The organism is Actinomadura sp. 9N407 (assembly GCF_044326315.1).
In the GTDB taxonomy this organism is placed as follows: domain Bacteria; phylum Actinomycetota; class Actinomycetes; order Streptosporangiales; family Streptosporangiaceae; genus Spirillospora.
Window position 1 is genome coordinate 111852 of the sequence record NZ_JBIRAW010000018.1, and the last position, 55229, is coordinate 167080.

Here is a 55229-nt window from a genome sequence, read left to right on the forward strand (position 1 = left end):
GTACCGCGATCGGGCCTGAGGTGCTGCCCGAGGGGCTCGGCCCCGGCGTGGTCCTGCTGATCGCCACGGGATGGTCGCGGTACTGGGGGAGCGACGACTACCTCGCGCATCCCTATCCGTCGGCCGAGACCGCCGCGGCGATCGTGGCCGCCGGCGTCCGTACGGTCGGGATCGACGCGCTGAGCGTGGACCGTACGCCGCCGCCCGGCGACGAGGACTTCTCGCTGGACGCGCACCGCGTGCTGTGCGGGGCGCACGCCGTGATCGCGGAGAACCTGACCGGGCTTGACCGGCTGCTGGAGGCCCAGCGAGCGGGGCAGGGCATCGAGGTGTCGCTGTTCCCGATCCGGCTGGACGGCGACGGTGCGCCGGTACGGGCCGTCGCCCGCCTCATTCTGGACGATCACTAGGGTGACGGCCATGAGGCTGGGCATCACGCTGTTCACGACCGACCGGACGATGGCCCCGCACGAGCTGGCCGTCGCGGCCGAGGAGCGCGGGTTCGTCTCGCTCTACATCCCCGAGCACACGCACATCCCGGTGTCCCGGCTGACGCCGCCGCCGACGGGCGTGGACTCGCTGCCGGACGAGTACGCCCGTACGCCGGACCCCCTGGTGGCCCTCGCGGCCGCGGCGGCCGTCACCGAACGGATCAGGCTCGGCACGGGCGTCGCGCTGCCCGCCCAGCGGGACCCGATCGTGACCGCCAAGGCGATCGCGACGCTGGACCGGATCGCGGACGGGCGGTTCGTGCTCGGCGCCGGGTACGGCTGGAACGCCGAGGAGGCCGCCGACCACGGCGTCCCCTGGAAGCGGCGCCGGGCGATGGTCCGCGAGCACGTGCTGGCGATGCGCGAGCTGTGGACCGAGGAGGAGGCGTCCTTCAAGGGGGAGTTCGTCTCGTTCGAGCCGAGCTGGTGCTGGCCCAAGCCCGCCGGGCGGATCCCCGTGCTGCTCGGCGGCGCGGCGGGCCCCACCCTGTTCGCGCACATCGCCGAGTACGGCGACGGCTGGCTGCCGATCGGCGGCGCCGGGATCCGCGACGCCCTGCCGGCGCTGCGCGAGGCGTGCGCGGCGGCCGGGCGGGAGATGGTGCCGGTGATCCCGTTCGGCACGCTGCCGACCCCCGAGAAGCTGGACCACTACGCCTCGCTGGGCGTCGAGGAGGTCGTCCTGCGCGTCCCGGCGGGCGGGCGCGACGCGGTGCTCCCGGTCCTGGACGGGTACGCCCGCTCCTACCTCGGGTGAGCCCGCGTCAGCGGATCATGCGGAAGCAGAAGAAGGTGGGGAAGCGGTAGTAGGCGCCCTTGCCCGACTTCACCGCGCCCAGGATGAGGAACACCCACTGCCCGATCCCGTCGATCAGGTAGAGCAGGAACAGCGGTATCAGCCAGCCCGGGTGCTCGAACACGATCGCCAGCGGCGCGAAGACCGCCACCAGCGCCAGCAGGTGGATCAGGAGGGTCAGCTGGTAGTTGAGCGCCTGTGCCGCGTGGAAGCGGGTGAACGCCGATTCCTTCTTCTTGACGAAGTAGATGATCAGTGGCGCCAGGAAGCCGAGGAGCAGCGTGCCGAGGTAGCTCATCATCGCCCAGGTGGTGTCATCCCCGGTGATCTGCTGTCCCGGCCCGTACGGGACGCCGGGCGGCCCGTACCCCCAGCGCGGGTCGTACGGCTGCCCGGGCGGCGGCGGCCCGCCACCAGGAGGCGGCCCGTAGCCGCCACCAGGGGGCTGCCCGTAACCGGGCGCCTGGCCGTAACCGGGAGCTTGCCCGTAACCGGGGGCCTGGCCGTAGCCGGGGGCCTGGCCGTAGCCGGCGGGCGGGGGCGCGCCGGGCGGCTGGCCGTAGGGGGAGTGGTACGGCGGCGGCTGGTCGGTGCCGTCCGGCGGGGGAGGCGGGGGCTGATCGTTCACTGGATTTCCTATCGGTCCTGCCGGGGATCGGGTTCGGGCAATCTATCCGAACCGGGCACACCGGATCGGCGTCCCACCTGAAAGGGAGGGATCATGCCAGCGTCCGCGGAACTCCGGGAGACCGATCCCGAGCGGGTCGGACCGTTCCAGCTGCTCGGCAGGCTGGGCGAGGGCGGCCAGGGCGTCGTCTACCTCGCCGTCCGGCCGGGCGGGGACGGCGAGCACGGCGGGGCCGGCGGCCCGGTCGCGGTCAAGCGGCTGCGCGCGGGGCTCGGCGACGATCCCGAGGCGCGGGCCCGTTTCATCCGCGAGCTCGACACGGCCAAGCGCGTCGCCCGGTTCTGTACGGCGGCGGTGCTGGACGCGGATGTGGACGGCGACCACCCGTACATCGTCAGCGAGTACGTGGACGGCCCGTCGCTGGCCGGGGTGGTCAAGGACCAGGGCCCGCGGGACGGCGGCGTCCTGGAGCGTCTCGCGGTCGGGACCGCGACCGCGCTGGTGGCGATCCACCAGGCGGGCGTGGTGCACCGCGACTTCAAGCCGCACAACGTGCTGCTCGGGCCGGACGGGCCGCGCGTCATCGACTTCGGGATCGCCCGCGCGCTGGACGCCGGGACGATCACCACCAGCGGCATGGGCATCGGCACGCCCGCGTACATGGCGCCCGAGCAGCTGCGCGGCGAGCGGGCGGGTCCGGCCGCCGACGTGTTCGCCTGGGCGTCCACGATGGTCTTCGCGTCCTGCGGCCGCCCGCCGTTCGGCCACGACGTCCTGGACGCGGTGGCGTACCGCATCCTGAACGAGCCGCCCGATCTCGGCGCGCTGGACGGGCCGCTGCGCGAGCTGGCCGCCCGCTGCCTGGACAAGGATCCCGCGCTCCGACCGGCCGCCCCCGAGGTCCTGCGTACCCTGCTCGGCGAGCCGGAGCCGCAGGTCAGCGGCCCGCTGCCCCCCGCCGTCCTGGAGGCCGCCGCGGCCGTCGGGCCGATGGCGCCGGACGGGCCCGCCACCACCCGCCCGCCTGTCCCGGCCCGGCCCGAACGGCGCGGCGTCTCCGGCGTGGTGGCCGTCTCGGGCGCCGTGATCGCGGTCGCGCTGGCCGTGATGGTCACGGTTCTGGTGCTGTCGGATCGCGGTACGTCCGGGGACGAGGACCCACCCAGAGCCGCCACGCCCACCAAGACCGAACGGGTCACGACATCCCCCGCCTCCGGCCGGGGACGGCCGCAGGGGAATCCGCAGAACCCGCCTGGCGACACCGACCCTGATCCCCAGGATCCGCCGGACGAGCCCGACCGTCCCGGCTTCCCGGAGGCCTTCGCCGGATCGTGGTCCGGCCAGGTGCGCCAGAACGACGGCAAGGAGTTCCTCGTCGAGCTCACCCTGCCCAAGGACGCCCGCCAAGGCACCGTCAGGTATCCCCAGCACGGCTGCTCGGGCGTACTGACCCTCATCGGCGACCCCGGCGGGAACGCCCTCACCCTGCGCGAGCGGATCACCTCCGGGGCGACGGCCTGCGTCGACACCGGCATCACCACCCTGACCCGCCGCCCGGACGGGACCCTGCACTTCAGCTACACCGGCACGTCCCAGGGCAACACCTGGACCGTGGTCGGCACGCTCTCCCGTACGTGACGCCGGACCGCGAAGGCCCTTCGCCCGTGCCGGATCCGGTCTCGTCCGGGATCGTGGAATTCTCTGGGAACCGTCGGTGGGCGGGCGCATACTGAAGGGCACAGTCGGCAGGAAGGGCGAACGAGGGTGGGCGGGCCCCTGAACGACGTTCCCCCGGAGACCACCGGGTTCGTGGGCCGGGAACGCGAGCTGCGCGCCGTTCGCGACGCGCTCGCGCGATCCCGGCTGGTCACGCTGACCGGGCCGGGCGGAGTGGGCAAGAGCCGGATCGCGCTGCGCGCCGCGCACGAGACCGCCGAGCGCTTCCCCGGCGGGATCTGCCTGGTGGAGCTGTCGGGCGTCCGCGACGACCTGCTGCTCGCCGACACCATCGCCGAGACGATGGGGCTGCGCGACAGCACGGCGAGCTCGCCCGTCGGCCTGATCATCCGGTCGCTGCGGGACCGGGGCTTCCTGCTGATCCTGGACACCTGCGAGCATCTGGTCCCCGCCTGCGGCGCGCTCGTCCGGACGCTGCTGGCCGGCTGCCCGGGGCTGCGCGTGCTGATCACCGGCCGGCAGCCGCTCGGGCTGGCCCGCGAGCTCGTCCTGGACGTACCGCCGCTGGGGGTGCCGCCGGTCTCGGGCGCGCCGGACACGCAGTACTCCGACGCCGTCGAGCTGTTCGCGCAGCGGGCGGCCGAGGCGGTGCCCGGGTTCGTGCTCAGCGACGCCGTGCTCCCCGAGGTGGTGCTGCTGTGCCGGCGGCTGGACGGCATCCCGCTGGCGATCGAGCTGGCGGCGGCGCAGCTGCGGTCGCTGCCGCTGGAACGGCTCGTCCGGCGGGTGGACGGCCTGTTCTGGACGCTGGAGAGCACCGCCACCGAGGACGTCAGGCACCAGACGCTGCGCACCACGGTCGGCTGGAGCCACGAGCTGTGCGCCCCGCTCGAACGCCTGCTGTGGGCCCGGTTGACGGTGTTCGTCGGCGGGTTCGACCTGGCGATGGCGGTCGAGGTGTGCGGCGACGGCCGGCTCGACCGGACGAGCGTGACCGCCTGCCTGGCCGCGCTGGTCGACAAGTCGATCGTGCACCGGGTCTCGGACACCCGCTACGACATGCTCGACACGCTCCGCGAGTACGGCGCGGTCTGGCTGGAGGCGGTCGAGGACCTCGGCCCGCTGCTGGTCCGGCACCGTGACTGCATCGCGCGGCTGGCGGGCAGGGCGGCCGCGGCCTGGATGACCGACGACCAGCTGATCTGGGTCCGCCGGATGGACGCCGAGCGCGACAACCTCCGGGCCGCGCTGGAGTTCTGCTACGCCATGCCCGGCCAGGAGCGGGCCGGGCTCGCGCTGGCGTCGGTGCTGTGGAAGACCTGGCTGTGCCGGTCCCGGTTCACCGAGGGCCGCTACTGGCTCGACCGCGGCCTCGAACTGGTCACCGAGCCGGGTCCGGAGCGGTGCGAGGCGCTCTGGCAGAGCGCCTACCTGCAGACCAACCAGGGCGAGTCGCCCCAGTCGCTGGCGCTGATCGGCGAGGCACTGAAGATCGCCGAACGGGCCGGGGACACCGCCGCGTACGCGCGGGCGCAGCGCACCCTCGGGACCGCCGCCACGTTCATGGGCGACGTCGACCGCGCCGACCGCTGCCTCGACGAGGCCCTGGAGATCATGGCCGGCCGCGACATGCGCTCCGACCTGGTCATGCTGCGGGTGCTGCGCGGCTTCCACAAGGCCCGTTCCGGTGGCCCCGCCCAGGCGCTGGCCGAGTGCGACGAGGCGCTGCTGCTGCTCAAGGACGCCCCCACCGAGGGCTGGATCCGTTCCTGGGCCGGCTACGTCAAGGCGCTGGCCTACTGGTTCATGGACGACGGCGAGCACTGCGCCGCCGAGCTGCGCGCCTGCCTGGCGATGTTCCGGCGCCTGGAGGACCCGGCCGGCCTCGCCAACTGCTTCGAGATGCTGGGCTGGCTCTTCGCGCGCCGGCGGCGGTACGCCGAGGGCGCGGTCCTGCTCGGCGCGGCCTCCCGCTACCCCGAGAAGGTCGGCGTCCCGAGGCTCGGCGCCCCCGAGCTGGAGAGCGTGCACCGCGAGCTGGAGGACCGTACCCGCCAGGCCCTCGGCCCGCGGCGGTTCGCCGAGCACCACATGCGCGGGATGGCCCTCACCCTGGACGAGACCGTCCGGCTGGCCCACGGCGAGCCACCGGCACCCTGAACGGCCCGTGCCCGGTCGGCCGCCTGGTAGCCGCGTGCCCGGTCGACCGTCCTTGATCAAACGCGTGCCGGTGACGGTGCCGGTTGCCATACTGCGGGCATGGTGGACGGATCGCTGCACAGCCTGCTCAGGGAACGCGTCCGGGTCGCGCTGGCCCGGGGCGAGGACGACTTCGAGACCATCGTGGCCGACGCGTTCGAGAGCCTGGACGGCAAGGCCGATCAGGAGACGGTCGCCGAGCTGGCCCGGGCGGAGTTCGCCGCGTACCGCCGCGAGCAGCGCGGCTGGAACGGGGAGCTGCTCGACGCCGAGCGGCTGCTGGCCGCGTTCCGCGATCTCGATCTGGCCGGGATCGTCGCGCGCGCCGACTTCACCTGCTGCCAGAGCTGCGGGACGAGCGGGATCGCCGGCGAGGTGCCCGGCGACGCCTCGATCCGCGGCTACGTCTTCTGCCACCGCCAGGACGTCGACGCCGCCGCGCGCGGCGAGGGCCTGTTCCTGTCGTACGGGACGTTCACCGAGGAGGCCGATCCCGCCGAGATCGGCGAGCGCGCCGTACGGGCCCTGCGGGAGCGCGGCCTGGCCGTCGAGTGGGACGGCGAGGTGACCACCCGCATCCATCTCCCGCTCACCTGGCGCCGCCGCCGCTACGCCCACCTCGGACGGTCCCCGGACGCCGCCACGGCGGCCGCGGAGCCGCCCCTGTCGGTGACCTACTGCGACTACACCCGCGACCGGCGCGAGGACGACCCCGTCCCGATGTCGTTCGAGGAGTGCCGCGGCCTGCTGTACGAGCTGGTGCCCGCGGGCGACAACTTCATCACCTGCCAGGGCCGTTCCGGCGGGGTGGTGCAGGGCATGTGGGACGAGGGCCCGCGGTTCTGGCTGGAGACGCCCGACCTCGACGCGGAGTGCTCGTACGGGCGGCACGTCACGCTGGACGAGGCCGCGGAGGTGATCAGGGCCCTCGCCGACGACGACCGGGTCGTGCTGACCGGCCTCGGCGACCTGGAGACCGTTCCCTGGACGTGAGCCTGGGCAGAGACGCCATGAGCAGGGACGTGACAATGAGCACAGGCCCGTCGACCGTTCCATCGCACCCACCGATCTAGAATTCCGTTCGGTGGTGGAGGCTAAGGAGCGAGTATGAGCGGCGCCGCAGCGGCGATTGCGCGTGTCCATCTGGAACGCGAGAAGCAGATGCCGGGGGCGACGCAGGTCGCGGCGCTGGCCGGACTGGCCGACCGGGTACGCGAGCTGACCGAGGCCGTCGTGCACACCGACGTCGACGACGGCGAGCTCGCCGCCGTGTCCGCCGAGATCGCGGCCCTCACCGCGCGGCTGTCCGCCGCGCGCCGCCCGTTCCCGCCGTTCGGCGAGGCCGGCACCAACGGCATGGACCGCCAGCTGGCCAACCCGGTCAGCGGCCGGCTCAACCCGATCGCACCGCCGATCGACGTCGAGGTCCTGCCGGACGGCACCGTCCGTACCGTGTTCACGCTCAGCGCGGTCTACGAGGGCCCGCCGACGTTCGTGCACGGCGGCGTCTCCGCGCTCGTCCTCGACCAGCTGCTCGGCATGGCCGCCTCGGCCAACGGCACGCCCGGCATGACCGCGACCCTCGACCTGCGCTACCGGCGCCCCACCCCGTACGGCGTCCCGCTCACCGCCGAGGCGAAGGCGACCCGCGCCGACGGCCGCAAGTCCTGGGCCGACGGCCGGATCCTCGACCCCGAGGGCCGCCCCACCGTCGAGGCCACCGCGATGTTCGTACTGCCGCGCTTCTGAGCGCCGGTCACGACCTGTTGCCGTACTCGTAGATCTCGACGGTCGGCGCGTGCTGGTAGAAGCTGGCGATCACCGATGAGGTCCGGTGGTCGTCGATGAAGTCGACCCGCAGCCAGCCCTCGGCCTTCGTCACGCGCGTCTCGTACCCCGCGTTGGGCGTCGCCGACACCAGCTGGACCCGCCGGTCGGAGATCGCCAGCGCCGCCCGCCCGCCGCGCGTCGAGTAGCTGCGCACGTTGCCGGGCCGCTCCCGGTCCGCGCCACGGTCGCCGTCCCGCTCCGGCCGCTTGGAGGGACGCGGAGACGGCGCGGCGGTACCGGACGCCGTCTCCTGCTCCCGCGGGCTCGGCCGGGCCGCCGCCGTACCGACGCTAGCCGGCGGCGTGGGGCTGGCATGGATGACCGGTCCCGAGACGGGCGGAGGCGACGAGCGGTCGGAGATCGCGCCCCGCACGACATCGCGTACGCCCAGCCACGACAGCGCCACGGCCAGCGCCGTGACCATCGCCCAGGGCGCAACGTACGACATTGCGCGACGCATGGGCACATGGTGGCATACGGTTCGGGCATGGCGAGTGTGCTCGTGGTGGAGGACGACGCGAACGTCCGGACGGCCCTCATCCGGGAGCTGAGCGCGCGGTCGCATGTGGTCCGCAGCGTCGGTACGGCGATGGACGCGTTACGTGAAGTGACCCAGGCACCCCCCGACGTGGTCATTCTCGACCTCGGGCTGCCCGATCTCGACGGTGCCGAGGTGCTGAAGATGCTGCGCGGCATCTCCGACGTCCCGGTCATCATCGCGACCGCGCGGGAGGACGAACCCGAGATCGTGCGGCTGCTGAACGCGGGCGCCGACGACTACCTCATCAAACCGTTCTCGGCCGAGCATCTGAACGCGCGGCTGGCCGCCGTGCTCCGCCGGGCGTCCCGTTCCGGTCCCGCCGCCGAGCTGCGCGTCGGCGGCCTGCACATCGACCTGGACCGGCGCGAGGCGGCGCTGGACGGCGCGTCGCTGGAGCTCACCCGGCGCGAGTTCGACCTGCTAGCCTACCTCGCCGCCCGGCCCGGCCGCGTGGTGGCCCGGCGCGAACTGCTCGCCGAGGTCTGGCGGCAGGCGTACGGCGACGACCAGACGATCGACGTGCATCTGTCCTGGCTGCGCCGCAAGCTCGGCGAGACGGCGGCCGACCCGCGCTACCTGCACACCGTGCGCGGTGTCGGAGTACGGCTGGCCGACCCCCGCAAGCCATGAGGCGCACGCTCGTCCTGGTGTCGCTGGCCGTCACGTCGATGGTCGCGCTGGCGTTCCTCATCCCGCTCGCGCTGACCGTACGGGAGATCGCCCGCGACCGCGCGCTCACCACCGCCGAGCGCCAGGCCAGCGCGCTCGGCCCCGTGCTGGTCGTCACCGAGGACCCCGCCGCGCTGGAACGGGCCGTGGCCAGCTCCCAGGCCGGCGCCGCCCACCGGATGGCCGTGCACATGCCCGACAACACCGTCGTCCCGCAGGCGACCGGCGACGGCAACCGGGCCCGGCTCGACCAGATCACCGAGGCCGCCCGGCGCGGCCGCTCGTACACGGCCCGGGTCAGTGGCGGGCACGCCCTGCTGCAGCCCGTCTCGCTCGACGCGGGACGTACCGCCGTCGTCGAGGTCTACATTCCCGACGCCGACCTGTCCCGCGGCGTCTGGAACGCCTGGCTCGTGATGACCGCCGTCGCCGCCGCCCTGGTCGCCGGCTCCGTCGCGGTCGCCGACCGGCTCGGCGCCCGCATGATCCGTTCCACCCGCCGGCTGGCCGAGGCCGCCGGCTCGTTCGGCGACGGCGACCTCGGCGTCCGGATCGAACCCGACGGACCGCCCGAGCTCATCGAGGCCGGCCTGGCGTTCAACGCGATGGCCGACCACGTCGTCCAGCTGCTGGCCGCCGAACGCGAGATGGCCGCCGACCTCTCGCACCGCCTCCGCACGCCGCTGGCCGCGCTCCGGCTCAACGCCGAGGCGCTCGGCGGCGGCCCGGTCGCCGACCAGACCCGCGACGCCGTCGACCGGCTGGAGCACGAGATCGACCAGATCATCCGTACCGTCCGCAAGCCCACCGCCCGCGGCAACTGCGACGCCGCCAAGGTCCTGCGCGAACGCATCGCGTTCTGGTCGGTCCTGGCCGAGGACGAGGGCCGCTCCTGCGAGCTGATCGGCGCCGACGGCGCGGCCTCCCTCCCCGTCCCCGCCACCGAACTCGCCGCCGCCGTGGACGCCCTGCTCGGCAACGTCTTCCGGCACACCACCGAGGGCACCGACTTCGCCGTCACCCTGCACGTCGGCAAGGGCCTGACGGGCATCCTGGTCGCCGACGCGGGCCCCGGCATCGCCGACCCCAACACCGCTCTCCAGCGCGGCCGCAGCAGCGGCGGCTCCACCGGCCTCGGCCTGGACATCGCCCGCCGCGCCGCCGAGGCCACCGGCGGCCACCTGCGCATCCACCGTTCCGTCCTGGGCGGCGCGCAGATCCAGATGTGGTTCCGCACCAAGTGGCTCCCCCCGGCCCGCCGCTCCCGCCGCCTCGTCCGCCGCCGCCATTCGCGTCTCTAAAGCCGTGTTTTCAAAGACCCGGCTCCCGCCGGCTCGCCTCCGGCATCCCCCACGCGGCCAGCCAACGCGCTCGCGCGTTGGCTGAGGCTGCTCCCAGGGACAGATCCGGAGTCGTTCACTCAGTGGCAGAGGTTGACCTGTGCCCTGTGGTGGTCGCCCTTCTCGATCACGTCGATGAACCCGAGGGCGTAGTCCGGGGCGGAGATCGCGCCGCCGTCCTCGGGCTGGACCGCGATGCCGTCGCCGAGCCGGTAACGGCCGAGCCGTTCGCCGGGCATATGTGCTCCGAACCTGAGCGCCGGGCTCACGAAGACCCAGTCGAGTGTCGCGGGCGTGGCCGGGAGGTCCTCGATGATGAGCGCCGCCCCGGCCCGGATCTCGTCGTGGAGCTCCGCGGGGATGTGGCTGAGGTCGGTGACGAAGCGATCCGCCCCGGGCGCGGGACGCAGCGACGAGTAGCCGCCGACGACGAACAGGGGTACGCCCGCGGCATCGGCCAGACGCGCGATGGCGCTGTAGACGTCGCGGAAGGTGCCGGCCAGCGGGCCGCGTGGGGCGAGTGCGCCCACGACGACGTCCGCGTCCTCAATGGGTCCCAAGAGCGTTGCTTCGTCGGAGGCGTCGCCTTGGACATAGGTCACGTCAGGGATCGGCACGTCGGGGAGCGAGCGGCTCAGCGCGGTGACCTGGTGACCGCGAGCAGCGGCCTCCGCGACGATGGCGGAACCTGCATAGCCGGTGCCGCCGATGACGGTAATGCGAGACACGGGGTGCCCTTCTCCGGGACGGATGGCGTCGGACGACGCGCAACGGTTACCGTATGAGAGCAGCTCTCTAATGGGAAGAAGGCACCTTGTGGTAACCACCCCGGCCGAGTCGGTGCTTCACGGCAGCCCCTACCGCGCGGACTGCCCGACCCGCCGCATCCTGGATCGCATCGGCGACCGTTGGACGGTGCTCATCGTGGGCGCCCTCTGGGACGGCAGCGTCCGCTTCTCAGAGTTGCGCCGACGCGTTGAAGGCGTCTCGCAGAAGATGCTCACCCAGACTCTCCGCGCGCTCGAACGGGACGGGCTCGTGAGCCGCACCGTCCACCCCGAGGTTCCGGTCCGGGTCGAGTACGCGCTCACCGAGGCGGGCCGCACCCTGCGCGAGCCACTGCGCGCGCTGGAGGAGTGGTCGATCGCGTACCTCAGCGACGTGTCAGCGTCGCAGGAAGCCTACGACCGCGCGAATCGACCTCCTCCTGATTCCACGGATAGCGACAAGTAACGCAGCGATACGGCCGCTGACAGTTACATCTCGGCACATGTCCACGCGAGCATCGCTGGCGCATTCTCGGCGCTGTTCATTCCGCCTGCTTGGCGTGCTCCGTCAGCTCCAGCTCGATGAAGGCGCCGATCATCGCGCGCCATACCGCTTCGGCGACCTCGGGGGAGAGCCCGGCCTCCGCCGCCCGATCGCGAGCCATCGCGACCACCCGTTCCACCCGGTCGGGCGCGCGGACCGCCTGCTCGTCCGCCTTGAACGCCGCCGCCGCCCGTACCAGCCGCTGCCGGTCGCTCAGCAGCCGGATCAGGTCGGCGTCGATGGCGTCGATACGAGCGCGCACCTCTGGAAGAGAACCCGGTTCGTTCATTCCATGATCATCTCACCCGCCCGGCCCTGACCTGGCTCCAGAGCAGCGACAGACGAGCCGCTGCCCCGCCCCTGCACACGAACCAGGGACTCGGCCCACGAGGGCGCCCCGGGCATCGGTCACACAGACGCCCTGTCGCGGCCCTCTGGTGCGGCCTCCGAGGTATCGACCCCGTGTATTTCCGGCGAAGGGGCGGACTCGTCCATCGAATCGTTGGGGATCGCCAGAATGGTGAACGGCATCATGAGCAAGGCCGGGGCAAGGACCAGTGCTCCATAGAGGTAGGTCATGAAGGGCGACGGGGTGGTCCACACTGTTTTGGCGGTAGAACCGACCAGATCAAGAATGGTAAAGGAAACCGCCATATAGCAGACGGCCACCTTGCAGCACCATGCGGTCCGTCGCTGCCAGTCTCGGCTGTTCGCTGGCGGACGCCGCCTGGTGGCCAGGAACAAGCTCGCAATTACGGCCAGTGCCGTGCAGGCCCACGTCGCGAGATGGAAACGGAACGTACTCACCCACAGGACATCGGCGACGTAACTGTTGGAGGAGACCAGCGCGCCGACCAGCCTGCCGAAGAGTATGAAATAGGCGCCGCCCGTCCAGAGGTGGATGGTCTGCGAGGAGTTCCAGCCGTAAGCGATCATCAGCCATGCCAGTGAGACACTGGACAGGGCCACTCCCATCCAGAGGAGGCCCGCCGACAGAACCCACTCGGTACGAGCCCGCAGGCAGACTTCTTCGCTCGCCTGACCCGTGACCCGTGACCCGTGACCCTTGATCCGGCGCTAAGGCGGCAGGACTCCTTCATGCTTCTGCAGCGGTCGGGCGTCGTTACGACCGCCCTACGCGGATACGTTGAAGGAGGGCGCGCCACTCCTGTGGATCCAGTTCCAGGAGGGGGCCGGAGTCCTTGGAGTCGCGGATCGCCACGGTGCCATCGGCAGCGCGGGCTACTTCAATGCATGCGCCGTTCGGCTCACTGTGACGTGACTTGCGCCAGCCCATGTCGTACGTCGTCATGCTCCTGATACTGCCTCCTCCGTGAGGTCGGCGGCTACCCGGTCGAGGAAGGCGAGGCTGTCTTCGGGGGAGAGCGCGGCATTACGGAGACGGTCGAACAGTTCGGTGTACTCCTCCACCTCGCGTCGCTCGGTCATGACGAGGTCGGTCGTGACCGTGTCGAGCACGGCCATCGGTGGGTCGGCTTGATCCGGGAAGGTGAAGAGGTAGAACGATGCTCGGGGCAGGAAGCCGCCGGGGATCTTCGAGTTGTGCCGGAGTAGCCGGACAACGATCCGGTCCTCGTTCGTGACGACCGAGACCAGGTGACGGAGCTGGGCGGCCATCGCTGCGGTGGGAACGGCCAGTCGGCCGATGATGCACTCGTCCAGTACGGTCTCGTACGAGGGGCCGTTCGGTCGAAGCAGGCACTTCTGTCGCCGTGCACGGGCATCGGCCATTCGGTCAGGGCGGTAGTCGAGTGCTCCCCGAGACCGATCGAGATCGACTAAGGCCTCGACAAATTCGGGGCTTTGCAGGACGGCGGGCATCGCGGTCTGGTCGAAGCTGCGAATGCTGTCGGCGCCCGACTCGATGTCGGCGTAGAGCTTCTGCCTTGGCCCTATTGCCATGCTGTAGCGATCCCACCAGCCCTTCTCTGCTGCATCCAGGGCAAGTTGGAACATTTTGTCGTATTGGCGGCCCTCGACTCCAAGGGTGTGAAGGATCTTGACGATCTCGGCCAGATCCGGGCGCACCTGGCCCAACTCCAGGCGAGTGATCTTGGTTCGCGACTGGAAGACGAGCTTGGCCAGCTCTTCGATGGTCAGGCCACGGTTCTCCCGGATCTTGCGAAGTTCGATGGCGAGCCGCCGGCGGCGGACGTAGGGACTCGGCATTCCCTCTCCTTCAGCTCCCGTAATGAGCCGATCACTCTATGTGTTTGAGCTAACCACGATATAGCCAACTCGAACAAGTGGGCGAGCAGGAAAATCGCTCATGATATCGCTGCCTCCGCAGGTTGTCAGGAGGATCCAAAGATCCGAACATTCGGAATTTGCACATGAGGACAGAGGACGTTCAAAGCGCGGCTGCCACGACCGTGCGATGTGCGGAGGTTCTGGTGTGCAGGGTGTCAAGATGCCAATCGCTTGGTCAGGGGGTTAAGTAGCGAGTTCTTCGTGATCAGGCGGCCACATTTTGTGACGATGTGCTGGTGAGGGAGTGCTTCCCCGAGTGCTCCGCAAGGTGATCATCGACGCGAGGTGTCCGATGTCCATGGCTCTACTTCCCGTGGCGGAGTCCGCGGTGCCGCTGTACTGGCGGCGGTCCTTTCCCGGCCGTACGGAGCAGGCGCGTGTGGCGCGCGGATTCGTGGCCTGCCTGCTGGCCGGCTGTCCCTTTCTCGATGATGTGCTGCTCGCGGTGGGCGAGCTGGTGGTGAACGCGCTGCGGCACACCAAGTCCGGCCAGGACGGCGGCTCGTTCACCGTCGAAGTTCTGCGCGGCTGCGGTGGCGTGGTCCTGGGAGTCGCCGATCAGGGCGGGCCGTGCGAGCCGGTCGTCGCCGATGCCGGTGAGCTGGACGAGTGCGGGCGCGGGCTGCTCACCGTGTCCCGTACCGCTGCCCGGTGGGGCTGGTACGGCGATGAGTCCGGTCGCAAGGTCACCGTCGCGTTCGCTGGGGAGTGGGTGGCGTGACGTACTCGGTCGGCGAAACCTACGCCCAGGTTCAGCGGTACCTGCACGCGATGATGACGGCGGCGATGCGCGCCGATCCCGCCGCGCTGGAGGCGGGCGCTGCGGTGCTGGACGTCGATCCCTACAGCCGGGAGTTCGTCCGGAACGCGCGGCGGCTGGCGCTGGCGGGCGGGACGGCGATCACGGCCGTGCTGGCCGTGCACCGGCCCGGGAACGACCCGTACGACCAGGAGGTCTGCCGCGCCTGCGGGACGCGGCAGTGCCGGACGCTGCGGCACCTGTCCGAGGCGTTCGCGGCGTACGCGATCCGACCGGTGGCCGTGGATCGGGCCGAGGCGTGGCGGCGGGCCGACATCGGCTTCGGACCGGGCGCGGGGGCACTCAGCATCGAGGAGTCGGAGGAGTGCTTCATCGCCCGGCCGTCCTCGTCCGTTCCCGGCGGGGAGCGCTACCTGCTGGTGGTCGACCGCCGTACCGGCGCGCTGACCCGCTGGCCCGACCTGCCCAGCGAGCAGCTGATCGACCACTACCGCTCCTACCTGCGCGGCGAGCTATAGCGGCGGTCACGCCGGGCGGCTCACAGGATGAAGTGGACGCACGCCAAAGCCCAGAGGTCGCCGCACCGGCGCACCTCCACCATGTATCGCGAAAGCTTTGAACGCGTCTGGGAAGGCGCCGAACCGCTCAAGACAGGGGGAGGCCAACAGCCGCGTCCCATCCGTCAAAGGCGTGGTCACCAACGACAAGGGCGAGATCTTTCTGATCCGCCGTACCGGAACGATTACTGGGCCGTCACGCGCTGGGTGTCCCAATGGGATTCGTCAAGGGGGGTTCGGGGTGTTGAGGCGTTCGGTGAGGTGGTCGAGGCAGGCGTAGAGGTCTTGCGGGCCGGCGAACTCGAAATGGGTGCTGGTGCTGGATCCGGTAATGAGGTCGGCGATGTCGAGTTCGGCTTCACCGCTGGTCCAGACCATGAGCTGGGCAGCGGTGTGGGTGTTTTCGCAGGTGACCCATGCGGCGGATTTGTCGCGTATGGGGCCGGTGGTGAGCTGCCATCGGGTGCCGTCGGGCTCCCAGTTCGAACCGCGGTCCTGGATGGCGGCTGTGAAGAGGGTCAGATCGAACTCGGTCATGCGGTGATCTTTCCAGGAGTTCGTCGGGCTGTCCCGGCTTCGAGGGGTGGCGCAGTCGGCAACCGAGTGGGTGATCTTGTCCGTGTGAGCAGGGCAAACTTTCCAGGTGATGCCGAGAATCCAATGATCTCTTTGACATCGTCGTGGTCGCCCTGCTGGACCGTCGGGACGGTTGGGCTGGTCAAAGCGCGAGATTAGTGAGTTCTGTCGCTGTTGACCCAGCGGACCGCTGTTCCGTAAGCGAAGACCTCGCCTTTCACTCCTTCCTGGGTAAACGCGTTGGCGGTCGAGGCCACGCCACAGAATCCGACGCCGAGTATGGCATCACCGCCCATCTCCAGGGCCGACACCTTCAGAGCACGCAGCGCCTCACGCTCGTCGTCACATCGTTCACCACGTACCAGACCCACTTCCTCGAAGGAGCGAGTGGCGATCGGCAGCGTTGATGCAGAAACCTGTTCGATCTTGGTATCGAGCCACGAACGGTGCTCGGCGTCTTCCCTCTCCCAGAAGCCCATGGCGTCATAGCTTGCAGGGAAAACCAAGTATGCGAAAGCCCCAGCCGTGACCCGAGAGGGCTCACGGCTGGGGCTTGGTGGCTCGGACTGGTGCAGGTTGGTGATGATCTGCTTGATTTTGCGCCGGCCGATGTTGTGCTTGTCAGCAAGGTGGCGTTGAGGCAGAGGACGGCCGCCGTGGTGCCGGATTCGCCGTGCGTGCCGTACCAACCCGTGGGCGTGGCGGTCCGAGTTGACGGAGGTGACGAGGGCTACGGCGAGCGCGGTCGTGATTCGGGTGAGGCGGTCAGTCATGGGCCAACTCTTCGCGCCATGAGACGGCGAACGGGTCGTTCAGGCCGTGGGTCGCCTCGCGTTCGGCGAGGGTCATGGCTGTGTTCGCCTGGTTGTAGGTGAGGGGCGCCGGTCATGTGGTTTTTCATGTTTTGTAGCGCTATGGGGTGCCTCCCTGCTGATGGGAGAGGGGAGTCAGGGAGCCGATCCGGGGAGCCGGCGCAGGTCGGTTTGGTTCGAGGTGAGTCGGCTGCCCCGTACGGCTCTTTTGGTCCTCTCCCTGTGTTTTTGCAGGTGAGCGGCTCCTTGGGTGGCTCTGGCCGAATGTCTCATGCGGAGGGCGAATAAGTCCTCCTCAGCGGTTCCCTAAGTGAGGCTTAAAGGCGTTCCGGTGGGGGGTGGGGCGCCCTAGCGTCTGGGGTGTCACATCCAAGACACGGCGGAGGTGCACAGGGCGAGAGCAGAGCGAACGTCGGCTGAGGTTCCGACTGAGGTTCCTGATTGAGACAGGTTTTTGGCTCGTACGGCCTTGTAACCCCGCTCTGGGGCCGTGCGGGCCAAAAACTTTTCCGGGGGTCAGTCGCGGGGGAGGGCGCCGTGCAGGAGGAGGCGGATGGCCTCGGCGGTGCCGGTGGCGGAGGTGTCGCCGGTGGCGAGGCGGCGGAGGGCCAGGCCGTAGAGCATCGCGACGATGGCGGGGGCGTGGCGTTCGGCGTCGGGGATGCCGAGGGCGGCGAGGATCGTCGCGGCGAGGCGGTCGTAGGCCTCGACGGACTGGACGGACGTCGCGCGGACGGCGGGGTCGCGGGCGGCGTGCAGGTGGAGTTCGAGGTTGGCGATCTGCTCGGGGCCGTAGGCGAAGGCGATGATGGCCTTCTCGGCCTCGTCGGCGGCCTCGTCGGGGGCGGGGACGGTGTCGCGCAGGCCGGCGACGTGCTCGGTGACGCGGGCGATCTCGGTGTCGACGAAGGTCTGCAGGCTCTCGCGGAGCAGGTCGGACTGGCTGGGGAAGTGGTAGGTCAGCGAGCCGAGTGAGACGCCGGCGGCCTTGGCCACGGCGCGGTTGGTCACGGCGCCGATGCCCTGCTCGCCGATGAGGCGGAGGGTGGCCTGCAGGATCCGGTCACGAGTCACGGCTTCAGTCTTTCGTAGATGGCCCGTCCAGCGTATCGTTCGTTCGAACGAACGAGAGGGTGCGGCATGCTGGGGTTGCGGGAGCAGGCGGATCTGCTGGGGGCGCGGGAGGTCTCCTCGGAGGAACTGGTGGGGGGTGCTCTCGAGCGGATCGAGGAGGGGCGCTCGCTCGGGGTCTTCCGGGTGGTGCTGGGGGATGCGCTGCGGGAGGCGCGGGAGGCCGACAAGCGGTTGAAGGAGGGGGAACGGCTGCCGCTGCTCGGGGTGCCTGTGGCGATCAAGGACGACACCGATCTGGCGGGGGAGACGACGCCGTTCGCGGTACGGGGGCGGCATCCCGTCGCTGTTCGGGACGCCGAGGTCGTGCGCCGGTTGCGGGCGGCGGGGGCTGTGGTGGTGGGGAAGACCACCACGTGTGAGATCGGGCTATGGCCGTTCAGTGAGTCCGCCATTGGGTGCGCGCGGAATCCGTGGAATCCGGAGTACACGCCTGGAGGCTCCTCTGGGGGGAGTGCCGCAGCGGTGGCGGCGGGGATGGTCGCCGGGGCCGTGGGGTCGGACGGGGCCGGTTCGATCCGGATTCCTGCCGCGTGGACGGGGTTGGTGGGCATCAAGCCTCAGCGGGGGAGGGTGTCGGGGTTTCCGCACACGGACCCGTTCCATGGGCTGACCGTGTGGGGTCCGCTGGCGCGGAGTGTGGGGGACGCGGCGCTGATGCTGGACGTGCTCAGCGGGAGCCATCCCGAGGATGTCTATCGGCTTGACGCTCCTGTTTCGTCGTTCGCCGAGGCCGCGAAGGTCGAGCCGGGACGGTTGAGGGTCGCGGTGTCGTTCCGTATGGCGCTGGGTGCCGGAGGGCGGCTGGACCCACAGATTCGGGCCGCGGTGGAACGGATCGCGCGGAGGCTCACGGAACTGGGGCACAAGGTGTTCCCCGCTGACCCGGACTATGGGCTCGTTGGGCTGGGGCTTGTGCCGCGAGGCACGGCCGGGGTGGCGGACTGGGTCGAGTCGATGCGGGACGCCGAGCCGGAGCCGAGGACGTTGGCCGAGGCGAGACTGGGCCGCATCGTGGGGCGCCGGCTGCTGCCGTTGGCGAAGAAGCTGGACCCTGGGCTGAGGCAACGCGCCGGACGGATTTTCCGGTACGCGGACGTGGTCCTTACGCCGACGACGGCCCAGCTGCCGTTGAAGGTGGGGGCGTACCAGGGGGTGGGGTGGCGCAAGACGCAGTCGGGCGTCGCCGCTGCCTGTCCCTATGCCTGGCCGTGGAACGTCCTGGGGTGGCCCGGGGTGAACGTTCCGGCGGGGCTGAGTAAGGAGGGTCTGCCCATTGGGGCGCAGCTCCTGGGGCATGACTCCGACGAGGCCACGCTGATCTCGCTGGCCGCACAGCTTGAGGCCGTCGAGGGGTGGACGGAGCGGCGGCCTTCCTGACTTGCGGCGGGCCGTTGGTGCGGGGGTCCACTCGTCCAACGGCCCGTCGCAGGGCTGTCAGAAGCCGGAGACCAGGCCGCCGTCCACCAGGACCTCGCTGGCGGTGCAGTACGAGGAGTCGTCGGAGGCCAGGTAGACGACCAGGCCGGAGACCTCGCGGGTGCTGGCGAGGCGGCGCAGGGGCAGGTTGGCCATGAGGGAGTCGGCGCGGTCGGCGGTGGCGTTCACGATGTCGTCCTGCATCGACATGGAGGTGATGATGCCGCCGGGGTGGATCGAGTTGACCCGGATGTTGTCCTTGCCGAGTTCGCGCGCGGCGGACTTGGTGAGGCCGCGGACGCCGAACTTGCTGGCGCTGTACGCGGACATGCCCTCGGCGCCGATGAAGCCCTCGGTGGACGAGACGTTCACGATCGAGCCGCCGCCCGCGGCGCGCAGCGCGGGGGTGACCGACTTGATGCCCTGCCACTGGCCGATCAGGTTGACCTCGATGATCTGGCGGCACTCCTCCAGGGTCATCTCCTCGATCGTCTTGTGGCGCATGATCCCGGCGTTGTTGACCAGGATGTTCAGGGCGCCGTAGGCGTCGAGGGCGGTCTGGACGGCGGCCGCCCAGTCGTCGGGCTGGGTGACGTCCAGATGGACGAACGTCGCGTTCTCCAGATCGGCGGCGAGCTTGGCCCCCTCCTCGTCCAGTACGTCGCCGAAGACGACCTTGGCGCCCTCGTCGAGGAAACGCCGGACATGGGCCTTGCCCATGCCGCGCGCACCTCCGGTGATCAGAGCGACCTTGCCGTCAAGCTGTCCCATGTTCTCTCCTCTTGCCCGCGGCCACGGTGGCCGCGGCGGTTCCGTGCTCGGCTCAATCCCGGGTCGCGTAGAGGACGAGGGGGTTGCCCTCGGGGTCGCGCAGTACGGCGCGTACCTCGTGGGGCCCTTCCTCGGGTCCGCGTACGAGCAGGGCCCCGGCGGCGGTGAGCTTCTCGGTCATCGCGATGACGTCGTCCACCTTGAAGGACACCGCGGGCTCGCCCCCGGTGAGGTCCTCCTCGGGGCCGGCGATGGCGAACGTGGTGCCGCCCCCGTCCAGCGTCGCGAACCGGCCGCCGTCCTGGAATTTGACGGTCAGCCCCAGGACGTCGCTGTAGAAGCGGACCGCCTCGCCCACGTCCTTGGCGCCGTAGAGGACATTGCCGATTCGGGTCATGGGGAGGGCCTCCAGAGGGGGAACGGGCCCGTCCCGATGTCCGCATGGGCGCGCTCTCGCGGGCGGTGCGGTACGGGGCGCGGCTGGTCCATCAGCGCCAACCTAGCGCACGCTTGGTTTGCGGGACAATGCCTGTTCAGGATGGACGGCGCTGCGGGACGGACAGGGCTTATAGACGGACAGGGCTTATAGGACGGACAGGGCTTCAGGAGGGAGCGGGCGCGGCGAGCGCGTCCCGGGAGAGCCGGTCCGCGCGGCGGGTGGTCTCCGGCAGCCGGAACTCGGGGCTCAGCGCGAGCGCGTGCCGGCAGGCGGTGTCCAGGTCGATCCGGTGCCCCACGGACACGAACACCGGCTTGACCCCCTCGCGCGTACGCAGGACCCGTCCGATGACCTCGTCGCCATCGTGAACGGGGCCGGTCGAGCCTCTCTCACCGGCCGGTTGCTCGTACGAGCCCACGAAGGGGGTCTTGGCGATGCCGAACGAGGGGATGCCGGTGAGGACTCCCAGGTGGCAGGCCAAGCCGAAACGCCGTGGATGCGCCACTCCGTAGCCGTCGCATACGAGCATGTCCGGTTGCGTCTTCAGTTGCCTCAGGGCCTCGACCAAGGCGGGCAGCTCACGGAACGCGAACAGGCCCGGAACGTAGGGGAAGGCGGCCGTACCCGTCACGACCGACTCCTCCACGACCTCCAGTGTGGGGAAGTCCAACACCACTACGGCGGCGGCCAGGCGTGCGGTCGTGCCGCCTCCGTCGCCCGCGTACGACACGTCCAGGCCCGCGACGGTACGGGGCTCCTGCGGGCCCGGGTCGTCCAGGACGAGCAGGGGCCGGAGCCTGTCCTGGATCGCCTCGGCCTCGGCCTCAGTGTCCGGCCACGGGTGCAGACGGCGTACCTCCATGGCCCGCAACCTACCGTTCCGGTCTCGCGAGCGATTTAGATTGGCCGAGGCCTTGGGGAGGGACACGATGGACGGAACGAGTCTCGCGGGACGCATCGCGGTGGTCACCGGCGGCGCCGGAGGCATCGGCGGCGCGATATGCGCGGACCTGGCCTCGCTGGGCGCGCGCGTCGTCGTCGCCGATCTCGATCCGGACGCGGCCCAGCGGACGGCCGAACGGTTGGGCGGCGGCGCAGGCGCGATCGCCGAACGGGTCGACCTTGGAGATCCCGGCGACATCGACCGTTTCGCGAGTGCGGTCGGTCCCGTCGACATCCTCGTTCACAACGCGGGGGTCAGCATCGTCGAGCCGTTCGTGGAGAGCGACCCGGCCCACTGGGACCTCATGTGGCGGATCAACCTGCGCGCGCCCATGCAGCTGACCCGTGCCCTTCTCCCCGGCATGACCGAACGGGGCTGGGGACGCCTGGTCTTCATCTCCTCGGACGGCGCGCGCGCCGGGGCGGGTGGTGAAGGGGCGTACGCCGCGACCAAGGCGGGGTTGTTCGGGCTCGCCAAGACGCTGGCCCGCGAGGCGGCACACGGCGGAGTCACGAGCAATGTCGTCTGCCCCGGGCCCACTGATACCGCGATGGTCCGGACGGTCTCAGACCAGCACCCCGGACTGCTCGACAAGCTCGCCAAGCAGATCCCGTTGCGCCGCATAGGCCGCCCGGACGACATCGCGGGACTCGTCGCGTTCCTCTGCACCGACCGCGCCGAGTACATCACCGGCCAGACGCTCTCGGTCAGCGGCGGAATCACGATGAACTGACGAGGCAGTGTTTCAAAGTCCTCGCGCGGTGGCTGAGGCCACGTTGAGACAAGCCCCTAGGAGACCGCAGGAACCGGCCGTGCGTCAGGAGAGGGACGCGTAGGCGGCCTTGACGACGCTGTAGGCGCGCAGGTCGCCGGACAGCTGGTCGCCCATCAGGTTCGGTAGGTAGGCGACGGCAAGGTCGGCGTCGGGGTCGCCCAGGCCGATCGAGCCGCCCGCACCCGTGTGGCCGAAGGCGGAGTCGCGACCGGTGGCAGGGGTGAAGAACGTCATGGACGGGCGCATGTAGCCGAGCCCGAAGGAGCTGTCGATCAGCATCGTCCGGTCCGGCCCGCTGACCCGCGGCTTGATGGCGTCGCGCAGGGTCTCGGGCTTGAGGATGCGTCCCGCGACCAGATCCCGGTAGAAGCCGGCGAGCCCGGTCGCGGTGGTGAGCATCCCGGCGGCCGGCCATCCGCCTCGCAGGACCACCGGGTTGTTGTAGCCGCCCTTGCCGGGGTGGGGGTTGTTGAGAGCCCGGTTGAAGCTGCTGTCGGGGTCGGTGTAGGCCGTCGCCAGGCGGCTCAGCATGTCGCCGTCGCGGGCCTGCGGCTTTTCGGTGGCGCCGGCCGCCTCGCTCTTGGGAGCGGACGACTGAGCGTCGGCCGCCGCGCTCTTGGGGCGGCGCGCGGTGAGCTTGGCGGCCCGTTCGATGACGTCGTCGGGAGCACCGATCCACAGGTCCAGGTCGCCGGTGAACTCCTCCTTGGCGAACGCGCCGACCGTACGGCCCGACAGGCGCCGCACGATCTCGCCGGCCAGCCACCCGTATGTCAGGGCGTGGTAGCCGTGGCCGTCGCCCGGCGTCCACTCCGGCTTCTGCGCCGCCAGTTCCGCCGCCATGGCCTGCGCGTCCGCGGCCTCCTCGGCGGAGACCGACCGGGCGAACGAGGGCAGGCCCACCTGGTGCGACAGCAGGTGCGCCGCGGTCGCGCCCTCCTTGCCGTGCGCGCCGAACTCGGGCCACCAGTCCGTCACGGGGCCGTCGATGTCGTACGCGCCCCGTTCGGCCAGCAGCAGCGCGGCCGTCGCCGTCACGGCCTTGGTGCACGAGAAGCCGAAGGCCGGGGTGCCGGCCTCCCATTCCCGTCCGGTGCGGTGATCGGCGATGCCGCCCCACAGGTCCACCACCCGGCGCCCGCCCGCGTACACCGCCACGGCCGCCCCGATCTCGCGCGCCTCGGCGAAGTTCCGCTCGAAGGCGTCGCGCACGCCGGAGAAGGCCGGATCGCAGTACCCCTGCACAGTGCTCATTGCCGCGCTCCCCACTGAAGGTCTCGACTCACTGGACGGTCTCGACGCTGGACGGTCTCCAACCGAATGATGCTCGATTTGTCCGGCCTTCGGGTACGGCGGGGTCCCTCGGGCCGCCGTTAGGCTCGAACCGATGAAGACGACGAAGAGGCTGCTGATCGTCCACCACACGCCGTCGCCCTCGTTGCAGGCCATGTTCGAGGCGGTCCGCGCGGGCGCCACCACCGACGAGATCGAGGGCGTCGAGGTGGTCACCCGCCCGGCGCTGACGGCCTCGCCCGTGGACGTCATGGAGGCCGACGGCTACCTGCTGGGCACGCCGGTGAACCTCGGCTACCTGTCCGGGGCGCTCAAGCACTTCTTCGACCAGATCTACTACCCGTGCCTGGAGGAGACCGTACGGCGGCCGTACGGGGCGTACCTGCACGGCAACAACGACGCCACCGGAGCGCTGCGGGCCCTGGAGTCGATCACGACCGGGCTGAAGTGGCGGGCCGTCCGGCCGCCCGTGGTGATCACCGGCGAGCCGGGACGGGACGGCCTGGAGGGCTGCTGGGAGCTGGGCGCGACCGTGGCCGCCGAGCTCGGCACGGTCTGAACGGGGTCCGCTACCGTGACCCCATGAGCGGATTCCGGCATGTGGTGATGTTCGGGTGGGCCGAGGGGACCACCATCTCGCAGCAGGAGGAGGTCGCGGCCAGGCTGAGCGCGCTGACCGGGGTGATCCCCGAGATCGGCTCGCTGAGCGTCGGCCTCGACGCCGGGGTCAACCCCGGCAACTTCGACTTCGTCGTGGTCGGCGACTTCGCCGACCGGGACGCCTACGTGGCCTACCGCGACCACCCCGCGCACCGGGCCGTCGTCGACGAGTACATCAAGCCGATCGTCGACCGCCGCGCCGCCGTCCAGTACGACCTGTAGCCCGCCCGAAGCCGTTGACTCGTGGCGTGTTCGCCTGATCGCGCGCCGGTGGAGGCGAACACGCCACGAGTCAACCGGGGGTTTCGCGGGCGCCGGCCGCCCGTAGGAGGACGGCGATCGAGTGCTGGCCCCGGTCGAGCGCGTGCCGGAGCGGGGAGACGCCGTCGCCGTCGGGGCGGTTCACGTCCGCGCCGGCCTCGATCAGCGCGCCGACGATCTCCCGGTACGGCCCGGAGCCGTCGCCCTCGATGATCGCTTCCAGCAGGCCGGTCAGGCCGAGCCGGTTGGCGTGGTCGACGTCGATCCCGGTGCCGAGCACGGCGCGGACGTAGCCGGCGTGGCCGCGCTCGCAGGCCGGGATGAGCGCCACGTCGCCGTGCTGGTTGGCGGCCGAAGGGTCGGGCCCGGCCGGCAGCAGCGCGCGGAGCATCGCCACGCCGCCCGTCATTCCGGTGACCAGGAACGCGCTGTCGCCCCGGTGGTCGCGGGCGGCGGGGTCGGCGCCCGCGACCCCCAGCCCCTCGGCGGTCTCCACATGGTCGGCCGCGGCGGCGAGCAGCAGCGCCGTACGGCCGAGCCCGTCGCGGGCCTCCAGCGCCGCCCCCGCCTGCAGGGCGTCGCGTACCCCGGCCGCGTCCCCCTTGGCCGCCGCCGTGAGCAGTTCTTCGTCGTTCACCGAGCCCCTTTCCCGCGCCGTGTTCTCTTGATCATCATCCCGGTCCCGGCCGGATGCCGTCTCCAGGTTCGATGATCTTTGTGGGCCGGATACCAAGCAATCGCTTGTCTGATTGGGTCCCGGCGCGTTAGGTTCTGCTGCGACGGCACCGCCGGTGGGCCGCCCCCCTTGGTCCGCCGGCCCTGCCCACGGGCGCCGCTCACCGGGGACGGATCGCGCCCCGTCTCCGGTGAGTGGCATCGGGCCGCGTGATCGCAGGCGCCGCCGTACGGCGGCCGATCTGCCAGTGGTCGATCTGTCAGCGGTTGGTCTGCCAGCGGCCGACCTGCACGTGACCGGCCTGTAAGCGGTCGGTCTGCCGGTGGCCGGCATGGCAATGCGTCATGGCAGTGCCGCGTGCCCGGTGGTCTCCCAGGGGCACGCGGCGTTCCTCGCCCGTCATCCCAGCGAACGTGCTCGCAGGATCAGATCGCGGATGTCCTGCGGTGTGGGGCCCTCCAGCAGTCGAGGGCCGCTCCGTAGCGGTACCAGTGCCCACCAGGACCCGGTCGCTTCTCCGAACCAGACGCGCACGCCGGGGAACTGGCCTTGAAGGCTGCGTGCGGTGGCCGCCCGCAGCTGCGCCGGCGTTGGTTCCTCATGCCCGGCGGTGCCCGGTCGCCCCGTCATGTCGCCTCCCTCCCCCATCTCACCGGTATCAGCGTCCACGTGACCCGATTCAGCACCCGGATTTGTCAAATTGTGACGAATGACACCGAGTGGGCTCATCATCCGTGGGCCGCCGCTCACCAGGACGTACGGGCCGCGCGGTGTTGCCGCTCAGAGCGGGGCCTCGGCGGGGCTGGTGGAGCAGGCGGCCGGTACGCCGGAAGCCGGTCCGGCGGGGCCGATGTCAGTGGGTGTTGATCCCGTCGAACATGACCTTGAGGTAGTGCTCGCCCAGGCCCTGCGCGTCCAGCCGGCCGCCCGGCCGGAACCAGCGCACCGCCACCCAGATGGTGTCGCGGATCATCCGGTACGTGAGCTTGGCGTCGATGTCGGCGCGGAAGATCCCGTCCTCCTGGCCCGCCCTGATGGCGTCCACCCACATCTTCTCGACCTCGTCCTCGGACTTGGTGAGGTAGGCGAAGCGGTCCATGCCCTTGAGGTAGTTCCAGTCGTTCTGCATCACCGTGATGGCGGCCCGGTGCGGTTCCAGGGTGCCGAAGGCGATGCGGACGAGCCCCGCGACGGTCGCGCGGGAGTCCCGGCCCTCGTCGATCACCGCACGGTACGCCGCCATGATGTCGCGGAAGAAGTCGGACAGGATCTCGTCCACGATCGACTCCTTGGAGTCGAAGTGGTGGTAGAGGCTGCCGGACAGGATCCCGGCCTCGTCGGCGATGTTCCGGACCGTGGTGGCCTGGAAACCCTTCTCCGCGAAGAGTTCGGCCGCGAGCCTGACCAGGTGCTCGCGCCGCTCCGAGGCCAGGGCGGGGGAGCCCTTGCCGCGGCGGCGGGAGCCGCCCTCGCCACCGGTGCGGGCCTTGGGGCGTCCGGAATCCGTGCTCGTGGTCGTCACCCCTCTCATTATGCCGTGCACGTTTCGCCGTACACGCCCAACCGCTTGTTCGCATCACCTGTCAGCACCAGGTTACGCCACGTAGCAAGCGCTTGGTAGAGCCAGCGGGCGGCGGCCGTCCCGCGTCACCGGCTGGGCGGCAGGGCACCGCCCGTACCGTCACCCGCCTCGGCGGCCTCCGCGGCCTCCGCGAGCCGGTCGCGCAGCGTACGGACGAGCGCGTCGCTCTGCTCGGTGAGCCGCTCGATCGCCGGCAGCGCCAGGTCGTCGCGGACGCTGTCGGCGAGCAGGTCGTCGTACTCGTGCGCGCGGGCGGCCAGGTCGTCCAGATGGCGCTGCGCGCGCAGCGCCTCGTCGGCGGCCCTCGTCCGTTCGGCGTAGTGCTCCAGTGCCTCCACCCGGCGGGTCACGGCCTGGACGGACAGGTCGAGCTTCTCCTGGAACGGGCGCAGCGCGGCACCGACCTCGGGTACCTCCGACGCCGCCCACACGCGGTGCTCGCTCCGCAGCTTCGACTGGCGGGCCAGTACCTGCGCGATCTCCCACTCCTGGCGGGGCAGCGTCACGGCGTTGTCCACGTCGTCGAGCAGGCCCTCCCGGTTGACCTCCGAGTCCCGTACGGCGTCGATCGCCTCCTGGGCCCGGCCGAGCAGCCCGCGGGCGTCGTCGTCGAGGTCCTCGGGCGTGAGGTAGCGGTCGCGGCGCCGGGCCAGCTCGCGGGCGCGCTGCAGGTCGAGCGAGACCGCGGGGGAGCCCAGCGCGACCAGGACGGCCATCATCGCCAGCCCGAGCAGCCACAGCGAGCCCAGCACCGGAGCGCCCAGCACGCCCATGCCGAGGACGGTCAGCGGGGCCAGCCAGACCAGCGGGCGCCGCCTGGCCACGATCGTGTCGAGCTCGGCCCGCAGCGACGGGTCGGCCACCGGGCGCAGCTCGTGGGGCGCGCCCTCGCCCTGGTACGGGGGCGCGATGCGCTCCCAGTAGGTCCCGACATGGGTCTCGAACGCGAAGTCGGTCGGCGAGAGCTCGATCTCGGTCGGCCCGGCGGGCAGCGGCCAGGACCCGACCGGTTCGCCGCCGCCGGGGCCGGCGAACCGGACCCACCAGCCGCCCTTGCCGTCCTCGCATCGGTAGCGCCCGGGCGCCACGTCGATCCCGACGAAGTACGTCCCGATCCCCGGGATGGAGTTGTTCCAGGTACCACTGGTCACCGGCGACCTCCGACCCGACCTCTCCGCCGTGCCCGTCCCCTCGGTTCCGCTGATCGTCGCGCACCACGTCGAACGATCGGGAAACGTCAGGAGTTGCCGTACCCATAAAGAGGCCCGGACCCACAAATAGGGCCGGAGTGCCCGGGATCGCTCGGCCGCGCCCGGATGGAATACTCCTGCCGTGAGCCCTACCGACGATCCCTTCGACGACCCTCCGTGGGCGATGCAGCTGGTGGCACGGGCCGAGAAGGCGGCGCCGCCTTCGCACAGCGCGGTCTGCGCGGCCACCGCGACGGCGGTCGTACGCCTGCTCACCGATCCGCGCGCGGCCGATCCGGACGGCGAATGGCATCCGTTCGTGCACCGCTGGGAATCGGGACGGATCCGCAAGGTGACGCGGCGGGCCCGGGGCGTCCGCTGGCCGGAGGTGCAGGCGCTGCCGGGCGTCACCGTCGAAGAGGACGGTGCCGAGGTACGGGCGTTCGTGCCCGGCCCGGTCACGGAGGTACCGCCCGAGATCGCCAAGCTCCAGGTGGCCGGACTCGAGCTGACCGACGACCCCGGCGACGGCGGTGACTCTGGCGGCGGCGGCGGTGACTCTGGAGATACGGCGCGCAAGCCGCTCGAGCCGCCGTACGCGGTGATCGCCCTCAACCCGGACGTGCCGATGACCACCGGCAAGGCCGCGGCCCAGTCGGGCCATGCCGCGCACCTGCTCCTGCGGCAGGCGGGCGCGGCGGCGGTACAGGCCTGGATCGAGGGCGGCCTGCGCGTGCGCATCGCCCGCGACATCCCGTGGCGCCGCTGCGTGAAGGAGGCCACGGTCGCGGTACGCGACGCCGGGTTCACCGAGGTCCCGCCCAGGACGATGACGGCCGTCGGCTGGATCGTCACCGACTGAGCCGCCATCCGAGCCGCCATCCGAGCCGGCGACCGGGCCGCTGAACGAATGACGGCGGGCCGGGCCCGTAGAGGCCCGGCCCGCCGCACCTGCCGTTCAGCAGATCAGGCCGTTCAGGAGATCAGGGCAGGGTCACCGCGATGGGGGTGACTCCGGACTTGCGGATCTGGGACGCCAGCCGTCCCGCGAACGGGTGATGGTCGACCGACAGCCCGCGCGGGTTGTCGATGACGTAGTGCACCGCGCCCCCGTTCCGGCGTTCGGCCCACTTGGCGCCGACCGACCGCAGCAGCGCGACCGTACGGGCGGCGTCGGCGGCCTTGACCGAGACCCGGATGGGCGACTCGGCCTGGGGCAGCGCCGCGGCCTGCTTCGCCGCCGTCCCGGAGGGCGAGGCCAGGATGGCCGCGCCCGGTGCCGGGTCCGGGCCCAGGATCGCGTTGACGAGCAGCTTGGCGGTGCCGTCGGTGAACGCCCGGAAGTTGGGCTCGCCGCCGAACAGCACCGTCCGTCCCTCGCCGACCGCCTCGTCGACGACCGCCGCCGTACCGCCGAGCTCGGACGCGCCGCGCTCGAAGCCGGAGACGAACCAGTCGGGCGAGGTGGTCGCCGGGTAGGCCACCGCGACCTTGGCCGGGTCGGCCTGCCGCATCACCACGTCGTAGGAGTAGAACTGCCACGCCGTGGCGCCCACGTTCCTCGCCAGCGGGCTCTTGCCATCGACGTCGACGCGCAGCAGCGTGCCCGGGATGTCGGACGTGGGCTCGCTGAGCTGCGTGGTGGTCAGCCCGAGCCGCGCGGCCAGTTCCGTGCCGCCCTGCCAGCCGACGTACCGGCCGCCGTCCTGCGTCCACTTCTGCAGCGCGGCACGGCCGCCGTCGCCCAGCCCGTTGTACGCGGTCGCGGCCGGGCCGTTCGGTACGAGCAGCACCTCGACGCCGCCCAGCTTGCCCGCGGCCACGTCGGCCGGTGAGAGCAGCGTGAACGGCAGCTTCCACTCACGGTCGAGCTTGTGCCGCAGCCAGCCGGCCGACTGCCGCGCGGACGACGACGTCTCCGACAGTTGCAGGACACCGATCTTCGGTGCCTTGCCATGGCGCGAGGCCGCCTTCTCCGCCCCCTCCTCCTTGAGTGCCGGTACGGAGGAGGCACGCGGGCGCAGTTCCGTTCCGGACGAGCCGCCCTGCACGTTCCCCAGCAGTGGCAGGCTCCACGCCGTCACGTCGTAGAAGTAGGGGAACGGCGTGTAGGAGTCCTCGTTCAGCATGGCCTGGACCCAGTGCTTCTGGCCCTGCGCCATGGGAACCCAGTACGTGCCCGCCGGAAGCGTCGTCTTCGCCTCGGGACGCCCGTACGCCTTGAAGTCCGGCACGGTCAGCGGCTTCGACAGCCGTTCGACGCGGACGCCCATCCGCTGCAGGCGCCGCACGATGGTCTGTACTTGCGCGCGCTTGGCCTTGTCGTCCGCCCGCAGGAAGTAGTGCCGGACCTTGCGGTCGGGTACGGGGCGGTCGATCTGGTTCGGCGGGTTGTAGATCTGGTTGGGCTCCAGCTGCCCCGCCTTGCCCTGCGCGTAGGCGTCGACCGCCATCTGGCGCCACTCGCTAAGGATCGTTCGCCGCTTGCCCGCCGCCGCCGACAGCGTCACCCACTGGGTCAGGTACTGCTCCCTGAACCTGTCCGGGTACGGGCTCTCCCCGCCCTTCTCGTACGTCATCCCGGCGGCGTGGAACGCGGTGGTCGGGACCGTGTCCCCGTACCCCTGGTAGAAGAGGTCGTAGACGTCGCGGTTGAAGAAGTCGATGCCCTGCCGCCTGAACTCGGCGGCCATCGCGGCGCCGTACAGGTCGTTGATCCACCCGATCGCCTGCTCGGGCGTCTCGTGGTAGATCGGGTCGGCGTTGGGCGGGAAGAAGTAGGAGTCGCCGCCCATCTCGTGCGCGTCGATGTAGAGCGCCGGCGGGTACTGGTCGAGCATCGCCAGCTTGCCGTCGGTCTCGGGCTGGGTGCGCGCGAACCAGTCGCGGTTCATGTCGAACCCGTACGCGTTCTGCCGGGTCTCGGCCTCGCGCCCGTCCGGGTTCTGCGTCGGCAGGATGATGACGAGCGCGTTGTCCAGCACGTTCGTCGCCGCGCAGTCGGTGCGGTCGCCGAGGTCGCGCAGGACCTGGAGCGCCGCGTCGGTACCGCTGGGCTCGTCACCGTGCACGTTGCCGCTGACCCAGAGGATGGGCACGCCGCGCTCGGTGATCCGCTTGGCGAGGGCCTCGGGTGTACGGGGATCGCGCAGCAGGGCCGCCTCGGCCCGTACCTTCGCCAGGCCGGCCCTGGACAGCAGGTTCGGCTTGCCGGCGATGGCGTACTTGAGGGGACGGCCCTGGGCGCTTTCGGCCAGGGTGCCGGAGATGACGCGCTCGCTCTTCGCGGCGACGGTCTCCAGATACCGGTCGGACTCGGCGGCGGTCACCTGGCGCTCGCCGAGTTCCATTCCGAGGACCTGCTGGGGGGAGGGGACCTTGCCGCGGTAGCGCGGCTCGGTCTGCGTCGGGTCACAGGCCGGGGCCTTGACCGGTGCGGCGGGCTGCGCCGCGGCCGTGGCCGCGAGCGCCGCCTGAGCCGCCAGCGACGTGGCCAGCACCACCGACCACGCGAGTTTTCGGGCTCTCATATGGCCCAAAGCTGGCAGCGGCCGAATCGTCCACCAACGGCAACTGTTGACGAGATCGTCCCGGCGGGTCGGGCGTCATCCCTCGTTGACGTACGGCGCGAACCGATCTCTAGGGCGCGCCCTGGCCGTCGCGGCGCTCGGGCGTCTCGGGTAGCGGCATCGGGCGGGTGGCGTCCGCGGGGGGCCGCGCCGGCGGCTTCGGAGGCTCGAACGCCTGCGTGGCCTGGGCATCCTGCGGTGCCTGGGCGGTCTGCTGCGCGTGCGCGTTCTGCGGGGGCTGCACGTCCATCACGGTCTCGCTCGCGACGTCCCGTACCGGAGCCGGGGCAGGGGACGGAGCGGGCGCCGGAGCCGGGGCCTGCTGGTGGTTCCAGGGGAGCGCGTGGCCTCCTGTGGCCGAACGGGCGGCTTCCTGAACGCGGTTGAGCGTGGCGAGGGCGAATTCCTGCGTACGCGTCAGCGGCTGACCCGGCGCTGCGACCGGGACCGGGACCGGCGCGGGTACGGGCGACGGCGCGGGGACGGCGCCCGCGACGGGCTGCATGGGCGGCACAGGCTGCCCGGGTTGCCCGGGTTGCCCGGGTTGCACGGGTGGCGCCGCCTCGGGCTTGGCCGCGCGGCCCACCCGCGCCTTCACGCTCAGCCCGTACGAGAGGAACAGCAGCAGGGCGAAGGCGGCCAGGTAGACGGCGTGCTCCAGCAGGCCGCCCCACTTGCCCTTGACGACGTCCAGCACGGCGAACACGCCGAAGCCCACGAGCCAGCCGGCCAGGGCGGGCAGGAACCACACGTCCCGGCGCCGTACGACGCCCGCCAGGACGAGCACGACCAGCACCAGTTCGACCATCTTCACGGCGGCCAGTACCGGCGTGGCCAGGCCCGAGCCGATGTACCCGGCGAGCTCCGCGCGCCGGTCGCCCCAGCCGATCAGAGCCGTGGCGAACCCGGCGAACCCGTACGCGACGAGGAACGCCCCGATCGGGTAGTGGAACCGGTGCCAGTTCTGGCCGCCCGCCGCCGGGGCCCGGTCGGGGACGGTCGCGGGCGGCGGTACGGGAGGCTGCAGTGGCGGCGGCACCGGAGTGCTGCCAGGGGACTGGGGAAGCCGCAGGTCGGGCCGGGTCAGGTCCCGGTGCCCCTCCGGGCTCGATCCCGCGTACGCCGTCATGCACTGCCCCCATCTGGACGACCGTCTGGTACGCGCAAGATATCCCGGATCGGGCGGCCGCATTCGCGGGTCGGCACACCCGAGGCCGCAAGGTCCCGATCCGGCCGCGGTCCTTGATCATCGAATGTTGCGGCGCCGAACATTCGCCGCCGCGCCGGCCCGGACCGTCCGGCCACCCGTACGTGATCGGGTTCCCGCACGTTGATCGCGTGTTACTTGATTGTTATCGCTCACAACAAATAGGGCCTCGACGGGCCGGGGGAACGGGACATAAGTTGCGAGACGCAACATTCGCCGATGTGACCCCCGTCACCGGCGAACCCACCCCCCAGAAAGGACCCGGGCCCATGCGCAAGGGGATCCTCAGCCTCACCGCCGTAACGGCGGCCGCGGTGCTCACGCTCGCGGCCTGCGGGGACGGTGAGGAGAGCGGCGGCGAACAGCAGGGCAAGATCGGCGTGATCCTGCCCGACACCAAGTCCTCGGTTCGCTGGGAGAGCTTCGACCGGCCGTTGCTGGAGCAGTCGTTCAAGACGGCGGGCGTCAAGTACGACATCCAGAACGCCGAAGGCTCGACCCAGCGCTTCCAGACCATCGCCGACCAGATGCTCACCGGCGGCGTCACCGTCCTGGTCGTGACCGGGCTCGACTCCAACTCCGCGGCGGCCGTGCAGCGCAAGGCACAGCAGCAGGGCGTCAAGACGATCGACTACGACCGGCTCACGCTCGGCGGTGTCGCCGACTACTACGTGTCGTTCGACAACGTGAAGGTCGGCGAGGAGCAGGGCAAGGGCCTGCAGAAGTGCCTGGGCGACAAGAAGGCCAACATCGCCTACCTCAACGGCGCGCCCACCGACAACAACGCCACCCTGTTCGCCCAGGGCGCGCACAGCGTCCTCGACAAGGTGACCTCGTACAAGAAGGTCGCCGAGCAGGCCGTGCCGGATTGGGACAACCAGCAGGCCGCCACCATCTTCGAGCAGATGTGGACCCAGCAGGACGGGAAGATCGACGGCGTGCTGGCCGCCAACGACGGCGTCGGCAACGCGGCGATCGCCGTGCTGAAGAAGAACAACCGGGCCGGCGAGGTGCCGGTGACCGGGCAGGACGCCACCGTCCAGGGCCTGCAGAACGTCCTGGACGGCAACCAGTGCATGACCGTCTACAAGCCGATCAAGCAGGAGGCCGACGCGGTCGCCAAGCTGGCCGTCGGGCTGACCAAGGGCGAGAAGGGCGAGACCACCGCCTCCGTGGACGACCCGCAGGGCAAGCGGAAGGTCCCCTCGGTCCTGCTGACGCCCATCGGCGTGTTCAAGGACAACGTCAAGCAGGTCGTCGACGACGGCTTCGTCAAGAAGGAAGAGCTCTGCGCGGGCGCCTACGCGGCCAAGTGCAAGGACGCCGGCATCCAGTGACCGTCACGCGGGGCCCGGCCAACCGGAGCGCGCACACACGCGCCCCGGCGGCCGGGTCCCGCCACGGGGCCCGGCCACCACGCGAGCGCGTTTGACTGACCGGTGAGGCGACGCCGAAGGCGAGCCTCACCGGTCAGATCGCGAAGCGATGCAGCGCTCGCACAAGGCACGGTCAGGGGTGCGAGCCGCCAGGCGAGCACCCCTGGGCCGGGGCTTAGAAATTGGGCCGGGGCTTTAGAAACGAAGGGAAGCACGTGGCAGAAAACGGTGATCCCGTCCTCAGGCTGATCGGGCTCAACAAGAGCTTCGGTGCCGTCCACGTCCTGCACGACGTGGACTTCGCCGTGCGGACCGGTGAGGTGATGGCCCTGGTCGGTGACAACGGCGCGGGCAAGTCCACCCTCATCAAATGCATCGCCGGGATCCATCCGACCGACTCCGGGACGATCGAGTTCGACGGCCGCGAGGTCGAGATCGGCGGGCCGCGCGACGCCGCCGCGCTCGGCATCGAGGTGGTCTACCAGGATCTCGCGCTGGCCGACAATCTGGACATCGTGCAGAACATGTTCCTCGGCCGCGAGCGCCGCCGCGGCATCGTGCTGGACGAGGACTCCATGGAGCAGGCGGCCCGCGACACCCTCGCCCGGCTGTCGGTCCGTACCATGCAGTCGGTGCGCCAGCAGGTGGCCAGCCTCTCGGGAGGCCAGCGGCAGACCGTGGCCATCGCCAAGGCCGCGCTGTGGGAGTCCAAGGTGGTGATCCTGGACGAGCCCACCGCCGCGCTCGGCGTCGCCCAGACCCGCCAGGTCCTGGACCTGGTCAGGCGGCTGGCCGACACCGGTCACGCGGTGGTGCTGATCTCGCACAACATGATCGACGTGTTCGAGGTCGCCGACCGCATCACGGCCCTCTACCTGGGCCGGGTGGCCGCCGACGTGGCCCGTGCCGACGTCACCACCGGCCAGGTCGTGGAGCTCATCACCGCCGGCCGTTCCGGCGATCTCGGCCTGGCGCCGACGACCGCCGCCCAGAACATCTGAAGGGGCACCGATGTCCATCGACAAGAACGACACGGGTGCCGCCGCCCTCAAGCTCGCGGAGTCGGACTTCGCGGGCGACCGGCGCCCCCTGGACGTGCGCTCGGCGCTGACCGACTACTGGAACCGGATCCGTGCCGGCGATCTCGGCGCGCTGCCGGCGCTGGCCGGGCTGGCCGGGCTGGTCGTCCTGTTCACCGCCCTGCGCCCCGAGACGTTCCTCAGCGAACGCAACATCGCCAACCTGTTCACCCAGGCCATGCCGGTGACGATCCTGGCCATGGGCCTGGTCTTCGTGCTGCTGCTCGGCGAGATCGACCTGTCGGCCGGGGTGGCCAGCGGGGTGTGCGGCGCGGTGATGGCCAAACTGATCGTCGACTCCGGCCAGCCCTGGTACGTGGCGGTGCTGTCGGCGGTGGCGGCCGGCATCGTGATCGGTGCCGGGACCGGCTGGCTGGTCGCGGTCGTGCGGATCCCCTCGTTCGTGGTCACGCTGGCGCTGTTCCTCGGGCTCCAGGGCATCACCCTGCGGCTGATCGGGCAGGGCGGCACCGTTCCGGTGCGCGATGAGGCCATCGTGGCGCTGGCCAACCGGAACATGCCGGTCTGGCTCGGCTGGACGCTGGCCGGGGTGACCGCCGGCGGGTACGCCGCCGTCCTGCTGTGGCGGTGGCGGCGCCAGCACCAGCGCGGGCTGGCCGCGCAGCCGGTCCAGCTGGTGGCCGGCCAGGCCGTGGTGGTGGCGATGGCGCTGCTGTTCGGCACGTACGTGCTCAGCATGGACCGGGCGCCGAGCCCGGCCGTCACGCTGGCCGGGGTGCCGTGGGGCATCCCGCTGGTGGGGGTGCTGCTGATCGTGGCGACGTTCGTGCTGGGCCGCACGGCCTACGGGCGACACCTGTACGCGATCGGCGGCAACGCCGAGGCCGCCAGGCGGGCCGGGATCAACGTCACCCGGCTGCGGATGTCGGTCTTCATGATCTGCTCGGGAACGGCGGCGATCTCCGGCATCTTCGCCGCGTCCCGCCTCAACTCGGTCACCCCCGACGCCGGCGCGGGCAACACGCTGCTGTTCGCGGTCGGCGCCGCGGTGATCGGCGGGACGAGCCTGTTCGGCGGGCGCGGCAAGGCCCGGGACGCGATCCTCGGCGGGCTGGTCGTGGCCATCATCGCCAACGGGCTCGGGCTGCTCGGCGCCAAGGCGTACGTCAACCTGCTCATCACCGGCGGCGTGCTGCTGCTGGCGGCGAGCATCGACGCGCTCGCCCGGCGCCGCCGGGCGGCCACGGGACGGTGAGTCTCACGGCGGGTTCGGGGGAGCCGGAGGCGTTCGCCGCCGGCCCCCCGCCCGTTGTCGGCTCGCCCGTGGTGGATTCGCCCGTGGCCGGCTGGCCTGTGGTCGGCTGGCCCGTGGCCGGCTCGCCTGCGGGTGGTTCTCCCGTGGCGGGTCCTTCCGTGGCGGGTCCAGCCGCCTCAGGGGCCCCGGGCATCGCCTTCCAGGCCGGAGAGGCTGCTGCTACGCTCGGCAGGCGTGACCGTCTATCGCGCGATGATGGTGCGCCACGGTGGGAGCCCCTCGGCATGTCAGTGACACCCGTCCTTGACCTGCGCGGAATCGACAAGAGCTTCGGTCCCGTCAAGGTCCTGCACGACGTCTCGTTCACGGCCCGTGCCGGTGAGGTCACCGCACTGGTCGGCGACAACGGCGCGGGCAAGACGACGCTGGTCAAGTGCATCGGCGGCATCCACCCGTTCGACTCGGGCCGCTACCTCTGGCAGGGCGGCCCGATACGGGTCGACAGCCCCCGGGACGCGGCCGCGCTGGGCATCGAGGTCGTCCACCAGGACCTGGCGCTCTGCGAGAACCTCGACATCGTGCAGAACATGTTCCTCGGCCGCGAGCGGCGCCGCGGGCCCGTGCTCGACGAGGCCGGGATGGAGGAGCTGGCGGCGAGCACGCTGGCGTCGCTGTCGGTCCGGTCGATGCGTTCGGTACGGCAGCAGGTCTCGTCGCTGTCGGGCGGGCAGCGGCAGACCGTCGCGATCGCCCGCGCGGTGCTGTGGGACAGCAAGCTGATCGTGCTCGACGAGCCCGCCGCGGCGCTCGGCATCGCGCAGACGCAGCAGGTACTGGAGCTGGTCAGGCGGCTGGCCGACAAGGGGCTCGCGGTAGTGCTGATCTCGCACAACATGAACGACGTGTTCGCGGTCTCGGACCGGATCGCCGCGCTCTACCTGGGCCGGATGGTCGCGCAGGTCAACACGGCGGACGTGACGCACGCGCAGATCGTCGAGCTGATCACCTCCGGCCGCAGCGGCGAGCTGGGCCTGGCCCGCGAGGCGGGCGCACCGGCGGCGGGGCCGCCGGGATGATGCGGGCCGGACCGTCACAAGAGGAGATCCGCCGCCACAACCTCGGCACGCTGCTGCGCTTCGTCCATCTGCGCGGCCCGGCCTCGCGGGCGACGCTGGGCGAGTCGCTGGGCCTCAACCGCAGCACGATCATGGCGCTGACCGCGGATCTCACCGCGGCCGGGCTGGTGCGCGAGGAACTGCCGCGCAGCCCCGGCCGCCGGGCGGGCCGGCCGTCGCTGGTCGTACGGCCCGAGTCCACCCGCGTGTACGTGCTGGCGTTCGACGTCGGCGTCGACCGGCTCGGCGTGGCCCGGGTCGGGCTCGGCGGTCAGATCCTCGAACGGCGCGAGGCGCCCCGCACGCGCGGCCCGTTCGATCCGGCCGAGATGGTCGGCGTGCTGGCGGCGGCCGCGCGCTCGCTGACGCGCAAGGCGGGCCGCGACTCGGTCTGCGTGGGGGCGGCGCTGGCCTTTCCCGGTACGGTCCGCCGCGCCGACGACCAGATCATGTTCGGTCCCAACCTCGAGATCGGCGATCTGGCGCTGGGCGAGTCGCTGTCGCGCCGGCTCGGCCTGGGCATCCCGGTCTCGGTCTGCAACGACGCCAACCTCGGCGCGCTGGCCGAGCACGAGCGCGGCGCGGGCGTGGGCTGCGACAACCTCATCTACCTGCACGGCGACGTCGGGGTCGGCGGCGGCCTCATCGTCGGCGGCCGGCTGCTCGGCGGCGAGGAGGGCTTCGGCGGGGAGATCGGCCACATGGTGGTCAACCCCGGCGGGCGGGGCTGTGCCTGCGGTTCGCGCGGCTGCCTGGAGGCCGAGGTGGGGGAGCGGACGCTGCTCGCCCACGCGGGCCGGGAGGAATCGTCCGACCTGGTCGGGCGCGACGCCGTGCGCGCGGTCGTCGACGCCGCCGACCGCGGCGACGTCGTGGCCAGGGACGCGCTGCACCGGGTCGGCACGTGGCTGGGCTTCGGCGTGGCCAACCTGGTCAACATCTTCAACCCGGGCCTGGTGGTCTTCGGCGGGACGCTGCGCGACATCTACCTCGGAGCGGCGGCCCAGGTACGGAGCGTCCTGGCGACGGGCGCGCTCGCGGCCCCGAGGGAGAAGGTCCGGCTCCGTACGGCGGCGCTAGGGGACGACACCACGCTGGTGGGGGCGGCGGAGTTCGCGTTCGCCGAGGTCCTCGCCGATCCCGTCCAGGTACTGGCCCGGCTGCGCGCCCCCGAGGACACCCCCGTCTCCTGAGCGCGGCGGTGTTGTAACCGGCGGACTTAGGTGCGGCGGGTGTGCGGTGGCAGCAGGGAATGGGCCGTGGCGTACGGCGCCACCATGGCGGCGCCGCTCAGGCCGTCGAGCATGGTCCGTCCGGTGAACGTCAGGAACCGCTTCGTACGCACACCCAGCCGCGCGCCCTCGTGCAGCGTCGCCCAGGCCAGCCAGCCCACCGCCACCACGACGACGTACGAGACCAGCCGGTAGAGGCCGACCGCCGCCCCGGCGGGCGCCAGGGCCGCGCCGAGCGCGACCAGGGACGCGGCCATGCTGGACTCGATCGCGCCGAGACCGCCCGGCAGCAGCGGGAGCAGGCTGCCCGCCGCCTGCGCCGCGAAATAGGCCAGCGCCACCGCGTGCGGCGCGACCTCGATGCCGACGGCCCGCGCCGCCGCGAACAGCGCCAGGATGTCGAACAGCCAGTTGACCACCGCCAGCAGTACGAGCGCGCCCCAGTCGCGCAGGTCCGGCCGCAGCACCTCGCGGCCCTCGCGGAGGCGGTCGGCGTGCGGGGCGATCCGCCGGTGCGCCAGCAGCCGTCTCCCGGCCCGGGACGCGAGCGCGGCCAGGCGGGCGCGCGGGCCGCGCCGGGCCAGCACCAGTACCAACACGACCGGCACGAGCAGCGCCACCAGCGCCGCGCCTCGGGCCTGCGGAGCGGCCAGCAGTGCCAGCAGGGCGATGACCGTGTACGCGGCAGAGGTGATCACGCCGCCGATCAGGATCACCGCCGTGGCCAGCTGCGCCGTCGCCCCGCTGCGCCGGAACTGCCGGAACGTGTAGACGACGCTCACGGCCGGACCGGCGGGCAGCGTGGTCGACAGGGCGTTCCCGGCGTACGTCACCGCGAACGCGCGGCGCAGCGTCATCCGGATGCCGCCGATCCGCAGCAGCCGGCGCTGCAGCCGGGCGAAGGCGCCCATCGAGATCGCCTCGGCCAGCACGATCACGGCGATCCAGGCCGGATGCGCCCGCGTGGCCGCGTGCCACATCGCGCCGAAGTCGGGGAGCCGGTCGCGGAACAGGACGAGCAGCAGGACCGCCGCGATCGCCAGACACCAGTGCAGGAGCGCGCGCCGGGACCGGAGCGGCCCCGCCGGGCGGCGGGAAGGCCGGGAAGAGGGGAGGGCGGGCTGCGTAGATGCCGTGACTGATCGGCTCATGTCCCGGTCACCTCGCAAGTTCAGCCCCGCTCGGCGCAACCTCTCATCCGCTACCGACATTCCCGCTGGAAGGTCACGAAAATCGTGATGTGGCGGGTGTCACGGCCGGTCCCGGACGGCCACCAGCCCGCCCACGACGCCGACGTACGCGGTGCCGTCCGGACCCAGCGTGATCGGCGCCCAGTTGTTGTCGAACCACTTGCCGGTCCCGGTCAGCACCTTGTACACGGTCTTGCCCGTGTGGACGTCGACCGCCGTGAGGTACCAGGCGTCGATGAGGTCCCTGCGGGGCTCCTTGGTGTAGAGGTACAGCAGGCCCGCCGGTACCGAGACCTTGGGGACCGTGGACAGCGAGCGCTCCTTGCTCTCCCAGACCGTGTGGCAGCCCTGCCCGTCGGCGTCCATGTCGACCCGGCTCACCCCGCCCACCGTGGAGCCCCCGGGTGCCAGCTCGAAGAAGTTGCGGTAGCCGTAGTTGTTCTCGACGAACAGGCTGTTCCCGTACCCGACCAGCGAGTTGTCGGTGGCGCTCGCCCCGCTGCCGAACACCGGGACCTTGCAGACCAGCCGCCCGTCCTCGCGCCGGTGCACCTGGACGTGCATCCGGTCGTCGGCGTTGTCGGTGATCGCCACGTACTCGGTGCCGAGCATCGTGGGCGTGCTGCCCGAGCCCTGGTCGATCTGACCGGGCTTGCGGCCGGTGCCCCGGTCGTACGGGGTCCGCCAGAGGATCTCCGGCGTCCCGTCCGCCGCCGCGCGCAGTTTGTAGAGCGCGTGGTCGGAGACGATCGACACTCCGTCGGCGCCGGTGGCGAAGGAGTTCTGGATCCCTTCCCCGTCGAGCCGGATGGTCTTGACGGTGCCCGTCTCCGGATCCACCGTGCCGATCCGCCCGTTCCGTGAGATCCACCAGATGAGGCCGCCCCAGTCCGGCCCGACCGACGTGATCGGGTCGCACTCGCCCTTGGGCCACGGGTTCGTCCAGGTGGCGCAGTCGTTCGGCAGGTACCCGCTCAGGTCCCAGTCGTCGGTGACCGTGAACCGCCACTTGCCGTCCGGTCCCTTGTCGTGGGCGAACCGCCGCAGGTGGAACGCGGAGTCGGCGAGCACGGCCCGGTCCTGGCCGTCGAGGTAGTAGTAGGCCCCGCCCGAGGTGTCGGTGAGGACCTTGTCGAAGTCGGCGCTCACCACCGCCTGCACCGTGGAGGGGCGTGGCGGCAGCTGGTAGGTCGCCAGGTCCTGCAGCGTCTTGGGATCGATCAGCCGCAGCATGAAGTTCGCGCCCTGCGTGCACTGGGCGACGATCAGTCCGGTGTCCTTGGCGAACGTCACCGTCGAGCACAGCCCCGGCAGCCCGCCCGCCTTGGCCTCCGAGACGGCCTCCGGCCGCCGCCCGAGGGGACCGCTGAACGGGTAGGTGTCCGAGGCGTAGCTGTCGGCATGCATCGATGACAGGCCGACCGGGCCCTGGTGGGGGTTGGCGGGGACCGGCTGCCCGGGGAGGGGGCGCGGAGTCGCCGGTCCGCCGACGTACTTGGGCACCAGCCACTTGCCGGGACCGTCGGGAACGGGGCCGGCGTTCGCGGGCGTGGCACCGGCCGTCAGGACTCCGGCCATCACCGTGCCGACGGCCGTACCGGCCGCCAGATATCTCCGGATGCGCGACATGCTGACCTTTCTGATCTGGTCTGGTCAGGTCGGGACCGGTCCGTTCAGGACCGTTCGGGACCCGGTCGCGCCTCCGGGTGCACCAAGAATGGACGATCACTCCGGGCGCCGCAATGGCTACCATTCCCGGCATGGCGGTATCTGCGGTGATCTTCGACTGGGGCGGCACGCTCACCCCGTGGCACGACATCCAGCACGGCGAGATGTGGCGGCGGATCTGCGCCGCCCACCTCGACCCGGGCGAGGTGGAGGCGGTGGCCAAGGCCCTGCTCGACGCCGAGGACGCGATGTGGCGGCGCGGCCGGGACGAGCACCGCAGCGCGACGCTCGCGGACGTGTTCGCGCTCGCCGGGGTGGAGCCGACCGAGGCGCTGCTGGCCACCCAGTTCGAGGTCTGGAGCCCGCACACGATCATCGACCCGGCCGCACCCGGCGTGCTCAGGGCACTGCGCGAGCGCGGGATCAAGGTCGGCGTGCTGTCCAACACGATGTGGTCCCGCGAGTGGCACGAGCGGATCTTCGCCCGCGACGGCGTCCTCGACCTGCTCGACGGCGCGGTCTACTCCAGCGAGATCCCGTGGGCCAAGCCCCATGCCGAGGCGTTCCGCGCCGCGATGGCCGCCGTCGGCGTGGACGACCCGGCCGACTGCGTCTTCGTCGGCGACCGCCCGTACGACGACATCCACGGCGCCAAGTCCGCCGGGCTCCGGGGCGTGCTCGTCCCCAACAGCCTCGTGCCGACGTGGGACTCGGTGACGCCCGACGCGACCATCGACCGGCTTGACGGCCTGCTCGCGCACATCGACCGCTGGTCAGCGGCCTAGCAGGGGTCAGCGGCGTACCAGGGTCAGCGGCGTACCAAGCCAGCGGCCTGGCGGAGGTCGGCGGCGCGGCTGTGGGGCCGCCGGCTATTCGCCCGGCCGAGGCTGGGGGGACAGTGCCGTGTCCGGCAGGCCGGGAAAGGCGGAGGCGGGACCCGCGGCCGCGGGCGGGCCCGCCTGGGCGCGCCAGCGCACCGCCCGTTCCATGGCCTCCTGCATCGCCCGCGCCGCGAACGTCCGCAGCGCGGCGTCGCCGGACCCCGCCAGCCCCGCGTACGCGGTGACGGCGTCGTCCTCGAGCGCGGCGGCGACCTTGGCGGCGGAGCGGGCCGAGGTGATCCGCGCGGGGAGCTTGTAGGCCGGGGCCGCCGCACGGGGGTCGGCCCCCATGGCGGTCAGCCGGGCCGCCAGGTCGTCCCGCCGGGCGCGGTGCAGGTCCCAGCCGGTCCGGGCGGACTGCCGGAGCGTGCCGCGCAGCCGCGCGCCGGCGATCCCGTAGCCGTAGACGGCCGCGTGCTCGGCCAGCAGCGCCTGCTGGAGCGCCTCCACCACGTCCACCGGGCTCGCCTTCATGACATCTCCGCCAGGGCCGCCGCGTGTCCCGCCTCGCAGGCACCGATGCCTGCCAGCAGCTGCGCCAGGCCCGGATCCGCCCGCCCGACCTCGCCCGCTCGTGCGGTCGCCGCGGCGTCCTCGGCCGCCCGCAGGGCCTTCATCGCCGCGGGCGCCCCTGCCGGAGCCTGCCTCGCACGCGGCGCCGGTACGGCTCCCTCGTCCGCGCGGTCGCCCGACCCGGGACGGTGATGCCGCTTCAGGACCGCCAGATGCTCGCGGTGATGGGCCAGCGCCGGATCGATCCGCGCGGCCAGCGGCGCGTGGGCGGCGCGTACCGCCTCGTACAGGGCGATCAGGTCCTGCTCGGCCGCGATCGCGCCGACCAGGAGCGACAGTTCCGCCCGCGCCGCGGCGGCCGCCGCGTCCCCGGCGGCGTCACCACAGCCGCTCAGCAGCGGCAGCCCCAGCGCGGCTCCGGCTCCCAGGAGCGCGCGCCGTGACAGGGCCGCGCCGGGCACTCCGTCAGGCAAGCGCGTCTCCTCACCGGGTGGCGTGGTGATGTCGGCCCGCCGCGTCTGAACCGCCCATCAGGCCAGCTCAAGCATTCCATATTCGGCACGCCGGTGAGCCGACCGAAAGACCGGCGGGGTGCCCGGCTGTCGATAGTCTTGAAGGGCAACGGACACGCGGCGGTATCCGCCCGATGCAGAGGCACGACTCAGAGGCACGATTCAGAGGCACAACTTAGAGGAGGTCCCATGAGCGTCGAGTCCGGTGGTGGACACGCTCACCGGGGCCGCGACGACGGCCCGGCGGGCGCCCGCGCGGCGGCGGTGGCCGGTCTGACCCGGCTGCTGGAACCCGCCGTCGCCGAGGCGGGCTTCGACCTGGAAGAGATCGATGTGCGGCCCGCGGGCCGGCGCCGGCTGGTGAAGATCGTGGTGGACTCCGACGACGGGGTGAGCCTCGACGACATCGCGCTGCTCAGCCGGACCGCCGCCGGGCTCCTCGACGGCACCGATGTCATGGGCAACGGGCCGTACGTCCTGGAGGTGTCCTCGCCCGGCGTCGACCGCCCCCTCACCGAGCCCCGGCACTGGCGCCGCGCCGCGGGCCGGCTGGTCGTCGCCCCGCTGGCCGAGGGCGGTCAGGTCGAGGGCCGGGTGGTGTCCGCGGACGACGAGGCGGTCGTCATCGACGTCGCCGACCCCGCCAAGAGCAAGCCAGTCAAGGGCGCCAAGGCACCGAAGGGCCCCAAGGGCGGCCCGGCGAAGGCGACCAGGCGCCGGTTCGGCCTCGAGGAGCTGGGACGGGGCCGGGTCCAGGTGGAGTTCCGCCAGGACACCGACCCCGGCGAGCCCGCCGGCGAGGCCGAGGAATCGCGTTCTCCGGCTGAGCCGGACTAGAGGGGGAGACTCGTGGACATCGACATGACCGCCTTGCGGAGCCTGGAGAGCGAGAAGGACATCTCGCTCGAAGTGGCCATCAAGGCCATCGAAGACGCGCTGCTGATCGCCTACAACCGTACGGAGGGGGCGGCGTCCGGGGCGCGGGTCGAGCTCGACCGCAGCACCGGGCATGTCACCGTGTGGGCGACCGAGACCAATGAGGACGGCGAGACCGTCCGGGAATACGACGACACGCCCACGGGTTTTGGACGTATCGCGGCTACCACCGCCAAGCAGGTCATCCTGCAGCGGCTGCGGGACGCCGAGGACGAGCTGACCTTTGGCGAGTACGCCGGCCGTGAGGGCGACATCGTCTCGGGGATCATCCAGCAGGGCAAGGACCCGCGCAACGTGCTGGTGGACCTCGGCAAGATCGAAGCGGTGCTGCCGCCGCAGGAGCAGGTGCCCGGCGAGTCCTACGAGCACGGCGAGCGCCTGCGGGCCTACGTCGTGCAAGTGCGCAAGGGGCACCGCGGTCCTTCGGTGCAGCTGTCGCGGACCCATCCCAACCTGGTGCGCAAGCTGTTCGCGCTGGAGGTCCCGGAGATCGCCGACGGCACGGTGGAGATCTCCGCGATCGCCCGCGAGGCCGGGCACCGTACCAAGATCGCGGTACGGTCCCGCAAGCAGGGCGTGAACGCCAAGGGGGCCTGCATCGGCCCGCTCGGCAGCCGGGTCCGCAACGTCATGCACGAGCTGCACGGCGAGAAGATCGACATCGTGGACTGGTCGGACGAGCCGGCCAACTTCGTGGGCAACGCGCTGTCGCCGGCGCGGGTGTCGGCCGTCGAGGTGATCGACGCCGAGGCCCGGGTGGCCCGGGTGATCGTGCCCGACTACCAGCTGTCGCTGGCGATCGGCAAGGAAGGGCAGAACGCCCGGCTCGCCGCCCGCCTCACCGGCTGGCGGATCGACATCCGGTCCGACACCGAGCAGGTCGCGCCCCCTGCGGCGGCCGAGCCCGCCGCAGCCGCGGAGGCTTCCGCCGCTCCGCCGGAAGAGGGCGGCGGGGAAGCCGCACCGACCCCCGGAAACACCGCCACATAGGCGGCAGGAACGGGCGAATCTGGATCAACTACGTGAGGAGAGCATGCGACAGGTAGCGCCGACGCCCGGGCGCGGTAGACTTTCCTCACGTGGCCGGTCGGTCCCGTGGCGCACTTGCGTGGGCTGCCGGGTTCGAACGGCCAAGACCGACCTGCTGCGCCTGGTGGTGGTCGAGGGCGAAGTCGTCATCGACCGGGGCAAAGCACTGCCGGGACGGGGCGCTCATCTGCACCCCGATCCGGGATGTCTCGAGCTCGCCGAGCGACGTCGGGCGTTCCCCCGGGCCTTTCGCCTGGTGGGGCCGCTCGGCACCAGCGTGCTGCGAGACGGGCTTGCGGCGGATTCGCCGCGGAAGCAGGATGGCCAAACGGTAAGCGACGTCTAGTCGGAAGCAGGTCGAGATTGCTATGAGCGCTCGATGAGCACGCCGCTATGAGAACGGCAAGTTAGCGACGGTCCGGAGGCCGCACCCCCGGACCGAGTAGGGAGTGCAGTGGCCAAGGTCCGGGTATACGAACTCGCCAAGGAGTTCGGTGTAGAGAGCAAGGCCGTCATGGCCAAGCTCAACGAAATGGGCGAGTTCGTTCGTTCGGCGTCCTCAACGATTGAGGCGCCGGTCGTTCGCAGGCTCACAGAGGCTTTTTCCGATTCATCCTCCGCCAAGCCGGCGGAGAAGAAGGCCGCGGGCAACCGTCCCGGCCCTGGGCCGCGCCCGTCGGCGCCGCGCCCGGGTCCGTCCGGCGCTCCGGCCTCGGGCGGTCAGGGTGGCCAGGCCGCCCCGGGCGCCCGTCCAGGCCCGCCGAAGCCGGCGGCGCCCCGCCCGCCCGCGCCCAAGCCGGCCACGGCGGCACCCGCCGCTCCCGGCGGCGTCAAGCCGGGTCCGCGTCCGGGTCCGGTCCCGCCCGCGCCGAGCACGCCGGTCACTCCGGCGCCGGCACAGGCGTCCGCGCCGGCCCCTGCGGTGCCCCAGGCACCGGGCGGTCCGGCCGAGGGTGGTCCCCGTGACGGTGGCCCCCGTGAAGCAGGTCCCCGCGACGCCGGTCCCCGTGAGGGCGGCCAGCGTGACGCAGGTGCCCGCGACGAGGGTGCCCGCGACGAGGGTGCCCGCGAAGGCGGCGCCCGTGAGGGTGGCGGTGGCCCCAAGCCGGGTCCCCGCACGCCCAAGCCCGGGCCGCGTCCCGCGCCGCGCAGCGGTGGCGGCGGCGGTGGTGGCGGCGGCCGTGGGCCCGGTGGCCCGCGCCCCGGCAACAACCCGTTCAGCTCGACCAACACCGGCATGGGCCAGTCGGCCAAGCCGGGGCCGCGTCCCGGCCCCCGGCCCGCCGCTGAGCGTCCGGCGGCCGCCGCGAGCGGCGACCGTCCTGGCGGTCCCCGTCCGGCCGGTGGCCCCCGGCCCGGTGGCGCTCCGGGCGCGGGCGGTCCCCGTCCCAGCCCGGGCGGCATGCCCCCGCGTCCCGCGGGTGGCGGCGGTCCGCGGCCGAGCCCGATGAACATGCCGTCCTCGCGGCCTTCCGCGGCTCCTGGCCGCGGCGGTCCCGGCGGTGGCGGCGGCGGTCGTCCCGGTGGCGGTGGCGGCGGTGCCCGTCCGGGTGCCGGTGGCGGCGGTGCCCGTCCGGGTGCCGGTGCCGGTCGTCCCGGTGGCGGTGGCGGCTTCGGCGCGCCCCGTCCGGGTGGCGGCGGCGGTCGTCCCGGTGGTGGCTTCGGTCCCCGCCCGGGTGGCGGCGGTCGCGGCCGCGGTGGTACGCAGGGCGCCTTCGGTCGTCCCGGCGGCCGCCCGACCCGGGGTCGCAAGTCCAAGAAGCAGCGGCGTCAAGAGTTCGACAACATGCAGGCGCCGGCGATCGGCGGCGTCCAGGCGCCGCGCGGTCACGGCAAGTCGATCAAGCTGCCGCAGGGCGCCACGCTGACCGACTTCGCCGAGCGGATCGGCGCCAACCCGGCGTCGCTCGTGGCGATCATGATGCACCTCGGCAAGATGGTCACGGCCACCCAGTCGGTGGACGAGACCGACCTGCAGGAGCTCGGCCTGGAGCTGGACTTCGAGGTCCACGTCGTCAGTCCCGAGGACGAGGACCGCGAGCTGCTCGAGTCGTTCGACATCGAGTACGGCGAGGACGAGGGCGACGAGGAGCACCTCCAGGTGCGCCCGCCGGTCGTCACCGTCATGGGCCACGTCGACCACGGTAAGACCAAGCTGCTGGACGCGGTGCGCAACGCCGACGTGCAGGCGGGCGAGGCCGGCGGCATCACCCAGCACATCGGCGCCTACCAGGTGCAGACCGTGGTGGACGGTGTGGACCGCAAGATCACCTTCATCGACACCCCGGGTCACGAGGCGTTCACCGCCATGCGTGCCCGCGGTGCCGACACCACCGACCTGGTGGTGCTGGTGGTCGCGGCCGACGACGGCGTCAAGCCGCAGACCACCGAGGCGATCGACCACGCCACGGCGGCCGGCGTGCCGATCGTGGTCGCGGTCAACAAGATCGACGTCGAGGGCGCGGACCCGCAGCGGGTGCGCTCCCAGCTCACCGAGTACGGCCTGATCGCCGAGGAGTTCGGCGGTACGACCCAGTTCGTCGACGTGTCCGCCAAGCAGGGCATCAACATCGACGGTCTGCTCGAGTCCATCGTGCTGACCGCCGACGCCGAGCTGGAGCTCAAGGCCAACCCGGACATGCCCGCACAGGGCTCGACCATCGAGGCCAGGCTGGACAAGGGCCGCGGCGCCGTGGCGACCGTGCTGGTCCAGCGCGGCACGCTGCACGTCGGTGACTCGATCGTCTGCGGCGTGGCCCACGGCCGCGTCCGGGCGATGCAGGACGACAACGGCAACAACGTCACCGAGGCGACTCCGTCGCGTCCGGTGATGGTGCTCGGCCTCACCGCCGTGCCGGGAGCGGGCGACAACTTCCTGGTCGTCGAAGACGACCGGATCGCCCGGCAGATCGCCGACAAGCGGGTCGCCCGCAAGCGCAACGCCGAGCTGCTCAAGAGCCGCAAGAGCAGCTCCCTCGAGGACCTGTTCAAGGACCTCGAGCGCGGCGAGCGGGACGAGCTGCTGCTCATCCTCAAGGGCGACGTGTCCGGTTCGGTGGAGGCCCTCGAGGACTCGCTGTCGAAGATCGACGTCGGCGAGGAGGTCAACCTCCGGGTGATCCGCCGCGGTGTCGGCGCGATCACGCAGGACGACGTCAACCTGTCGGTCGCCTCCGACGGCGCGGTGATCATCGGCTTCAACGTACGGCCGGAGCGCAACGCGCAGGAGATGGCCGACCGCGAGGGCGTGGACATCCGCTACTACTCGGTGATCTACCAGGCGATCGACGAGATCGAGGCGGCCCTCAAGGGCATGCTGAAGCCGGAGTTCGAAGAGGTCCAGCTCGGTACCGCGGAGATCCGCGAGATCTTCAAGGTGCCGAAGATCGGGAACGTCGGTGGCTCGATGGTCACCTCGGGGATCATCCAGCGCAACGCCAAGGCGCGCCTGATCCGCGACGGTGCCGTGATCTCCGACAACCTCACGGTGTCGTCCCTGCGCCGGTTCAAGGACGACGCCACCGAGGTCCGCGAGGGCTTCGAGTGCGGTATCGGCGTCGGCTACAGCGACATCAAGCTCGGTGACACCATCGAGTGCTTCGAGATGCGGGAGAAGCCCCGCGCCTGAGGCCGCACCACGCCGGGGGCCCGTGAGCGTACGGGCCCCCGGCGCACGGTGACGTCGCGAGCGGCGGTGGCGCGAGAAGCGCCGTCGTGAGCGGCGTCGTCGCGAGACTGTGCAGTCGTCATACACGTGACATGGCGCCAGGCGGATCCTTCCGGCTGGCGTCATGTCACGTCGGCGGCTCCGGGAACATCCCGGCCGCCGCCCGTCGTTCCATCCAGACGAAGATCCCGAGGTGATCCGCCAGGTGTACGTGGGTGCGCTGACGCTCGACCTGCTCTTGGGAGACGTCCACTCGCTGAAGCAGAAGCGTTCGGTCGTCCGTCCCATCGTCGCCGAGATCCGCAAGCGGTTCCCCGGCGTGGCCGTCGCCGAGACCGGCGAGACCGACCTGCACCGCAGGGCGGAGATCGGCGTGGCGGTGGTGTCGGCCACCGCCGGCAACTGCACCGAGGTCCTGGACCAGTGCGAGCGGCTGGTCGCAGGCCGCCCGGAGATCGAGCTGCTGTCGGCACGGCGGCGGCTCTACAACGGCGAGGACTAGCCTTCCGGCTGCTCGCGAGACTACGAAAGGGAGTGCGATCATGGTGGACGCAGCTCGGGCCCGCAAGCTCGCCGACCGCATCCAGCAGATCGTGGCGGAGATGCTGGAGCGGCGGATCAAGGACCCGCGGCTCGGCTTCGTGACCGTGACGGACACCCGCATCACCAACGACCTGCGCGACGCCACCGTCTACTACACGGTGTACGGGACGGAGGACGAGCAGGCCGGGACGGCCGCCGCCCTGGAGAGCGCCAAGGGCGTCATCCGCTCCGAGGTGGGCAAGCAGACCGGCGTCCGGCACACCCCGAGCCTGACCTTCGTCATCGACTCGGTGATGGAGAACGCGGCGCACATCGACGACCTGCTGGCCAAGGCGCGCCAGCGGGACGCGGAGGTCGCCAGGGCGGCGCAGGGCGCCACTCCGGCGGGCGACGCCAACCCGTACCGCGAGGCCGACGAGGCCGGCGACGAGGACGACGAGGACGACGAGGACGACGAGGCCGGTGACACCGCCGGTTCGGACGAATCCGCCGACTCCACCCGCGACGAGGGCGGCGAAGCGGGACACTCGTCATCGTGAGCGAGCCGGTGGCGGGCGACCCGCGGGCACCGGGGGCCGTCTGGATCAGTGATCAGGACGCTCCCGGGCTCGCCTGGGGCGGCGCCGCCGACCATGTCGACCACTCGACGGGCCCCGTGGTGGCGAACCCGGCGGTGGTGAACCCCGTGGGGGCGAACCCCCCGGTGGCGAGCCCGGCTGCGGCGACCCCGCCGGGACCGGCCGCCGATGCCGCCGGCTGGGCCGATCTGGAGTGGGACGAGGCCGTCCGGCTCATCCGGGAGGCCGGGGACATCTCGCTGACCTGCCATGTGGCCCCGGACGGCGACGCGCTCGGCTCGATGCTGGCGCTCGCGCAGGCGCTGCGCGCGCTCGGCAAGGGCGTCTCGGCCTCGTTCGGCGAGCCGTTCAAGGTCCCCGACATCCTGCGCTTCCTGCCCGGCCAGGAGCTGCTGGTCGAGCCGTCCCGGATGCCCGCCGCGCCCGAGGTGATGATCACGCTGGACGCCGCGGGGGTGGAACGGCTCGGCTCGCTGGCCGGCCGCGCCGCCGCCGCCGGCTCGCTGATCGTCGTCGACCACCACGCCTCCAACACCGGCTTCGGTGCCGTCCGGCTGGTCGATCCGGACGCGGCGGCCACCGCGGTGCTGGTCGACGAGCTGATCCGCCGGCTCGGCGCGCCACTCACCCCCGACATCGCGCAGGGCCTGTACGCGGGCGTGGCCAGCGACACCGGCTCGTTCAAGTACCCCTGCACGACCCCGCAGGTGCACGATCTGGCGGGACGGCTGCTCGCGGCGGGCGTACGTCCCGAAGCGGTGAGCCGCGAGCTGTGGGACCGGGCCCCGTTCGGCTACCTGATGGTGCTGGCGGGCGCGCTGGCCAGGGCCCGGCTCGAACGCGACGCGGCCGGCGGTCTCGGCCTGGTCTGGACGACGATCGGCCGCGCCGAGCGCGATGCGCGGGACGTTCCGTACGACCAGCTCGAAGGGGTCATCGACCAGCTCCGCCGGGCCGACGAGGCCGAGGTCGCGGTCGTCTGCAAGGAGAACGACCAGGGCGGCTGGTACGTGTCGACCCGTTCCAAGGGGCAGGTCGACGTGGGCCGCGCCTGCGTCGCGCTGGGCGGCGGCGGCCATCGCACCGCGGCGGCGTTCACCATCACCGGCGAGCCCGCCGACATCATCGACCGGCTGCGCGCCGCGCTGCGCGCACCCTGAGGGAGAAACCATGAGCACGGCCGCCTCGGGGCTGGTCATCGTCGACAAGCCCGCGGAATGGACGTCCCATGACGTGGTGGGCAGGATGCGGCGGCTCGCGCGGACCCGGCGGGTCGGGCACGCGGGCACGCTGGACCCGATGGCCACCGGCGTGCTGGTGCTCGGGATCGAGAAGGCCACCCGGCTGCTCGGCCATCTGGCGCTGACCGAGAAGGAGTACGTGGCCACGATCCGGCTCGGCCAGACCACCAACACCGACGACGCCGAGGGCGAGATCATCGCCTCCGCGCCGGCCGGCGCGGTCGCCGACGAGGCGCTGCGGGCCGGGATCGCCTCGCTGACCGGCCCGATCCGGCAGACGCCGCCGCAGGTCAGCGCGATCAAGGTGAACGGGGAGCGGGCGTACAAGATGGCCCGCAAGGGCGAGCACGTGGCCCTGGAGGCGCGCCCGGTGACGGTGCACGCGTTCACGGTCACCGAGGTGCGCAGGGACGGCGACCTGATCGACGTGGACGCCGTGATCGGCTGCTCGTCGGGTACCTACATCCGCGCGCTGGCCCGCGACCTGGGCGCCATGCTCGGCACCGGCGGGCACCTCACCGCCCTGCGCCGTACCCGGGTGGGACCGTACGACCTGAGCATGGCCCGCACGCTCGACCAGCTCGGCGAGACCATGGAGATGCTGCCGATCGGCGACGCGGTGGCGGCGGTGTTCCCGCGCCGCGACGTGGAGGCCGACGACGCCCGCAAGGTCATGCACGGCGGGCGGCTGCCGGCGATCGGCCTCGGCCCCGGGCCGGTGGGCGTCTTCGCCCCCGACGGGACGCTGCTGGCGCTGGTGGAGGAGCAGGGCAACGCGGCCAAGCCGCTGGCCGTCTTCGTTCCCTGACCGGCCACGTCCCCTGGCCGACCGCGTCCCCGAGTGTTGACTCGTGGCGTGTTCGCCTGAGAACGCCGGGGCAGAGGCGAACACGCCACGAGTCAACTGAAGCCACGAGTCAACTGAAGCGCGTTTCCGGCCGTTCTCGTCCACTGACGCTGCGTGTCGTGGGCGGAGTCACCCCGCCGGACCCTCCCGATTCAACCTACGGTCGCGTAACCTACGTAACCGTAGGTTTGATTCCGTCGAGTCGGTCGAGAATCCGAGTCGGTCGAGAACCTGAGTCGGCCGAGAACACGAGTCGGCCGAGAACCGTTGAGTCGGTCCGGTCGAGTCGGATGAGTTAGGAGGTCGCTCGTGGCCACAATGAGCCACCCGTCCCCGTCCCTGCCCGACGCCCCCTCTCCCACCCGCCCCCGGCTGCGCGGCTGGCTGCATCTGGGCGCGTTCCCCGCCGTGCTGCTGGCCGGGCTCGTCCTGGTCGCGCTCGGCCCCACCACCGGGGCGCGGCTGGCCTCGGCGGTGTACGTCGCCACCTCGGCCCTGCTGTTCGGGATCTCGGGGACCTACCACCGCCAGCAGGACACCCGGCTGCTCGAACTGCTGCGGCGCTTCGACCACGCCAACATCTACCTGATCATCGCCGGGACGTACACGCCGTTCGCCGTGGTGGCCCTGGACGGCACCGTCCGGATCGTGGTCCTCGGCGTCGTCTGGACGGGCGCCGTCGCCGGCGTCCTCTTCCGCACGATGTGGGTCGGCGCGCCGCGCTGGCTCTACGTGAGCCTCTACATCGCCCTGGGCTGGGTCGCGGTGTTCTTCCTGCCGCAGTTCCTCGACGGCGTCGGGATCGCCGCCTGCGTCCTGGTGGCGCTGGGCGGGATCGCCTACAGCGCGGGCGGCGTCGTGTACGGCCTGAAGCGGCCCGACCCCTCGCCGCGCTGGTTCGGCTTCCACGAGGTCTTCCACGCCTGCACGCTCGCGGCGTACGTCATGCAGTACATCGCGGTCTCGCTGGTGGTCTACCAGTCCGCGTGAGCCTCGCCCGGCCTGAGGGGAGGCGACGCCGGTACGCTGAGCCGCCGCCGTGCGCGTGAGCCGCCACTACCGGCGGGTAGAATCACGCTCGGGCAGCCCTCCGGTCATCCCGGGACCGGCCGCATGGCAGTCTTGAAGGCGACACAGGACCGGCAGGGCAGGTTTCACGCAGGGAGTGCATGGTGCGGCGCTGGCATGGCCTCGACGAGGTTCCCGCCGATTGGGGCAGGTCGGTCGTGACGATCGGCGTGTTCGACGGCGTGCACCGCGGTCATCAGCGGATCGTCCGCGCCGCCGCCGATCTGGCCCGCGAGCGCGGCGTCCGGTCGGTCGTGATCACGTTCGATCCGCATCCCGACGAGGTGGTACGGCCGGGCACGCACCCGCCGCTGCTGACCTCGGCCCGGCGCCGGATCGAGCTGCTGGAGGGCCTCGGCACCGACGCGGTCGCGGTGGTCCCGTTCACGCTGGAGCTGTCGAAGGTGCCGCCGGACGAGTTCGTCCAGTCCGTGCTGGTCGACCGGCTGCACGCGTCCCACGTGATCGTGGGGGAGGACTTCCGCTTCGGGCACCGGGCCAAAGGCGACGTCCCGCTGCTGCGCGAGCTGGGCGAGAAGTACGACTTCACCGTCGAGGGGATGCCGCTGGTGGCCAACGGCGGCACGATCTCCTCCACCCACATCCGGGAGCGGCTGGACGCCGGCGCGGTCGACGACGCCGCGCGCGCGCTGGGCCGGCCGCACCGCGTCGAGGGCGTGGTGGTGCGCGGGCACCAGCGCGGCCGGGCGCTGGGCTTCCCGACCGCCAACCTGGAGAGCCTGCCGCACACGGCCATCCCGGCCGACGGCGTGTACTCCGGCCGGCTGGTGTGCGACTCCGACCGCTACCCCGGCTTCAGCTGGCCCGCGGCGATCTCCATCGGCACCAACCCCACGTTCGACGGCGTCGAGCGCACGGTCGAGGCGTACGCGCTGGACCGCGACGATCTCGACCTCTACGGCGAGCACATGGCGGTCGACTTCGAGGCCCGGATCCGCGACACGCTCAAGTTCGACTCGATCGAGGCGCTGGTCGAGCAGATGCACCTCGACGTGGCCCGGATCCGCGAGCTGACCGCCCCCTGATCGGCGCCTGATCGGCACCGCGCGGTGGCAAAAGCCCTGATCACGGCCGGTACGCGTTACGGGCCGGGGCATCAGGCGGGCATGGTACGGTGAAGTTTCGCCGGGAAAGGTCCCGGCTCGGCGAGCTGCACCCTCATGCGGCTCGCCATGATTCCCCACGCACCATGCGGACCGCTGCGCCTGCGAGGCCGGGATCTGCGGGTGACGATCTCATCGAAGGAGCCACGTGTCGCTCGACACCGCCACCAAGAACAAGATCATCGAAGAGTACGCGACCACTGAGGGTGACACCGGTTCCCCGGAAGTCCAGGTCGCGCTGCTGACCCGGCGGATCAACGATCTGACCGAGCACCTCAAGGAGCACAAGCACGACCACCACAGCCGCCGCGGCCTGCTGCTGCTGGTCGGCCGGCGTCGCCGGCTCCTGAAGTACCTGAGCAACAAGGACATCAACCGCTACCGCGCGCTGATCGAACGACTCGGTCTGCGTCGCTAGCAAGGCGAGGGAGTGGCTCCATCCGGGCCGCTCCCTCTTCCGTATCGGCCGGGACCGCGGTCCCGTCGCCCGCGGCTCGCGTGGGCCCGCCGGGCAGGCCGCGCCGCCGAGCGCGCTGAGCGCGCCGGCCGCGAGCACCCGCGAGCGGGTGCGGCCCCCAGGGGCGTAGAAACCCTGGAGAGCGGGAATGCGAGACCGCAGGCGCGGTACCGCGACCGGCGCCGGTACGGAGCACCAGGGGGCCTCCCGCCCCCGGGGCGGCCGACGGCCGTGACCGGTCATCGGACGGCGCGCTCCGGCCGCCCGCCGTACAACTGGACAGCAAGCAAGCCCCGCGGACACCGCCCTGGTGCGGCCGGTCCTCGGTAGTGGCCTCCGGATCGCGCCCCGCTCTCGGCGGGGCCGCCCGATCCGGATGCTTCGATCGAAGACCGGCACTGCGCGAACCACGGGAGAAAACCGCGGGGAACGACCGAAACCTAGGAGGTTTCCCGTGACCGATGCCGTGCGCATCGACGGCGCGCAGAGCGCCGAAGCCGTGATCGACAACGGCTCATTCGGTACCCGGACCATCCGGTTCGAGACCGGCCGGCTGGCCCGGCAGGCGGCCGGTTCGGCCGTC

58 protein-coding genes (2 of these 58 cut by a window edge) are annotated in these 55229 nt (G+C 71.6%); 34 read left to right on the top strand and 24 right to left on the bottom strand.

All coding sequences use genetic code 11. The features are described 5' to 3' along the window. Both ACH34Q_RS26735 and ACH34Q_RS26740 read left to right on the top strand, forming a co-directional pair. Positions 1-410: the 3' portion of a cyclase family protein gene (locus tag ACH34Q_RS26735; RefSeq protein WP_395985810.1), read on the top strand. The gene continues 265 nt to the left of window position 1, outside the view; 410 of the gene's 675 nt are visible here — the last part of the coding sequence; its start codon lies off the left edge, out of view; the stop codon is at positions 408-410. 10 nt (positions 411-420) lie between these two features. After that, entirely contained in the window at positions 421-1248 is an 828-nt protein-coding gene (locus ACH34Q_RS26740; RefSeq protein ID WP_395985811.1) for a TIGR03619 family F420-dependent LLM class oxidoreductase, read from the top strand. A 7-nt stretch (positions 1249-1255) separates the two neighbouring features. Here ACH34Q_RS26740 and ACH34Q_RS26745 read toward each other — a convergent pair whose 3' ends face one another. Next, entirely contained in the window at positions 1256-1915 is a 660-nt protein-coding gene (locus tag ACH34Q_RS26745) for a DUF4870 domain-containing protein (protein WP_395985812.1), read from the bottom strand. Positions 1916-2008: 93 nt separating this feature from the next. Between ACH34Q_RS26745 and ACH34Q_RS26750 the strand changes: the two genes are divergently transcribed. The 4 genes from ACH34Q_RS26750 to ACH34Q_RS26765 all read left to right on the top strand — a co-directional run bounded on the left by ACH34Q_RS26750 (position 2009) and on the right by ACH34Q_RS26765 (position 7540). After that, complete coding sequence (locus ACH34Q_RS26750) at positions 2009-3553, top strand: serine/threonine-protein kinase (RefSeq protein ID WP_395985813.1); 1545 nt, start codon at positions 2009-2011, stop codon at positions 3551-3553. Between the two features lie 126 nt (positions 3554-3679). After that, positions 3680-5752 (top strand): ATP-binding protein, encoded by a 2073-nt coding sequence (locus tag ACH34Q_RS26755; RefSeq protein ID WP_395985814.1) that lies wholly within the window; start codon positions 3680-3682, stop codon positions 5750-5752. 99 nt (positions 5753-5851) lie between these two features. Further along, a complete protein-coding gene (locus tag ACH34Q_RS26760; protein WP_395985815.1) occupies positions 5852-6784 on the top strand; it encodes a DUF6891 domain-containing protein in 933 nt (310 codons plus the stop codon). Between the two features lie 114 nt (positions 6785-6898). Next, complete coding sequence (locus ACH34Q_RS26765; RefSeq protein ID WP_395985816.1) at positions 6899-7540, top strand: PaaI family thioesterase; 642 nt, start codon at positions 6899-6901, stop codon at positions 7538-7540. A 7-nt stretch (positions 7541-7547) separates the two neighbouring features. On the opposite strand, the gene ACH34Q_RS26770 is transcribed toward ACH34Q_RS26765, so the two are convergent. After that, the gene (locus ACH34Q_RS26770) at positions 7548-8081 is read right to left on the bottom strand and encodes a hypothetical protein (RefSeq protein ID WP_395985817.1); all 534 of its coding nucleotides are present in this window, start codon (positions 8079-8081) and stop codon (positions 7548-7550) included. Positions 8082-8108: 27 nt separating this feature from the next. Here ACH34Q_RS26770 and ACH34Q_RS26775 point away from each other — a divergent pair, with 27 nt between their 5' ends. Together ACH34Q_RS26775 and ACH34Q_RS26780 are read left to right on the top strand one after the other, a co-directional pair. Then, a complete protein-coding gene (locus ACH34Q_RS26775; RefSeq protein WP_395985818.1) occupies positions 8109-8792 on the top strand; it encodes a response regulator transcription factor in 684 nt (227 codons plus the stop codon). Then, positions 8789-10132, top strand: a complete 1344-nt coding sequence (locus tag ACH34Q_RS26780; RefSeq protein WP_395985819.1) for a sensor histidine kinase — start codon at positions 8789-8791, stop codon at positions 10130-10132. Before ACH34Q_RS26775 ends, ACH34Q_RS26780 begins: the two co-directional genes overlap by 4 nt. A gap of 119 nt (positions 10133-10251) precedes the next feature. Here the strand turns inward: ACH34Q_RS26780 and ACH34Q_RS26785 are convergent, their stop codons facing one another. Then, the gene (locus ACH34Q_RS26785) at positions 10252-10899 is read right to left on the bottom strand and encodes an NAD(P)-dependent oxidoreductase (protein WP_395985820.1); all 648 of its coding nucleotides are present in this window, start codon (positions 10897-10899) and stop codon (positions 10252-10254) included. 88 nt (positions 10900-10987) lie between these two features. Here ACH34Q_RS26785 and ACH34Q_RS26790 point away from each other — a divergent pair, with 88 nt between their 5' ends. Beyond that, positions 10988-11404, top strand: a complete 417-nt coding sequence (locus ACH34Q_RS26790; protein ID WP_395985821.1) for a winged helix-turn-helix transcriptional regulator — start codon at positions 10988-10990, stop codon at positions 11402-11404. A gap of 76 nt (positions 11405-11480) precedes the next feature. Here the strand turns inward: ACH34Q_RS26790 and ACH34Q_RS26795 are convergent, their stop codons facing one another. The 4 genes from ACH34Q_RS26795 to ACH34Q_RS26810 all read right to left on the bottom strand — a co-directional run bounded on the left by ACH34Q_RS26795 (position 11481) and on the right by ACH34Q_RS26810 (position 13672). Next, entirely contained in the window at positions 11481-11744 is a 264-nt protein-coding gene (locus ACH34Q_RS26795; RefSeq protein WP_395985822.1) for a chorismate mutase, read from the bottom strand. 146 nt (positions 11745-11890) lie between these two features. Continuing rightward, positions 11891-12451, bottom strand: coding sequence for a hypothetical protein (locus ACH34Q_RS26800; RefSeq protein WP_395985823.1), 561 nt, complete (start codon positions 12449-12451; stop codon positions 11891-11893). 154 nt (positions 12452-12605) lie between these two features. Next, a complete protein-coding gene (locus tag ACH34Q_RS26805) occupies positions 12606-12794 on the bottom strand; it encodes a DUF397 domain-containing protein (protein ID WP_395985824.1) in 189 nt (62 codons plus the stop codon). Continuing rightward, positions 12791-13672 carry a helix-turn-helix transcriptional regulator gene (locus ACH34Q_RS26810; RefSeq protein ID WP_395985825.1) on the bottom strand — a complete coding sequence of 294 codons (882 nt, stop codon included), beginning with the start codon at positions 13670-13672 and terminating at the stop codon, positions 12791-12793. Before ACH34Q_RS26810 ends, ACH34Q_RS26805 begins: the two co-directional genes overlap by 4 nt. 379 nt (positions 13673-14051) lie before the next feature. On the opposite strand from ACH34Q_RS26810, the gene ACH34Q_RS26815 reads away from it, so the two are divergent. Both ACH34Q_RS26815 and ACH34Q_RS26820 read left to right on the top strand, forming a co-directional pair. Further along, positions 14052-14474 (top strand): ATP-binding protein, encoded by a 423-nt coding sequence (locus ACH34Q_RS26815; protein WP_395985826.1) that lies wholly within the window; start codon positions 14052-14054, stop codon positions 14472-14474. Then, positions 14471-15031 (top strand): hypothetical protein, encoded by a 561-nt coding sequence (locus ACH34Q_RS26820; RefSeq protein WP_395985827.1) that lies wholly within the window; start codon positions 14471-14473, stop codon positions 15029-15031. The genes ACH34Q_RS26815 and ACH34Q_RS26820 overlap by 4 nt, the downstream gene beginning before the upstream one ends. Positions 15032-15295: 264 nt before the next feature. Here ACH34Q_RS26820 and ACH34Q_RS26825 read toward each other — a convergent pair whose 3' ends face one another. From ACH34Q_RS26825 to ACH34Q_RS26835, 3 genes are all read right to left on the bottom strand, one after another. Next, positions 15296-15607 carry a hypothetical protein gene (locus tag ACH34Q_RS26825; RefSeq protein WP_395985828.1) on the bottom strand — a complete coding sequence of 104 codons (312 nt, stop codon included), beginning with the start codon at positions 15605-15607 and terminating at the stop codon, positions 15296-15298. A 194-nt stretch (positions 15608-15801) separates the two neighbouring features. Beyond that, positions 15802-16419, bottom strand: coding sequence for a hypothetical protein (locus ACH34Q_RS26830; protein WP_395985829.1), 618 nt, complete (start codon positions 16417-16419; stop codon positions 15802-15804). A gap of 555 nt (positions 16420-16974) precedes the next feature. Beyond that, positions 16975-17532, bottom strand: coding sequence for a TetR/AcrR family transcriptional regulator (locus ACH34Q_RS26835; RefSeq protein ID WP_395985830.1), 558 nt, complete (start codon positions 17530-17532; stop codon positions 16975-16977). 66 nt (positions 17533-17598) lie between these two features. On the opposite strand from ACH34Q_RS26835, the gene ACH34Q_RS26840 reads away from it, so the two are divergent. Further along, the gene (locus tag ACH34Q_RS26840) at positions 17599-18969 is read left to right on the top strand and encodes an amidase (RefSeq protein ID WP_395985831.1); all 1371 of its coding nucleotides are present in this window, start codon (positions 17599-17601) and stop codon (positions 18967-18969) included. 57 nt (positions 18970-19026) lie between these two features. On the opposite strand, the gene ACH34Q_RS26845 is transcribed toward ACH34Q_RS26840, so the two are convergent. The 3 genes from ACH34Q_RS26845 to nfi form a co-directional block, all read right to left on the bottom strand. After that, positions 19027-19779: a glucose 1-dehydrogenase gene (locus tag ACH34Q_RS26845; RefSeq protein ID WP_395985832.1), complete on the bottom strand. Its 753-nt coding sequence runs from the start codon at positions 19777-19779 to the stop codon at positions 19027-19029. Positions 19780-19831: 52 nt separating this feature from the next. Continuing rightward, on the bottom strand, positions 19832-20176 hold the full coding sequence (locus tag ACH34Q_RS26850; protein ID WP_395985833.1) for a VOC family protein: 345 nt from the start codon (positions 20174-20176) through the stop codon (positions 19832-19834). Positions 20177-20381: 205 nt separating this feature from the next. Then, positions 20382-21080: a deoxyribonuclease V gene (gene nfi, locus ACH34Q_RS26855; protein WP_395985834.1), complete on the bottom strand. Its 699-nt coding sequence runs from the start codon at positions 21078-21080 to the stop codon at positions 20382-20384. Positions 21081-21147: 67 nt separating this feature from the next. Here nfi and ACH34Q_RS26860 point away from each other — a divergent pair, with 67 nt between their 5' ends. Further along, positions 21148-21894 carry an SDR family NAD(P)-dependent oxidoreductase gene (locus tag ACH34Q_RS26860; protein WP_395985835.1) on the top strand — a complete coding sequence of 249 codons (747 nt, stop codon included), beginning with the start codon at positions 21148-21150 and terminating at the stop codon, positions 21892-21894. Positions 21895-21978: 84 nt separating this feature from the next. On the opposite strand, the gene ACH34Q_RS26865 is transcribed toward ACH34Q_RS26860, so the two are convergent. Further along, complete coding sequence (locus tag ACH34Q_RS26865; RefSeq protein WP_395985836.1) at positions 21979-23190, bottom strand: serine hydrolase domain-containing protein; 1212 nt, start codon at positions 23188-23190, stop codon at positions 21979-21981. Between the two features lie 133 nt (positions 23191-23323). Here ACH34Q_RS26865 and ACH34Q_RS26870 point away from each other — a divergent pair, with 133 nt between their 5' ends. Then, entirely contained in the window at positions 23324-23788 is a 465-nt protein-coding gene (locus ACH34Q_RS26870; protein ID WP_395985837.1) for a flavodoxin family protein, read from the top strand. A 23-nt stretch (positions 23789-23811) separates the two neighbouring features. Then, positions 23812-24111 (top strand): Dabb family protein, encoded by a 300-nt coding sequence (locus ACH34Q_RS26875; RefSeq protein ID WP_395985838.1) that lies wholly within the window; start codon positions 23812-23814, stop codon positions 24109-24111. Between the two features lie 70 nt (positions 24112-24181). Here the strand turns inward: ACH34Q_RS26875 and ACH34Q_RS26880 are convergent, their stop codons facing one another. The 4 genes from ACH34Q_RS26880 to ACH34Q_RS26895 form a co-directional block, all read right to left on the bottom strand. Next, complete coding sequence (locus tag ACH34Q_RS26880) at positions 24182-24787, bottom strand: ankyrin repeat domain-containing protein (RefSeq protein ID WP_395985839.1); 606 nt, start codon at positions 24785-24787, stop codon at positions 24182-24184. Positions 24788-25225: 438 nt separating this feature from the next. Beyond that, a complete protein-coding gene (locus ACH34Q_RS26885) occupies positions 25226-25456 on the bottom strand; it encodes a hypothetical protein (RefSeq protein ID WP_395985840.1) in 231 nt (76 codons plus the stop codon). A gap of 223 nt (positions 25457-25679) precedes the next feature. After that, a complete protein-coding gene (locus ACH34Q_RS26890; protein WP_395985841.1) occupies positions 25680-26348 on the bottom strand; it encodes a TetR/AcrR family transcriptional regulator in 669 nt (222 codons plus the stop codon). A 125-nt stretch (positions 26349-26473) separates the two neighbouring features. Further along, on the bottom strand, positions 26474-27559 hold the full coding sequence (locus ACH34Q_RS26895; RefSeq protein WP_395985842.1) for a hypothetical protein: 1086 nt from the start codon (positions 27557-27559) through the stop codon (positions 26474-26476). Positions 27560-27740: 181 nt separating this feature from the next. On the opposite strand from ACH34Q_RS26895, the gene ACH34Q_RS26900 reads away from it, so the two are divergent. Beyond that, on the top strand, positions 27741-28460 hold the full coding sequence (locus ACH34Q_RS26900) for a hypothetical protein (protein WP_395985843.1): 720 nt from the start codon (positions 27741-27743) through the stop codon (positions 28458-28460). Between the two features lie 121 nt (positions 28461-28581). On the opposite strand, the gene ACH34Q_RS26905 is transcribed toward ACH34Q_RS26900, so the two are convergent. Together ACH34Q_RS26905 and ACH34Q_RS26910 are read right to left on the bottom strand one after the other, a co-directional pair. Next, positions 28582-31128: a M14 family zinc carboxypeptidase gene (locus ACH34Q_RS26905; protein ID WP_395985844.1), complete on the bottom strand. Its 2547-nt coding sequence runs from the start codon at positions 31126-31128 to the stop codon at positions 28582-28584. 109 nt (positions 31129-31237) lie between these two features. Further along, a complete protein-coding gene (locus ACH34Q_RS26910) occupies positions 31238-32296 on the bottom strand; it encodes a hypothetical protein (protein WP_395985845.1) in 1059 nt (352 codons plus the stop codon). A 347-nt stretch (positions 32297-32643) separates the two neighbouring features. On the opposite strand from ACH34Q_RS26910, the gene ACH34Q_RS26915 reads away from it, so the two are divergent. From ACH34Q_RS26915 to ACH34Q_RS26935, 5 genes are all read left to right on the top strand, one after another. Then, positions 32644-33711 (top strand): sugar ABC transporter substrate-binding protein, encoded by a 1068-nt coding sequence (locus ACH34Q_RS26915; protein ID WP_395985846.1) that lies wholly within the window; start codon positions 32644-32646, stop codon positions 33709-33711. 254 nt (positions 33712-33965) lie between these two features. Continuing rightward, positions 33966-34751, top strand: coding sequence for an ATP-binding cassette domain-containing protein (locus tag ACH34Q_RS26920; protein ID WP_395985847.1), 786 nt, complete (start codon positions 33966-33968; stop codon positions 34749-34751). A gap of 10 nt (positions 34752-34761) precedes the next feature. Continuing rightward, a complete protein-coding gene (locus tag ACH34Q_RS26925) occupies positions 34762-36045 on the top strand; it encodes a sugar ABC transporter permease (RefSeq protein ID WP_395985848.1) in 1284 nt (427 codons plus the stop codon). Between the two features lie 284 nt (positions 36046-36329). Further along, on the top strand, positions 36330-37121 hold the full coding sequence (locus tag ACH34Q_RS26930; protein ID WP_395985849.1) for an ATP-binding cassette domain-containing protein: 792 nt from the start codon (positions 36330-36332) through the stop codon (positions 37119-37121). Next, complete coding sequence (locus ACH34Q_RS26935; protein WP_395985883.1) at positions 37121-38353, top strand: ROK family protein; 1233 nt, start codon at positions 37121-37123, stop codon at positions 38351-38353. The genes ACH34Q_RS26930 and ACH34Q_RS26935 overlap by 1 nt, the downstream gene beginning before the upstream one ends. A 26-nt stretch (positions 38354-38379) precedes the next feature. On the opposite strand, the gene ACH34Q_RS26940 is transcribed toward ACH34Q_RS26935, so the two are convergent. Together ACH34Q_RS26940 and ACH34Q_RS26945 are read right to left on the bottom strand one after the other, a co-directional pair. Then, positions 38380-39543 (bottom strand): lysylphosphatidylglycerol synthase transmembrane domain-containing protein, encoded by a 1164-nt coding sequence (locus ACH34Q_RS26940; protein WP_395985850.1) that lies wholly within the window; start codon positions 39541-39543, stop codon positions 38380-38382. Between the two features lie 99 nt (positions 39544-39642). Continuing rightward, a complete protein-coding gene (locus ACH34Q_RS26945; protein ID WP_395985851.1) occupies positions 39643-41211 on the bottom strand; it encodes a hypothetical protein in 1569 nt (522 codons plus the stop codon). 131 nt (positions 41212-41342) lie between these two features. On the opposite strand from ACH34Q_RS26945, the gene ACH34Q_RS26950 reads away from it, so the two are divergent. Beyond that, entirely contained in the window at positions 41343-42035 is a 693-nt protein-coding gene (locus tag ACH34Q_RS26950; protein WP_395985852.1) for an HAD family hydrolase, read from the top strand. 84 nt (positions 42036-42119) lie between these two features. Here the strand turns inward: ACH34Q_RS26950 and ACH34Q_RS26955 are convergent, their stop codons facing one another. Together ACH34Q_RS26955 and ACH34Q_RS26960 are read right to left on the bottom strand one after the other, a co-directional pair. Continuing rightward, entirely contained in the window at positions 42120-42605 is a 486-nt protein-coding gene (locus tag ACH34Q_RS26955) for a ferritin-like domain-containing protein (protein ID WP_395985853.1), read from the bottom strand. Further along, on the bottom strand, positions 42602-43117 hold the full coding sequence (locus tag ACH34Q_RS26960; protein ID WP_395985854.1) for a hypothetical protein: 516 nt from the start codon (positions 43115-43117) through the stop codon (positions 42602-42604). Before ACH34Q_RS26960 ends, ACH34Q_RS26955 begins: the two co-directional genes overlap by 4 nt. A 228-nt stretch (positions 43118-43345) precedes the next feature. On the opposite strand from ACH34Q_RS26960, the gene rimP reads away from it, so the two are divergent. From rimP to ACH34Q_RS27020, 12 genes are all read left to right on the top strand, one after another. Then, entirely contained in the window at positions 43346-43993 is a 648-nt protein-coding gene (gene rimP / locus ACH34Q_RS26965) for a ribosome maturation factor RimP (RefSeq protein ID WP_395985855.1), read from the top strand. A gap of 24 nt (positions 43994-44017) precedes the next feature. Then, complete coding sequence (gene nusA, locus ACH34Q_RS26970) at positions 44018-45082, top strand: transcription termination factor NusA (protein ID WP_395985856.1); 1065 nt, start codon at positions 44018-44020, stop codon at positions 45080-45082. 43 nt (positions 45083-45125) lie between these two features. Beyond that, complete coding sequence (locus ACH34Q_RS26975; protein ID WP_395985857.1) at positions 45126-45467, top strand: YlxR family protein; 342 nt, start codon at positions 45126-45128, stop codon at positions 45465-45467. 108 nt (positions 45468-45575) lie between these two features. Continuing rightward, the gene (gene infB, locus ACH34Q_RS26980) at positions 45576-48749 is read left to right on the top strand and encodes a translation initiation factor IF-2 (RefSeq protein ID WP_395985858.1); all 3174 of its coding nucleotides are present in this window, start codon (positions 45576-45578) and stop codon (positions 48747-48749) included. Positions 48750-48981: 232 nt separating this feature from the next. Then, the gene (locus tag ACH34Q_RS26985) at positions 48982-49290 is read left to right on the top strand and encodes a DUF503 domain-containing protein (protein ID WP_395985859.1); all 309 of its coding nucleotides are present in this window, start codon (positions 48982-48984) and stop codon (positions 49288-49290) included. Positions 49291-49330: 40 nt separating this feature from the next. Next, complete coding sequence (rbfA, locus tag ACH34Q_RS26990) at positions 49331-49870, top strand: 30S ribosome-binding factor RbfA (RefSeq protein WP_395985860.1); 540 nt, start codon at positions 49331-49333, stop codon at positions 49868-49870. Continuing rightward, positions 49867-51069 (top strand): bifunctional oligoribonuclease/PAP phosphatase NrnA, encoded by a 1203-nt coding sequence (locus ACH34Q_RS26995; protein ID WP_395985861.1) that lies wholly within the window; start codon positions 49867-49869, stop codon positions 51067-51069. Before rbfA ends, ACH34Q_RS26995 begins: the two co-directional genes overlap by 4 nt. A gap of 10 nt (positions 51070-51079) precedes the next feature. After that, complete coding sequence (truB, locus tag ACH34Q_RS27000) at positions 51080-51958, top strand: tRNA pseudouridine(55) synthase TruB (protein WP_395985862.1); 879 nt, start codon at positions 51080-51082, stop codon at positions 51956-51958. A gap of 357 nt (positions 51959-52315) precedes the next feature. Beyond that, positions 52316-52987 (top strand): hemolysin III family protein, encoded by a 672-nt coding sequence (locus ACH34Q_RS27005; RefSeq protein ID WP_395985884.1) that lies wholly within the window; start codon positions 52316-52318, stop codon positions 52985-52987. A gap of 182 nt (positions 52988-53169) precedes the next feature. After that, positions 53170-54111 (top strand): bifunctional riboflavin kinase/FAD synthetase, encoded by a 942-nt coding sequence (locus ACH34Q_RS27010; protein ID WP_395985885.1) that lies wholly within the window; start codon positions 53170-53172, stop codon positions 54109-54111. Between the two features lie 226 nt (positions 54112-54337). Further along, a complete protein-coding gene (gene rpsO, locus ACH34Q_RS27015; protein WP_018655149.1) occupies positions 54338-54607 on the top strand; it encodes a 30S ribosomal protein S15 in 270 nt (89 codons plus the stop codon). Between the two features lie 511 nt (positions 54608-55118). Continuing rightward, positions 55119-55229 carry the 5' end (the start) of a polyribonucleotide nucleotidyltransferase gene (locus tag ACH34Q_RS27020; protein WP_395985886.1) on the top strand. It continues 2223 nt past the right edge of the window, so the window shows 111 of its 2334 coding nt (coding positions 1-111); the start codon lies at positions 55119-55121; its stop codon lies off the right edge, out of view.

Bases quoted from the DNA above. Each gene is read 5' to 3' on its own strand.
- ACH34Q_RS26740 (WP_395985811.1), top strand. From the start codon at position 421: ATGAGGCTGGGCATCACGCTGTTCACGACCGACCGGACGATGGCCCCG.
- ACH34Q_RS26750 (WP_395985813.1), top strand. From the start codon at position 2,009: ATGCCAGCGTCCGCGGAACTCCGGGAGACCGATCCCGAGCGGGTCGGA.
- ACH34Q_RS26760 (WP_395985815.1), top strand. From the start codon at position 5,852: ATGGTGGACGGATCGCTGCACAGCCTGCTCAGGGAACGCGTCCGGGTC.
- ACH34Q_RS26765 (WP_395985816.1), top strand. From the start codon at position 6,899: ATGAGCGGCGCCGCAGCGGCGATTGCGCGTGTCCATCTGGAACGCGAG.
- ACH34Q_RS26770 (WP_395985817.1), bottom strand. From the start codon at position 8,081: ATGCGTCGCGCAATGTCGTACGTTGCGCCCTGGGCGATGGTCACGGCG.
- ACH34Q_RS26775 (WP_395985818.1), top strand. From the start codon at position 8,109: ATGGCGAGTGTGCTCGTGGTGGAGGACGACGCGAACGTCCGGACGGCC.
- ACH34Q_RS26780 (WP_395985819.1), top strand. From the start codon at position 8,789: ATGAGGCGCACGCTCGTCCTGGTGTCGCTGGCCGTCACGTCGATGGTC.
- ACH34Q_RS26805 (WP_395985824.1), bottom strand. From the start codon at position 12,794: ATGACGACGTACGACATGGGCTGGCGCAAGTCACGTCACAGTGAGCCG.
- ACH34Q_RS26810 (WP_395985825.1), bottom strand. From the start codon at position 13,672: ATGCCGAGTCCCTACGTCCGCCGCCGGCGGCTCGCCATCGAACTTCGC.
- ACH34Q_RS26815 (WP_395985826.1), top strand. From the start codon at position 14,052: ATGGCTCTACTTCCCGTGGCGGAGTCCGCGGTGCCGCTGTACTGGCGG.
- ACH34Q_RS26825 (WP_395985828.1), bottom strand. From the start codon at position 15,607: ATGACCGAGTTCGATCTGACCCTCTTCACAGCCGCCATCCAGGACCGC.
- ACH34Q_RS26830 (WP_395985829.1), bottom strand. From the start codon at position 16,419: ATGACTGACCGCCTCACCCGAATCACGACCGCGCTCGCCGTAGCCCTC.
- ACH34Q_RS26840 (WP_395985831.1), top strand. From the start codon at position 17,599: ATGCTGGGGTTGCGGGAGCAGGCGGATCTGCTGGGGGCGCGGGAGGTC.
- ACH34Q_RS26845 (WP_395985832.1), bottom strand. From the start codon at position 19,779: ATGGGACAGCTTGACGGCAAGGTCGCTCTGATCACCGGAGGTGCGCGC.
- ACH34Q_RS26850 (WP_395985833.1), bottom strand. From the start codon at position 20,176: ATGACCCGAATCGGCAATGTCCTCTACGGCGCCAAGGACGTGGGCGAG.
- nfi (WP_395985834.1), bottom strand. From the start codon at position 21,080: ATGGAGGTACGCCGTCTGCACCCGTGGCCGGACACTGAGGCCGAGGCC.
- ACH34Q_RS26860 (WP_395985835.1), top strand. From the start codon at position 21,148: ATGGACGGAACGAGTCTCGCGGGACGCATCGCGGTGGTCACCGGCGGC.
- ACH34Q_RS26865 (WP_395985836.1), bottom strand. From the start codon at position 23,190: ATGAGCACTGTGCAGGGGTACTGCGATCCGGCCTTCTCCGGCGTGCGC.
- ACH34Q_RS26870 (WP_395985837.1), top strand. From the start codon at position 23,324: ATGAAGACGACGAAGAGGCTGCTGATCGTCCACCACACGCCGTCGCCC.
- ACH34Q_RS26875 (WP_395985838.1), top strand. From the start codon at position 23,812: ATGAGCGGATTCCGGCATGTGGTGATGTTCGGGTGGGCCGAGGGGACC.
- ACH34Q_RS26885 (WP_395985840.1), bottom strand. From the start codon at position 25,456: ATGACGGGGCGACCGGGCACCGCCGGGCATGAGGAACCAACGCCGGCG.
- ACH34Q_RS26905 (WP_395985844.1), bottom strand. From the start codon at position 31,128: ATGAGAGCCCGAAAACTCGCGTGGTCGGTGGTGCTGGCCACGTCGCTG.
- ACH34Q_RS26910 (WP_395985845.1), bottom strand. From the start codon at position 32,296: ATGACGGCGTACGCGGGATCGAGCCCGGAGGGGCACCGGGACCTGACC.
- ACH34Q_RS26915 (WP_395985846.1), top strand. From the start codon at position 32,644: ATGCGCAAGGGGATCCTCAGCCTCACCGCCGTAACGGCGGCCGCGGTG.
- ACH34Q_RS26925 (WP_395985848.1), top strand. From the start codon at position 34,762: ATGTCCATCGACAAGAACGACACGGGTGCCGCCGCCCTCAAGCTCGCG.
- ACH34Q_RS26930 (WP_395985849.1), top strand. From the start codon at position 36,330: ATGTCAGTGACACCCGTCCTTGACCTGCGCGGAATCGACAAGAGCTTC.
- ACH34Q_RS26935 (WP_395985883.1), top strand. From the start codon at position 37,121: ATGCGGGCCGGACCGTCACAAGAGGAGATCCGCCGCCACAACCTCGGC.
- ACH34Q_RS26940 (WP_395985850.1), bottom strand. From the start codon at position 39,543: ATGAGCCGATCAGTCACGGCATCTACGCAGCCCGCCCTCCCCTCTTCC.
- ACH34Q_RS26945 (WP_395985851.1), bottom strand. From the start codon at position 41,211: ATGTCGCGCATCCGGAGATATCTGGCGGCCGGTACGGCCGTCGGCACG.
- ACH34Q_RS26950 (WP_395985852.1), top strand. From the start codon at position 41,343: ATGGCGGTATCTGCGGTGATCTTCGACTGGGGCGGCACGCTCACCCCG.
- ACH34Q_RS26955 (WP_395985853.1), bottom strand. From the start codon at position 42,605: ATGAAGGCGAGCCCGGTGGACGTGGTGGAGGCGCTCCAGCAGGCGCTG.
- rimP (WP_395985855.1), top strand. From the start codon at position 43,346: ATGAGCGTCGAGTCCGGTGGTGGACACGCTCACCGGGGCCGCGACGAC.
- nusA (WP_395985856.1), top strand. From the start codon at position 44,018: ATGACCGCCTTGCGGAGCCTGGAGAGCGAGAAGGACATCTCGCTCGAA.
- ACH34Q_RS26975 (WP_395985857.1), top strand. From the start codon at position 45,126: ATGCGACAGGTAGCGCCGACGCCCGGGCGCGGTAGACTTTCCTCACGT.
- rbfA (WP_395985860.1), top strand. From the start codon at position 49,331: ATGGTGGACGCAGCTCGGGCCCGCAAGCTCGCCGACCGCATCCAGCAG.
- truB (WP_395985862.1), top strand. From the start codon at position 51,080: ATGAGCACGGCCGCCTCGGGGCTGGTCATCGTCGACAAGCCCGCGGAA.
- ACH34Q_RS27005 (WP_395985884.1), top strand. From the start codon at position 52,316: ATGAGCCACCCGTCCCCGTCCCTGCCCGACGCCCCCTCTCCCACCCGC.